Here is a 40,805-nt window from a genome sequence, read left to right as displayed (position 1 = left end):
CTAAAAGGACTAAGTCCGCTTGAATATCGGGCATTAGTCCTTAGTTAAAATTTATTAAACTGTCCTAATTTTGGGGTTCATATCATCTAGTTCTTTTTTGTTTGGTAAATTAAGTTGTAATTTTATGCTAAACAGCCTAGTTTAAACTAGTTGTTGAAAATGACCGGTTCTCTAGAGCGGTTAAGAGGGCCCTAGCGGTGTCCAAACTAGTTAAAAGTGGAATATTTTGCTGAATTGCAGCTTGCCTAATGATAAAACCATCTGAATTTTTGGCAATGTCGTGCCCCATAGTATTAATGACTAAATCAATTTGTCCGGTCCGAAATTCTGCTAAAATATTATTTTCTTTCTGTTCGTGAATTTTGCTTACTTCAGTAACATATAGACCGTTTTCTTTAAGAAAAGCTGCCGTACCGCTAGTTGCAAATATTCGGTAGCCAATTTGGGCAAATCTTTTAGCGATTGGCAAAATTTCTTGCTTATCCCTATCCTCAATCGTTAATAACACATTACCACTGTCAGGAATTTGCATATTAGCACCAGAAAAGGCCTTATACAGAGCTTTAGGGAAACTTAGATCACTTCCCATTACTTCACCGGTTGATTTCATTTCGGGTCCAAGATAACTGTCAACATCGGACAGCTTACTAAACGAGAAGACTGGCGCTTTAACACTAATCATTTTTGGCTCTGGAGCTAACCCGTCTTCAAATCCTTGTTCACGTAAACTCTCACCCATAATTACTTTAGTCGCAACCTGGGCCATTTCAATACCAGTAATTTTACTTAAGAAAGGAACGGTCCGACTAGCTCGTGGATTCACTTCAATGATATAAATCTCGCCGTCACGCTCAATTAACTGTAAGTTCATAATGCCATGGCAATTTAGTTTCAACGCTAATTTCTTAGTGACTGTGGCTATTTTTTGTTTGATTTCAGGAGTAAAAGTTTGCGCTGGATAAACAGCCATTGAGTCACCAGAGTGCACGCCCGCATGTTCAATATGTTCCATAATTCCGGGAATTAAAACCGTTTCACCATCACAGATAGCATCGACGTCACATTCTTTGCCATCAAGGTAATCGTCAACTAAAATCGGGTGACTAGCTGCTATATCCACGTGATTTTGTAAATAATCTTCCAGTTCGCTTTCAGTATAAACAATTTCCATTGCTTTACCACCAAGCACATAACTTGGTCTAACTAAAACAGGATATCCTAATTCTTTAGCGGCTTTAATAACGCCATCATGAGTGGTGGTAGTGATGCCTTGCGGTTGCTTAAGATTTAGCTCTTTAACCACTTGATCAAACAGTTCCCGATCCTCTGCTCGATTTAGATCAGCTACCGTTGTTCCCAAAATCTTAATACCGTGATCTTCAAGCCCAGCCGCCAGATTGATGGAGGTTTGACCACCAAACTGGATAATTACCCCTTCGGGTTGCTCAAGATCACAAACATTTAAGACATCTTCTAGTGTTAGAGGTTCAAAATAAAGTTTGTCAGAAATTGAAAAATCGGTTGAAACTGTCTCAGGATTTGAATTAATTACAATCGCTTCATAGCCCATTTTTTGAAGAGCTTTAACACAATGAACGGTTGCATAATCAAACTCTACACCCTGACCAATCCTGATTGGACCGGATCCAACAACTAAAACAGACTTCTTGCCGGTTTTTTCACTTTCATTTTCACCATCATAAGTTGAATAAAAGTATGGCGTTGTTGACTCAAATTCAGCTGCACAAGTATCAACCATTTTGTACACCGGAATAAGATGATGCTTTTTACGCAAATTGCGGACATCATCTTCTGTTTGCCGCCATAATTTGGCAATCGTTGCATCACTAAAACCGTATCGCTTAGCATTTTCTAACGTAGCAAAATCGCTTGGCTTAGCTGCGATTTCTTTTTCTAGCTCAACTATATGTTTAACAATATCTAAGAAATAGTAATTGATCTTGGTAAGTTCATGAACGTCCGACATTGTATAGCCTCTTCTAAATGCCTCAGCAAGATAGAAAAGACGGTCATCTTGAACCTTTACCAACTTGTTTTCAAGATCTTCATCACTAGCATGATGGGCCTGGGACGAATAAAAATCTTTTTGATCAATTTCTAATGACCGAACCGCTTTTTGAAATGCTTCTTCGGCCGTGCGCCCAATTGCCATTACCTCACCGGTTGCCTTCATTTGAGTACCTAATTCACGGTCTGCCTTAGTAAATTTATCAAACGGAAAGCGTGGTATTTTGCATACTACGTAGTCAAGAGCAGGCTCAAATTCCGCAAAGGTAGTCCCAGTGACGGGGTTTTTAATTTCATCCAGAGTTAAGCCAACAGCAATTTTGGCAGCCATTTTAGCAATCGGATAACCAGTGGCTTTTGAAGCTAGGGCTGACGAACGAGAAACACGGGGATTAACTTCGATAACATCATAATTAAAACTGTTGGGATCAAGAGCGAGTTGGACATTGCATCCCCCTTCAATTTTCAGTGCCCTAATCAAGCGTAAGGAGCAGTCCCGCAACATTTGATATTCTTTATCAGATAAGGTTTGCGATGGTGAAAAAACAATCGAGTCACCAGTATGCACGCCAACCGGATCAAAGTTTTCCATACAGCAAACAATCATGGCATTATCATCATGATCACGCATTACCTCAAACTCAATTTCTTTATAACCAGCAATTGAGCGCTCGATTAAGCACTCTGTCACCGGCGAAAGCTCTAAACCATTTTTGGCAACACTGGCTAATTCTTCGCGGTCGTTACAAATACCGCCACCCGTTCCGCCCATTGTAAAAGCGGGACGAACAATAATTGGGTAACCAATTTCATCACCAAACTCTAAGGCTTCCTGAACCGTCTTTACACTTTTAGATGGCGGTACTGGCTCACCCAGTTTTTGACAAAGCTCTTTAAATTTTTCCCTGTCTTCTGCTTGCTCAATTGACTCAAGTTTAGTTCCTAATAATTCAATATTGAGTTCAGTCAAAATACCGCTTTTAGCTAAGGACAAGGCCATATTTAACCCCACTTGCCCGCCTAAAGTTGGCAGAATTGCATCGGGGTATTCTTGACGAATGATGCGGGAAACTGAATCAACTGTCAAAGGCTCTAAATAAACCTTATCGGCAATTGTTGTATCAGTCATGATCGTGGCAGGATTCGAATTGACCAAAACCACTTCATACCCCTCTTCACGCAATGCTAAGCAAGCTTGCGTTCCTGAATAATCAAATTCGGCAGCCTGGCCAATAATAATCGGGCCAGACCCAATAACCATAATTTTTTTAATATCAGTTCGTTTAGGCATGATCTTCAGTTTCCTTTCTTTGATCAATCATCTGCATAAAGTAGTCAAAAATACCTTCCTCATCGTGTGGTCCAGGAGTACTGTCTGGGTGAAATTGTACTGAAAAGGCTGGATACTTTTTATGGCGCAAACCTTCAACGGTGCCGTCATTAACTTCAACATGCGTAATCATCAGGTTATCGGGATCAATTGATTCGCGCGCAACAGCATAGCCATGATTTTGGGAAGTAAAGCCAATATTACCGGTTGCGATTTCCCTTACTGGATGGTTAAATCCACGGTGACCAAATTTCATTTTATAAGTTTTAGCACCATTGGCTAAAGCAAAGACTTGGTGACCCATACAAATGCCCATCAAAGGAATTTGTTTTTCCACCTTGCTAACCATTTCAGCTGCTGCGCTCATTTCTAAGGGGTCGCCCGGTCCATTCGATAATAAAACACCGTCTGGCTTTAATGCTAGAATCTTTTCTGCCGAAACAGTATAAGGCAAAACAACGCAGTTACAATCACGTTTTCCTAATTCACGTAAAATACTATTTTTTAGTCCAAAATCGACTACCACAATGTTGCGCTTTGATCCTGGTACGGGATAAGATTTTGAAGTTGAAACGCGGTCAATCACTCCTTTAGTGACATTTAATTGCTGCAACTGTTCAGCAATCTCTTTTGCTTCATCTTTATCAGAGCAAATTTGACCACGCATGGTGCCGTACATTCGTAGCTTTTTAACTAAAGCGCGCGTATCAATTCCCTGAATTCCAGGAATATCCAAGCTTTTCAGAAATTTAGGCAAAGTTGTTTGCATCCGCCAATTATCGGGATGACGTGCTACTTGGTGACAGATAACCCCCTTAATTCCGGGCTCCAATGATTCGTAATCTGCTAAGGTAATACCATAATTACCAATTAGCGGATTAGTAAAAACCAGAATTTGATCTGCATATGACTGGTCCGTAATCGCTTCTTGGTAGCCAGTCATTCCAGTTGTAAAAACAACTTCACCTTTGGTTTCACGCTCACTGCCAAAACCTTCACCCTCATAAATACTGCCATCTTCTAAAATTAAATACCTCATTTAATTTCCTTTCTTTTGGAAGACAATTTTACCTGCCACCATTGTCAGTTCAGTTTGTCCGTATACTGAGTCACCAGTAAATGGTGTATTTTTACCCTTTGATAAATAATCCTGTTCCTTTATTTGCTCTTCATGCGCTAAGTCAAAAATTGCTAGATCAGCTGGCTGACCAAGCGCTATTTTACCCGCGTGTTGTAAGTTAAAAGCGGTCGCAGGTTTAGTAGTAAGCCAACTCAGTAATTGCGTTAAAGTAAAAATCCCAGGTTTAACAAAATTTGTGTACAGTTCGCTAAAGGCAGTTTCACTTCCCGTAATGCCAAAAGCCGCTTTTGCAAATCCGCCTTGTTTATCTTTTGCTGTGTGTGGTGCATGGTCAGTAGCAATCATGTCAATTGTGCCATCAAGTAAACCCGTAATTAAGGCCTGTTGGTCAGTCTTAGATCTTAGTGGTGGATTCATCTTATATTGTCCTTGGTTAGCGATAATATCTTGGTCAGCTAATAACAAATGATGCGGTGTTACTTCACAAGTCACATGAATACCCTTTTGCTTAGCAATTCTGACCAGTTCAACACTAGTTGCGGTTGAAACATGACAAATGTGGTAGTGGACACCCGTTTTTTGCGCTAGTAATAAATCACGGGCAATTTGGGTAGTTTCAGCTAATTCAGTGACTGGTCGTAATTCAAACTCATCCGCTTTGGTTCCTTCATTGATCACACCAAAGTTAAACAAAGAATCATCTTGAGCATGTTCTGCAATAACCAGATCATTTTCTTGTGCTTTTTGCATTGCCAAATACATTGTCTGGGCTTCTTGAACACCTTTACCATCATTGCTAAGAGCAAAACAACCTGCTTGTTTCAAACTATGATAATCGGGTAGTTCAGTTCCTTGCTCATCGACTGTAATTGGGCCGTATTGCAAGATATTTACTTGGCCATTTTCCTGATTATTTTTGACCATTTTACTCATTAATTCGGCAGTGTTGGGAACCGGTACAACATTAGGCATTGCTCCCACCGTAGTAAAACCACCTCGAGCAGCCGCTAGCGACCCGGTTTGCACATTTTCCTTAGCGGTTTGTCCTGGATCACGATAATGAACATGCATATCCACCAAGCCCGGGCTTACTAACTTGGCACTGGCATTTATTTCATGATCGGCTTGCAAATTAGTACCGATCGCACTAATTACACCATTTTCAATTAATAAATCTCCTCGCTCAATCTGATCCCCTAAAAATAGCTGACCGTTTTTAATTACCGTCGCCATTATGAAAGTCCTCCTAATTTGCGTCCACGAAGAACTGCCTCAATCATCGCCATTCGCATAAACACACCATTTTCCATTTGACGAACAAAGCGTGACTTGGGGGCCTCAACCAAGTCCCCTGCAAGTTCAACATCATGATTAATTGGACCCGGGTGCATAATGATGGCGTCATCCTTCATGGCCTGATAGCGCTCTTGATTAATGCCATATTCTGCATGATACTTTTTAGCATCAAATTGCGACTCATTAGGGTCACCCGCATGGCGTTCATGTTGAACACGCAAAAGCATCATGACATCCATCTCACTAACCAAATCATCAAGTTTCTTAAATTGACCATAACGATCATATTCTTTGTCATACCAGTATTCAGGGCCGGAAAAGTAAACTTTAGCTCCGAGCTTAGTAAGAAGTTCCATGTCACTTTTAGCAACCCGAGAATTAGTAATGTCACCGACAATTGCGACCTTTAAATCTTTAAAGTGGCCAAATTGTTCATAAATCGTCATCATGTCCAGCATACATTGTGAAGGGTGCTGACCGCTGCCATCACCAGCATTAATTACCCCAATAGCCAAATGGTGACCTTGACCTGGATGAATCAGATTTTCATAATATTCATTCTCAGAATGTCTGATTACTTCAATATCAATCCCGAGAGCCTGCATGATTAACGAAGTATCATATAATGTTTCGCCTTTTTTAGTAGAACTGTGAGATGGGTCAAAGGGAATTACGGTTAGGCCCAAACGTCTTTCTGCCATTTCAAAACTGGTATGAGTTCGACTAGAATTTTCGAAAAACATATTAGTAACATAAACTGGTTTAGTAAGGTGCGGGCTCGCACCACCATTTTTGAAGTATTGTGCACGGGCAATTAAGGCCTCTACTTCTTCGACACTTAAATTTTCCACACTGACAAATGAAGGTAAGGTAACTAAGTTAGTTGTTTTCATTGTTTAAAACTCTTTCTTTTGTAAAAAAATAAACCTGAAGCATTAATTTCGCTCCAGGCTTATCAAAAGGATTTTTTCGGTGCAACAATGTGCATGACGAAAGAAACTCAAACCCTTCTGACCCTCTCTGGAGCCAATTAAATGGTTGAATTAATTAAAAGTATTAATCATGATAACGGTTTTAATTCGACGCTATCTTTTTGGTCGATTTCTTCAACGTGAACAGCAACTTGCTCATGCGATGACGTTGGGATATTTTTGCCGACAAAGTCAGCACGAATCGGCAATTCACGGTGACCACGATCAACCAAAACGGCAACTGCAATTGAACTTGGCCGGCCAGCATCCATGATGGCGTCCATCGCAGCCCGAATAGTGCGGCCAGTAAAGAGCACATCGTCAACTAACACAACATGCTTGTTAGAAACATCAACGCCCAAGTCCGCGTTATTGACAACTGGATCTTGCTTAAGCGAAGCATCATGGCGATCATCACGGTAAAGCGTAATATCAAGTTGGCCAATTGGGACATCTACACCTTCAAGCTTTTGAATGCGATCATGAATTCTTTGTGCCAGATAAACACCACGCGTTTTGATGCCGACTAAAACTAAATCCTCAGTTCCCTTATTATGTTCAATAATTTCATAAGTAATTCGCGTTAAGGCCCGCTTCATTGCGAGTGCATCCCAAATTTCTTTTGCCATTTTCTTCTCCTCTTACTTCTTCGCCCATGAAAAAAGCACCTAATCTGCTTGAGACTAGGTGCTTCCTAAAAAGTCAATACTTAATTGAGCTTGCCTTGCTAGCCTCACGGGACTAATTTTAAAGACATTAATCTAATTAAATATACGAGTTGTTGGGCAAGTTGTCAACCGCTAAATTGTTTATTTGAAAAATAACTTCCTAAATCCGGTCACAATAGTTTATTTGGGCAAAATTGTTTTACACTTCTTAGGTAGCTACCGTCACAAGCTTATTTAATTTCAATTGACTTCTAACTAAAGTATTTCAAAAAAGACCATGCCTAAAACTAAGATCGGCCAATCAATGTCAGGAATTATTTTTTTCAGAAACAAGAGGTCAAGCGCGGCAAAGATAATCATAATAAGCCCAATAACTCTTTCCCATTTCTGCAAAGAAGATAGGCGTGCGCCGACTTCATGAGGATAAAATTTTTTAACCACTTTTTGGCTAAAAGACAGAGCGAAGAAAATTACTCCAAGCCCAACCCAAAAAAGCAGGTAAAATAGCCCTTGTTTTGAGTTAAAATCAGAATAATTAACTATTCCAACAAAAACTGCAAAACAAGCACTGATTCTCAATACCTGCTTGCCCGTAGACTTAGAAGTCAACATCTCTTTTTACCTTAAACCTTTTTAACCCTTTTCACCGTTAATAATAATTTGTTTGAAAAAGTCGATTACTTTAAAATGCCAAGTAAAAAATCATTTCCAAAGAGCAAAGGCAGGCTCAGCAGGAAAAAGTGCAAATAGCAACCCAGTATCAAGTGTTATTAACAGAACTGTCTCATTATCTAGCATAAAACAAAATAATGATATTGCGACCAGCACTAACCCCATGCCACGCTCGAATTTTTGATTAGAGGATAATTGCGCATTTTTTTCAGGTATTTTTGCAACAATCTTGGGAATAAATGAACATGCCAAGATTAAAAGCCCAATCATTAAAAATGTTATTAGGCATGTTGAACGGAAATTAGAACTTGCATGATAATATCCAAATAAACCTAGCAAAAATTGGACAGCTACCATCAGCCACATTCTGACTCTACTGGTTAATTTCAACTCAAACATGATTACCTTACGCCACCTTTAATTCCAATTACTAAAAGCAAAAATTAAATATTATTTTTATTATTTAATAATATTATAATAAAGCTAGAAAGTAAAGCTGCTTATTAAATAAAAAACGCAAGCCCTCGTATCGGTTTTTGCGTTTTCCTGAACTAATTAAATTCTACTTGACCAACTAAGTCATTAATATCAGTAACACCTAATTTTTCAAGTATAGCTGGCAAATCTTGCGCAATGTGCGGACAGATAAGGGCATCCTTAAAGTGTGCACTGCCAACAGCTACTGCATTTGCTCCAGCTAGCATGAACTCAACCACATCTTGAGCACTTTCAATTCCTCCCATGCCAATAATCGGCAAGTCCGTTACTTGGCGAACCTGATTAATTTGATATAAAGCAATTGGCTTAACACCCGCACCAGAATAGCCGCCAATATTATTACCAAGACGCGGTTTGCGGGTTTCAATATTAATCCTCATTCCAGTAACGGTGTTAATCATGGATAAGCCATCTGCACCACCCGCTTCGGCAGCCTTGGCAATTTCGGTCACGCTCGTGACATTAGGCGTCAGTTTAATGTAAATTGGCACATCCACGACTGCTTTAATCGCTGCTGTTAACTCCTCAATTAAAGCTGGTTGAACGCCAAAAGTCATTCCGCCTTCAGCCACATTTGGACAGGAAAAATTAATTTCTAAGGCATTTACTTTGCCCGAATCTGCTAATTTACGGGCAACTTCAATATAGCCTGCCTTACTTTCGCCACCAACACTAGCCATTAATGGCAATTCGGGATATTGCTTTTTAATTGGCGGCAACTTAGCCGTAATTACTTCATCGACTCCAGGATTAGTAAGTCCCACAGAGTTTAGAACACCCTCATCGAGAACCGCTATTTGTGGCTGTGGGTTACCAATTCGTGCTTCAGGTGTTGTTGTTTTAATGACTAACGCACCTAATTCGTTTAAATCAAACTTTTTCGCCGCAGGCACATCACCGAACCCAAAAGTGCCACTTGCAGGCATAAGTGGATTTTTCATCGTTAGTCCTGGTAAATTAACGTTAATTTTTGTCATCTTTTCCTCCAAAAAATGAATGCTCTCCGTCATTACAATTATTTTTGGGTCTATTTTACACGTTTTCTCATTTTTTAAAAGCAAAATTTTTGTTGTATTTTGCCTATCCCGGTGGTAAGCTCTTAATTAACGAACTTTAAACGGTACAGAGAGACCGCAAGTTAAACACGACTTAAATAAGAAAAAAGTCTATTTTGATGCACTCTCGTACCAGAATAGGCTTTTTTGCTTGTGGAGGTTTTATGAAAAAAGCAGTATTTGTAGCTTTGGACTATGACAATTTATCTGATGTTCAACAATTGTTAGAACAGTTGGGCGCGCCCAAAGAAACTTATTTAAAAGTGGGAATGGAACTCTTTTATCACTCTGGCTCTGAATTCGTTTCTGAACTAGTTCAGAAAGGTTATCATATTTTTTTAGATTTAAAGTTGCACGACATCCCTAATACCGTATATGGAGCAGCTAAGCAATTGGCCCAGCTAGGGATTGATTGCACAACGATTCATGCTCTAGGTGGTAGCGCAATGATTGCAGCAGCAAAGAAAGGCTTAATTGAAGGTACAAAAGCTGGCAATGAAGTGCCCAAGCTTTTAGCAGTAACTGAATTAACCTCGATTTCAGACCAAATTTTAGCAGACGAGCAAAACTGTTCATTACCCATGACCAAGCAAGTCGTTAGCCTTGCTAAAACCGCAAAAATTTCTGGAGCAGATGGCGTTATCTGTTCACCGCTGGAAGTTAGCAATCTGCGTAGTCAAGTTGGAGAAGACTTTCTCTACGTAACTCCGGGAATCCGGTTAGCAGAAAATCAAAATGGTGATCAAAAACGCGTTGCGACACCCCAAAAAGCTAAAGAGTACGGCTCAAGTGCAATTGTGGTTGGCCGTCCGATTACGCAGGCTCAGGAACCAGCTATTGTCTATGAAAGAATTAAGAAGGAGTTTAATTAAATGTTTCAAGAACAAATCATTAATAAACTAGTTGAACAAAAAATCATTACAATTTCCCCCAGCAAACCATATACTTATGCTAGTGGTATGCTTTCACCAATCTATACTGATTTACGGTTAACAGTCTCATACCCTGATTTGCGGGACTGGATTGCTACCGATCTTGCCGACTTAATTAAAAAGAATTACCCAGATGTCACAATTATTGGTGGTGTAGCAACCGCTGGAATCCCTCATGCAGCCTGGGTTGCAGCCAAATTAGCGCTACCAATGATTTATGTACGTCCTGAGCCCAAAGATCATGGTAAGGGTAGACAAATTGAGGGGCGATTTAGTGCCAACGATAAAATTGTTTTAATAGATGATTTAATCACGACTGGTGGTTCCATCTTAAATGCTGTCAAAGCTACTAAAAATGAAGGCGGCAATGTTATCGGTGTAGCTTCTATTTTTACTTATTATTTAAAAGATACTAAGCAAAACTTTGCTAAAGCTGGTGTTAATTTCAGTCCCTTATTAACTTATCCTGAACTATTAAAAAAAGAGCAAGAAATGAATTATATCAGTGTTAAAGAATATGAAGCATTAAAAACCTGGCACGAAGACCCATGGGCATGGGGTGAAAAGTTTAATCACTAAAATAAAAATCCGATTACCAATTGACATTGGTGATCGGATTTTTATTAATGATTGTTAATGGCATTATTGAGCCGTTTACGATAACGGAAATAGACCAAGAGCATGAGTGGCAGTAAAATCAATTGAATAGGGTAAAAGTACTTTACAGGTAAGATATCATTGACAAAGCCCATGATAATTGGGCCAAAGGACATCCCAACATCCAGTCCAAGATAAAATGTACTACTTGCCAGCCCCTGCTCACTGATCGGAGCTAATAGTAACGCGGTCGACTGTAAGATTGAGTAAATGACACCGTACCCAATAGCCATAAACGCCGCTGCCAAGGCCATGATCCAGTTATTTTTCATCACAGATAGCAACATAATGTAAATAAAAGTAGAAGCTAAACTAATCCAGAACCAGACCCCAAAAGGCACAGTATCAAATAAGTTCTTTAGCACGACTCTAATTAAAAGGAGTACAAGCGCATAAATTAAAAAGAATGAGCTGACAGCAACATGTAAATGCCTTTGTTCAGCATATGTAACCAAATCAGCTTGGGTGGCAAAATAAGGAAATGCAAACAAAGTAGTTAACAGTGCAATCGGTAATACATTTTTCTGAATAATTTTAAGATGGTGTGGTGAGCCCTGTTTTTTGACTCGCTTTTGCGGATTCGCCCGATTACCAACAAATTGAATCATGATTACCATTAAAAAAGATGAAACAGCAGACGCAATTATGGCTGCCCGGTAGCCAGTCTTTTGGTAAATATTAATTGCTAAAGCTGGTGCAACCGCCATTGCCAACGCATTCATCAGACCATAAAAACCCATGGCCTGACCGACATGTTGCCGCGGAACTAAAAATGCTAGCCAAGTAGTCATACAAACAGTACATAAGACAAAGCCGGTTCCGTTAATAATGCGAAACAGTAGCAGCCAACCGCTAGCTGGTGCAAAAACATAGCCAATGACACCGATCATAATCAAAATTCCACCAATAAAGGAAAGTTGATATTTTGAAAATTTATCGGTTAAATTACCAGCAATAGGTCTTAAAAACATTGCTGCAATACTCATAATACCAACAATAATACCGGCAAATGCGCTGCTTGCACCTAAACTTTTGGCGTAACCATTGATTAATGGGTTAACGAACATCGTACTAAACATAAAGAAAAACGATGCTGCCATCACTAATATAACATCCTTAGTATAAATTGATTTTCCTTTAGCCATTTTCTCCTCACTATCTCTTAAAAAATAGTTAATATTAATATTCTAGCACTTCTAGGCCCTATAAGTAATGGGTTCTACCTAAATAGGCGGTTCTTTTTTGCTAATACAAGTAGCTAAATGGATGAAACTGTGCTCTTCTTTTAGAAAATTGGTCTACCTCGTAATACACACAAAAACACTGAATCAATTAGATCCAGTGTTTTATTATTTTATATTTACCAGTAAGAAAGTCTTTGGTTTTCTTAATTAGTAACCCATGTATCTGTTTCTTTCCCAATCAGAAACAGTTTCAGCATATTGTGACCATTCAAGTTCTTTAGAGCTTGTAAAGCTTTGGGTCAAGTGCTCTCCAAGAGCAGCTTGAATTAACTTGTCTTCCTTAAAAGCTTTAAGAGCATTGTGCAAAGTTGAAGGCAATGGCTTAATTCCCATCTCATTTCTCTGCTCTTCACTAACATCAAATAAGTTGCAATCAATTGGATCCATTGGCATCTCTTCTCTCTTGATGCCATCAAGACCAGCAGCTAGACATGCAGCCAATAATAAGTATGGGTTAGCCGTTGGGTCAGCTGAACGCATTTCCAATCTGGTATTAACCTCTTCAGCTGAAGGTACGCGAACCATTGGTGAACGATTCTTTGAAGCCCAAGAAATATATACAGGTGCTTCATAGCCAGGAATCAATCTCTTGTATGAATTGACTGTTGGGTTAGCTACAGCAGTGATTGCACGTGCATGATCTAAAATACCATTTAAAAAGTAGAGCGCTGTATTGGACAAGTGGAATTTATTATTCTTGTCGTAAAAAGCATTTTTACCATTTTTGAATAATGACATGTTCGTGTGCATTCCGTTACCAGCTTGTCCCTGTAATGGTTTAGCCATGAATGTAGCGAATAATCCATGCTTTTTAGCAATTTCACGAACAACCATCTTAAAGGTTTGAACCCGGTCGGCTGTGGTTAATGCGTCATCAAACTTAAAGTCGATTTCTTGTTGACCGTCACCAACTTCATGGTGCGCTGCTTCAACTTCAAACCCAATACTTTCCAAAGTTTCAACGATATCACGTCTGCAACTAGCACTTTCATCATTGGAAGTAAGATCAAAGTATGAAGCATGATCAGGAACCTTTGTGGTCCAGTTGCCATTTTCATCAAGTTTAAGTAAATGAAATTCAGCTTCAAATCCAATATCAAATGCGGAAAAGCCCATATCCTTCATTTGTTCAACAATCCGCTTCAAATTGTTCCGCGGATCCCCAGCAAATGGCTTACCATCTGTCATATGAACAGAACAAATTAAGCAGCCAATCTTACCGCCCTGGCTATCTGTCCAAGGTAATACTGACCAAGTCGAAAAGTCTGGATATAAAACCATATCGCTTTCTTCTAAGCGAACAAAACCATCAATTGAAGAACCATCGAACCGAACATCATTAGTGAGTACTTTTTCCAGTTGACTATTAGGTACTTCAACTGCCTTGAGTGTCCCATTAATGTCAGTAAAAGTTAGTCGAATAAAACGAACATCGTCATTAGCGACGCTTTTTCTTATATCATCTGCTGAAATTTTCTTTGTCATGCTTTTCCACCTAAAAAAATATAAACAACTTATAATTGGTATAGCCCAGGCAAGTACTCAACTACCTGCCTAAAACTTGATTAATAGATTAGCAAAACATTAAATAAAAGTCAAAGTGGTCTAACCACTTTTTGCTAATCTTTACCAAAGTTTTACTTTAATTAAAGCCCTTTTCAATGCAAAAATTAATTTTGGAAAAAGAGCTCATTAACTGCATTAGTGATAGCAATCTTGACATGAGCATATGTCAAGCCACCTTGCATATAAATCGCATATGGCGGCCGAATTGGTCCATCGCCTGAGAATTCGATGCTTGCACCTTCGACAAATGAACCATCTGCCATGATTACCTGATCCTCATAACCTGTATCATTACTTGGGACAGGATCAACGAATGAGTTAATTGGAGAATTCTCTTGCAGTGCTTTAGCAAATCTAATCATCTTATCTTTATCATGGAAGATAACTGCCTGAATTAAGTCTGTCCGATCATCATCCCACTTTGGTGATACTTGAGCACCCATTCTGGCCAATAAGGCAGAAGAATAAATTGCCCCTTTAATCGCATTACCAGTAACACTTGGTGAAATAAACAAGCCTTCAAAATAATCAAGGTTGTTGTTAAGACTGGCACCTTCTTCTCTGCCAATTCCTCCAGCCGTGAGTCTGGCGGCAGTATTTTCAATTAATTCATGTTTACCAACAACATAACCACCAACTTTAGCCAATCCACCGCCAGCATTTTTAATTAATGACCCAGCCATTAAGTCGGCCCCAAACTCAGTCGGTTCATGCTTTTCGGAAAATTCACCATAGCAATTATCAACAAAGACAATACTATTAGGACTAACTTCACGAATCATCGCAATCATCGGCTTGATTTTTTCAACCGTAAAGCTTTGACGTGTGTCATAGCCACGAGAGCGCTGAATGACAACCATCTTAGGTTGGTGCTCAGATAACAACTTGCGAGCTGCTGCAAAGTCAACGTCTCCGTCTTTTAAAGGAACATGGGAAAACTTGACGCCATATGACTTTAAGCTTCCTCGGCCGTCGCCCGCAATTCCAATTACTTGTTGCAGTGTATCATATGGCATACCAGTAATATAAGTTAGTTCGTCTCCTGGCAGCAAATTGCCGGCCATCGCTGTTGCTAAGGTATGAGTACCAGAGACAAATTGTGAGCGAACTAAGGCATCTTCAGTATGAAAAATTTGCGCGTAAATGCGATCAAGCTTATCGCGACCACTATCATCCGAACCATAACCAGTACTTCCGATTAAGTCAGCTTCAGCAACTGCTTTATCCTTAAAGGCTTGTAAGACCTTATTTTGGTTAAAAAGGATATTATCATCAATTTTGCTTAATTGCGGTGCAATCTGTTGATCAATTTCGTTAACAATTTGTTGTAATTCTTGCGGCCAATTATTCATTCAACCATTCCTTCACTTTCTGTTCTATCTTTATCTGACATTCTGGGTCGTCTAACGGGTCAAACCAGACAACGGGCAATTGATTTCTAAAGTATGTTAGCTGTCTTTTGGCATAGCGCCGAGATGCAGCTTTAACTTTTGCGATACAATCCTCTAATGAGCTTTCACCAATAAAATACGGAAAAAATTCTTTATAGCCAATTGCTTGCAAAATCTGGTACTCTTTTTTCCGATTTTGATAAACAAATTCTGCTTCGCTTAATAGTCCCTCTTGCATCATCTGATCTACCCGAAGATTAATTCTGCGATAAATTTCCTGTCTGTTTGCATTAAGACCAATAATTAAATAATCATACCGTGGCAATATTTTTTCCTGTTGTTCAGAAAACTTTTGTCCGGTTCGGTCAATAACGGTCAACGCCCGTAGTACACGTCGGGTATTATTAAGTGGAATTTTTTCGGCCGCGGCTTGATCTCGCTGATTTAATTCCTGCCATAATTTTTCCGCTCCATTTAAAGCTAAGAATTGTTGCCACTTTTCATCAATTGCCTGCTGCTGTTCCTTTTTCTCACCTAATTGCATCTGGTTTAACAGTGCATTGACATAAAAGCCAGTTCCACCTACGAGCATTGGTAACTCTTTTTTGGTCGCAATTGTTTTGACCGCTGTTTCGGCTTGTTTAACAAAATCAACAACGGAGTATGGCTCAAAGACCGAGCGCGTGTCTACTAGGTAATGATGGACTGCTTTTTGCTCTTCAGGTGTTGCTTTGGCTGTCCCAATTGCCACTTCACGATAAACCTGCATCGAATCGCCCGACACAATAGCCGCATTAAGCTTTTGTGCCAAAGAAATCGCCAAACTGGTTTTGCCAATCGCTGTTGGTCCTACGATTGCTATGATTTTCTGCATTTTTCGCTTCCCTTTTGTACTTTTTTAATTATATATTAAAAAAACACGTTTGAAAAAAATGACAAACATGTTCCTTAATTAATATTTAGATGATTTCGTCCGTCCATTCCACTCATCAAAGCCATTTTTAAGCCATTTAATTGAAGAGAAGTGCTTTTTTTGTAAAAATCTTGCTGCACGAAGAGTTACTGATAACGAATCTGAATAGAGGTAAACTGGAAGATCTGCTCTTAATTCAGTATATTGGTACTTCAACATGGTATAAGGCAAATTCCGTGCCCCATCAATGTGCTTTCTTTTGAAGGGAGCTTTTTCCCGTAAATCAACAATCTGAGCCTTTCTCATGCCCTGATTGAACTCATCATTAGTCAAATCACCGTTACCTAAGCGCTTAGTTTGAATTTTATTCCATAGCCAAACCAGAACAAAGGCAAGGATGATAACAACCAATACCACGTCTACAATAATTAAAAAAGTTGACATAAATTTTCTTCTCTCCTATCAAAGTTTATAAAAACAATATACTCCTAAATTAGGAGCGATGCTTATTTTTCTCAAGCTTTTCTTCATATTCGTGTTCCCGGCGAAGAATTAGCTTAGCAATTAAATAGTCATGCTGATCAATTAAATGCGCACGATTAATATTATCAAGCTCCAGCGCCATTAATTCAATATCCCAAATTCTTTTGCCAACATGGACCATAATGCCATATTTTTCAAGAAGTTGTTGAACATCGTATAAAGTTTTCATGATAATTTGATAACCATACCCATTCTGACAGTAGCCACACAATAGACAATCAATACGGCGGCAGCCACCACTCTTTCCTTAACAGAGTAATGGTGGGTTGTCCGATCACCAAGGATAATTGCAATTAGAAAGCCGACTGCTAAACCGCCAATATGGCCCTGAATATCGATATTAGGCGAAAACAAATCAAGCACAATATTAATCACAGCTAGCCAAAAAGCCTGCTTACCTAAATAAGAAATAACTGGATTGGCACGATTCTTAACTGCTACTGCGGTCATGGCGCCAAAAAGGCCAAATAACGCAGTCGATGCACCAGCACTTAAAGAACTGTCACTACCAAGAGCCAAGCTAAGCAAATTGCCCCCAACACCAGCGGATAGATACAGAAGTAAAAAACGCCAGTGGCCCAATAATGGTTCAATATAAGTACCAATGTAATAGATCATCACCGCATTAGAAGCTAAATGCATGATCCCAATATGTAAAAACTGAGCCGTAAATAAACGCCACCATTGGTTTTGTCCCACAACAGCAAGATTATTCATTGCGCCCATTTTTACTAAAACATAGGCATTCTCTGAACCACCTTGCATCACTTCAATTAAAAAGACTACCAAAAGTGTCAGTAAAATGGCAACAGTAATATAACAGTTTTTCAAATATTGTCGTTGATTCATCTTAACCTCATTTATTTTTGCAAGATTGAATTAGGCGTAATAATAGTTTGAATCGGGATATCTGTTTGTTCAACATTCCAAGTCGCGGTTTCAAAAATCATTTGTGAGTTTGCCAAAGCAACAGTTGCTGCATTCGGATGTTTAGCTAAAAATCTGTCGTAGTATCCCCCACCAAATCCAACACGTTGATGGGAATCGCGAGCAAAGGCCAAACCAGGAACAATGATTAAGTCAAGCTGGTTATTGACTTTTGCCTTAGGATCTTCAACTTCCTCAACACCAAATTTTGTTTTACCAAGCTTCGTAGTGTAATTATATGAAAGAAAATCTTGTGAACGTTCAGGATTGTCATTAGCGCGGGCTAAATAGACATCCTTACCCTGATCCCATAAATAGGCAATTAATTTAGAGGTATCGACTTCATATGATAAAGAAGAAGTTACTCCAATACTTTCCTTGCCATCTAAAATTTGTGAATTAATGAAATTCGTGAGCAAAGCTTGATCTTCAGTATCTTTTTCAGTACTATCCGCAAAACTGCTCAATCTTTCTTTTTGTTTTTGCCGTAGTTCTTTTTTATTCATGCTTATTCCATACAAAAAATAGCAGGAGCATAGGCCCTTGCTATAGTTAGTTTATTACTTAGTTTCACGATGAAGAGTCGTATGTCTTTCAACTGGGCAATACTTCTTCAAACTTAAACGTTCCGGATGCTTACGCTTGTTTTTCTTAGATAAGTAACTTCTATCTCCACATTCGGTGCATTCCAAAATGATGTTATCTGCCATTTCTTTCACCACCTAAATTCTTTATTCTGACTGTATAAGTTTAGCATTTCTCTGGACTTTTTACCAGCGATAATTACCAAATTTCTATTTTTTATGTAGTTTAAAGTAATCTTGAACCATTGCCTTAGTCATTTGCAGCGTATAAGACCCTTCTAATTCTGGGTCTAAGCCTGGAAAGACAACAGCCGTAGCAATTTCCGCATTATTAGAAGGTGCATACCCGACAAAGGTGGCATTAACCAACTCCGGCGGATTTTTCTGGTTAGGGTGATCAGGATCATAGTAAAAGGTTTGCGCCGTACCAGATTTACCTGAAATCGATGGTTTGACATCCTTTAGTTTGTGGGCCGTTCCCCAAGAGTTGGTACCATGAACTACCCGCCAAAAACCTTGCCGCACAACATCCAATTCACTTGGGGTCCAAGGAATTTTCAGCTGGACATTAGGTTTTTTATTATAGTCAATGTAAACCTTTTTGCCATTACTTGCTGTTCGACCAATTGACTGCACAACATATGGCTGCATCCTATAGCCACCGTTGGCAATAGTTGAAACATATTGCACCATTTGAATTGGCGTGTAGGCGTCGTAGTTACCGTATGACAGGTCAAGAACAGAACCAGAAAGAATATTTCCGTGTTCATCAAAAGACTTACCCTGAATACCTGATATTTCACCCGGCAAGTCAACGCCGGTTTTTTGACCCAGCCCAAACATGTTAAAGTTATGCCGCAAAGTATCAAATGCGGTCGAAGGCATATGAATGTCTTGTTTAGGAATATATTTTGCATGTACCCAGTTCATCGCCAAGTGCATCATATAAATGTTACTGGAAACTTCCAAAGCGGTCGAAGCATCAAGAGCACCAAAGGTTCCAACCGGATAAACTGATTTTTTAATCGGTGTTCCTGGAAGATAAACCGGCGTATCCGGTAACACATTATTAGTTGGCGTGATTACGTTATTGATTAAACCGCCACTAACCATTGCTCCCTTAACAACAGACCCCATAACAAATGCTTGGTTAATTACACCGAGAGCATTGTTAGTTGTTTTATTCTTCTTCGGATCACGACTAATGCCGGCTACAGCTAATAATGCACCTGTTTTAGGATTCATTGCAACCGCATAAGCACCATTTGAATAGCGAGCCGCACCAGAAGCAATTGCTGAAGAATATATTTGTTGTAAAGAGTTCTGCACTTCTTTTTGATATTTGGCATCTAAGGTCAAAACTAAACTTGCTCCAGCCTGACCAGAGTAAACTGACTTAGTTTGTTCAATGTTGCCTGAACTCTTAGTCCAAATTTTGTTAGTGGATTTAGTTCCCTTTAATAAAGGCTCATATTCTTGTTCTAAGTAGGAGGTACCCACGCGATCATTACGAGAATAACCGTTAGTTAAATAATATTGTAAATTATCACTTGGCAAGCCGGCCTTTTCTGTTGATACAGATCCGATAATACTCTGAATTGAAGACCCGTTAGGATATGATCTCTGCCAATCTGTTCCAATTCCAACACCGGGTAAATCGGATAAGTGCTCCCCAACTTCAGCTATTTCTTTATCAGTCAAATCGCTGTTTTTTAAATAAATTGTCGATAAAGTATAGGCACCCGAGATTTTGTTATAAATCAGAGCCGCCGTTTTTTCCCGATCGGTTAATTTAATGTGTTCAGCCCGCACTTGGTCATGAATTCGATTATTGATTAGTTCATCATCTTCTGTTGCCCTGATTGACTTGGGCACTTTAGCGGTTTCTTTTGTACTATTTTTCTTATCACCCAAGTAATAATCAATCACTTGTTGTTCAGTTGGTTTTTCGTTCTTGATCCGAATATACTGGCTGAGCTTATTTGAAATAGAATAAATATCATCAGCAGTTGTAGAAACACTTTTGGTGTAAGTAATAGCATTTTGGGCTTTATTACCAACCAAAATACGGCCCTTGCTGTCATACATCACTCCCCGAGGTACTTGGCTGGAAACGACGGCGGAATTTGATTTTTGTACTTCGGCTTTAAACCGCGACCCATAGCCAATTTGCAGATAAGCCAGCTGCCCAATTAAAGTCGCAAAAAGTACAAAAATAATCGCCAAAATGATTTTCATTCTAATTGGCGTTGAAGGTTGATTTTTTGTACTATTAGATTTAGTTTTTCGATTATTCTTAAAAAATTTCACGTAACTCAAACCTCACTAAACTAGTGGTTATTTTACCAAAAACTAGGGTGCAATTCTATTAGTTGGACATTGCTTTGACAAAATTTTACCAGATTTTAGTTAATCCGCATAATTGCGCTGTTTTAATTATCATCATTCTCTGTCAGGATAGAAGAACTTGAAAGCCTTTTGCTAAAATATCTTCTGTATTTATTTCTTTTGTAATAAAATAAATAGTATAAAGACTAAGATTAAAATGGAAAGAAGAAACAAAAATGACACTTGAATACCAAATTGGTGTTGATGCTGGTGGTACTCATACTACCGCAATCGCCTATGATATGAGCGGTCAAGAAATTGAACGCAGCGAAGCTGGCCCCGGACAAGTTAATACAGATTACGACAATGCAATTAGTAATATTACCGGAGCTATTAACCAACTAATTGACCAAATTGACGGTGATTGCCAACGGATTTTATGTGGTATGGCTGGACTTTCAGTAATCGGGCATGCACCTGAAGTAGCTGCAGAAATTTCTGCCAAGGTTAACAATTTGCCTACTAGAGCTGTAACAGATTCACTACTTGCCTTGTATAGCGGGCTTGAAGGTGAAGATGGTGGACTAGTAATTGCTGGTACTGGTTCAGTCTTTAATGGCCTGCAAAAAGGGCGAATCATTACCACTGGTGGTTATGGCTCAATTTTAGGTGATGAAGGTTCTGGTTATGCAATTGCCTTAACTGCCTTAAAAGCCGCACTTTTAAGCTGGGACAAACGCGAAGAAAATGCCTTAATCCCAATGTTTAATGACCTATTTAAGACTGATAATATTGTCGATGGGACCGCTAAATTCTACCAAATGTCCAACCCAGAAGTTGCCTCAATGGCCGTTAGCGTGGCAAAGCTTGCCGATAATGGTGATCAAGATGCTACTGCTGTAATTAAAGAGCAAGCTGAATTGCTTGCCCGCGATATTATTATCGGAATGGATCGCTATGAGGAGCCTAAGCCAATGCGGATTGCTCTGACCGGATCGGTTCTAGCTAATAATGCAATGCTGCGCAACTTTTTAGAAGAAAAGGTTAAGGAGCATTACCCTAATGCGGAATTCTCTATTTCAAACGGCGAAAATGCTCGCGGCGTTATTTACGATAAAAGTAAGGATTACCGCTACTTTACAAGTCGGTAATATTTACTTAAAAATACTAAAAAACAGATTACTGGTTACAGTAATCTGTTTTTTTAATTAAAGAATTTTATTCTTCAACTTTGTTGATAACAACGTCGAACTTACCACCTGGGGTGGCAATAGTGACTGTTTCGCCTTTTTTCTTGCCTAAAATTGCTTGTGCAATTGGTGAATCGTTAGAAATCTTTCCACTTAATGGATCAGATTCATCACTTCCGACAATGGTGTATGTTTCTGGTTCGTCTTCACCAACCTCAGTATAAGTGACAGTCTTACCAACTGCTACTTCATCGGGGTCACTTGAATTAGCATCTACCACATGAGCATACTTTAACATTTCTTCAACAACGTTAATCCGATCTTCAAGATGACTTTGCTCATCCTTAGCAGCATCATATTCTGAGTTTTCAGATAAGTCACCGTAAGAACGCGCAACCTTAATTCGCTCAATTACTTCAGGACGTTTAACAACTTTTAAATTTTTTAATTCTGCCTCAAGTTTTTCTTTTCCTTCGGCAGTCATTGGATATGATTTCTCAGGCATAAAATTTCCTACTCCTTAAAGTTAAAATTCTTTTTGCACTGGTCTATAATATTGATTTCTGTGCTTAAAGTCAACCTCTAACGAATTTCCGCACCAAGTTGATTCTCTAAGCTACTTGTGATTTGAGCCGTTACTTTATTAACAACTTCATCAGTTAACGTATCTTGCTCATTTAAGAAATGAAGTCGGTATGCGAGACTCTTCTTATTATTTTCAATATGTGACCCTTGATAAACATCGATTACGCGCAAGTCGTGCAAATACTTGCCGCCATTTGCTTCAATTACATTTTCAATTTCTTGATTGGTAATATCTTGCTCAACTAAGATTGAAAGGTCGCGATCAATTGCCGGGAATTTAGGTGCTGCTTTGGAAACAGTCTTAGGATTAACAATTAACGGCACAATCAGATCAAGGTCTAATTCATAGCCATATAATTCGCTACCTCTCATTACCTTGCTTGAACGGGTAACGTCATGACTAATCATGCCGATCATCCCCACATACTGCTTTTTGATATAAATTCCAGCAGTCCGAGTCGGATGCATCTTAGCAATTACCTCTGCTTTATATTCAACATCACTAGAATTGATACCAATAGCAGTGAATAAATTAGTTAATTGCCCCTTCACATAATAAAAATCGATTTTTTCTTTATTATGTTGCCAATTTTCAAAATACACATTACCAGAATATAACGCTGCAAGATGCTCATGCTCATTGTAGGTATTGTTTTCAAAGTCATAAACACGGCCTTGCTCAAAAATTGCTAGTTGATTCTGCTTCCGCGCCATGTTGTAACTGGCAGCATCAACTAAACCAGTTAGCAAGTTTTGCCTTAATGTAGAACGACTTGAATTCAGTGGCATCTGAACTTGAACCATTTTTTGGGGTTCTCTCATAAAAGATACAGCCTTTTCAGGTGAGGTTAGCGAATAAGAAATTGCTTCAATTAATCCCTGTCCCTGAACAACATATTTAATTCGTCTGATAGCTTCTTCTTTTTCAGAATAGCCCCCATGAGTTTCTGCTAAAACTGGCTGGGTTGATTTAATATTATCATAGCCATAAAGTCGGCCAACTTCTTCAACTAAATCAGCAGCGATAGCCACATCCCAACGTCTTGCAGGTACTTCAACAGTTAAATTATCGCCATCGATTTGTGCGGCAAAATTAAGTCTTTCAAACAAGTGTTTAATTTCAGCAGCAGAAATTGATGCGCCAAGTGTCTTATTTAAATATGAAATGGTCGTATGAATAACATCTTGCTTACGCTCAGTTTCAGTAGCGGTAATGACGCCTTCGTTGATTGTTCCGTTAGCATCATTGCGTAATAATAAGGCAGCTATATCAAGCGCTCTTCTAGTTGCATCCCAATTAACGCCCTTTTCATAGCGACTGGAAGCTTCAGTTCGATTAGCGTGGCGTAATGCTGCTTTTCTGATCAAAGTTGGATCAAAAATTGCTGACTCCAGAATAACATCTGTAGTGTCGTCCTTAATTTCTGAATTAAGTCCACCCATTACACCGGCCATCATAACCACTTCGTTTCCGTTCGTGATTACAATATCATCTGGATCAAGGTCAACATTTTTATCATTAAGGAGCGTGAGTTTTTCGCCCTTTTTAGCTTTTCTAACTACCAGCTTGTTGGTTGCAAATGCTCTGGCATCATACGTATGCATCGGTTGGCCAGTTAGCAGCATCACGTAGTTAGTAACATCAACGACATTATTAACTGGGCGAATTCCGGCATTCCACAAGCGTTTTTGCAGCCAAAGCGGACTGTCAGCAACTTTTACTCCGCTAATCTTGCGTAGGTAAAACTTCGGGGCAAGCTGAGAATCAACTTCGGTGTTAAAATTGCTTGTCCAATCAGGACCATCTGCCTTTAAAGTTACGTCTTCAATTTTAACCGGCTCGTCGACAATGGCACCTACCTCGTAGGCAGAACCTTCCATTGACAGCGTATCTGCCCGGTTAGGAGTGATATCAAAATCAAAAATATAATCATCCATTCCGAGCGGTGCAAAAGCAGCTTCACCAGGCTTAACATCAGCATCTTGAGGGAAAACATAAATTCCATCGGTATATTTTTCTGGAACAAGATTATCAGCAAAACCAATTTCTTGTAAACCACAGATCATACCATCAGATTGATAGCCACGTAATTTACCCTTTTTAATTTTAACGTTGTCGGCAATGCGGGCCCCAGGAAGGGCTACAACAACATCTTCGCCTGCAGCAACATTAGGAGCACCACAGACAATTTGATGAGGTTCATCTTCACCAACATCAACGTGAGTTAAATTAAGGTGGGTGCCCTCAATTGGCTCACAGTCTAAAATATGACCGATGACGATTTTTTTCAAACCTTCTTCAGGGTGCTTTACTTCGGCGACTTCGACACCTGTCCTAGTAATTTTTTCACCTAATTCATTTGGATCCTGATCCAATTTTAGAAAATCTTGTAGCCATTGATATGAAACTAGCATTATCTTTCCTCCCTACTGAATTGTTCTAAGAAACGGACATCATTGGTATAGAAATCACGAATGTCATCAATGCCATATTTAAGAATCGCAAACCGGTCGAGCCCAACACCAAAAGCAAACCCGCCATATTTATTTGAATCAACACCAGCATTTTCAAGTACATTAGGGTGAACCATTCCTGCTCCCAAAACTTCGATCCAGCCAGTATATTTACAAATTGGGCAGCCCTTGCCGTCACAGTTGAAACAGGAAACATCCATTTCGACGGATGGTTCAGTGAATGGGAAGTAACTTGGACGCAAACGGGTCTCACGATCCTGACCAAAAACATGTTTAGTCATCAATTCTAGCGTTCCCTTCAAATCACCCATTGTAATATTTTCATCAACAACGAGCCCTTCCATTTGCATGAATTGGTGTGAATGCGTTGCATCATCATCATCACGACGATAAACCTTACCTGGGCCAACCATTTTTAAAGGGCCTTTAGTAAAATCATGTTTTTCTAAAACTCGTGCCTGATCGCCAGAAGTTTGCGACCGTAATAGGTCTTCCTTATCAACATAGAAGGTTTCTTGCATATCGCGAGCTGGGTGATCCTTAGGCAAGTTCATCATTTCAAAACAGTAATGATCAGTTTCAATTTCAGGACCTTGAACAACTTGATAGCCCATTCCAATAAAATAATTTTCCAAATCATCAAGAATGATATTAATTGGATGCTTTACGCCCAAATGAGTTACCCGACCTGGCAAAGTAACATCAATTTGTTCCTTTGTGAGCTGCTCTTCAACCAACTTTTCAACGATTTCATTTTTGGCATCATCTAGTTTTTGGTTAAATAAATCCCGGACTTTGTTGACGTTTTGCCCAACTTCTCGTCTTTTTTCAGGTTCAACCTCTTTCATTGAATGCAAAATTTCAGTTAATTCACTTTTGCGTCCGACAAGTTTAACCCGAACATCATTCAGCTTTTCTTCAGTCTTAGCTTGAGAAATTTCGCTTAAGCCCTGCTCACGCAGCTCCTTCAGCCTTTCAAATAAATCCATAAATAACTATTTCCTTTCAAATAAAAAAGCTCCGTCCCCTAAAAGGGACGAAGCTTCGCGGTACCACCCTAGTTTGGGCACTAATAACCCACACTTAAGTTTTCGATAACGGCGAATACCGGAATTGATTAGATCCTACTAGTAAGATGAAATTCACAGATCCGTTTAAACTTTTCTTTCAGCTTAATAAAAAAGTCTCTCTGATTAAATGATCGCTGCTACTAGTCTTACTTTCTGTAATTAACTATAAGAATAATTCATTTCACTCAAACTTGCAAGTAAATATCAAATTCTCATTAAACCCATTTATCTGCCCAATTATGAATTTGATCAAAGACTGGCTTGAGATCTTCGCCTTTTTTAGTTAGACCATATGAAATGATTTTGGTTTTACTGTCAACTGAACGTTTGACAATTTTTGCTTGCTCTAGTTCTTTCAGACGCTCAACTAAGACACGGTCAGAGCATGCCTTAACGCACTGAGCCAAATCCTTAAAACGCATATAATCACCAGCACAAAGGGAACTAATAATTAGCCCATTCCACTTTTTACCAATGATTTTAAATGCATTTATAAAATGCTGACAGTGCTCATAATCTGTCCCTAAACAGTCAGAACAACCCTTAGTTTTATCGTCTTTAGCCATAATCCATTCCTCCCACAGCAAAGCAATGATATCAATTTATTATAAAAAAAACACTTACTAAAAACAAGGACAATCCATTATGCAAAGTGGTAAATAATAATACCAGCCGCTACGGCGGCATTCAAGGATTCTGCTTGGCCTTTAATCGGGATATATAATTTTTCATCACAAATTGCCGCAATCTCGTCACTAACCCCATGTGCTTCATTGCCAATAACCAAACCAAGCTGCGCTACTTGGGCAAACTCTTGTAGCTGCTTGGCAGTTTTATCTAGCATACTGCTATAAACCGGTATAGCATTGTCATTTAGCGCATTGATTACTTCAACTAAGTCAGCATTGATGATATTGATATGGAACTGGCTTCCCTGCATTGCACGCTGCGTCTTGGGATTATAAATATCAACACTATTGGGCGATAAAACTACGCCATCAAAACCAGCCGCATCCGCAGTTCTAATTATTGTACCGGCGTTGCCAGGATCTGATACATTATCTAGCAAAACCCATTTACCAAAATTAAAAGGGTATTGCTTGGGTTGTGCTATCTTTAAGACCATAAAGATGTTTTGTGAATTTTTGGTACTAGATAAATGGTGAGCAATAGCTGAATTAATCAAATAAATATTTTTACCATCTAGGTCAACCTGATAGTCTTCTGCTACTTGATTTAACGCTTGCTCGGTTCCCAGCAAATCGACAAAATTTAAATTAGCTTTAAACGCTTCTTCAATTAAGTGAAAGCCCTCAATTAAATATAAGCCAGTATCTTCACGGTATTTCTTTTGTTTTAATTTAGCTAAATCTTTAATCAGTTTATTATTAACTGAACTAAGTTGTTCCATTTAGTAAGCATCTTCTTTCAAACTTTATTATAATGTAATATCTATCAAATAAAATGGTAAAATCGACTTAGACTGAGTTTAATTTTTATTAGAAAGGAACCATCATGGCATTTTTCAATAATCGACACGAAAAACAGTCACAATCAGCGCAAGATTCATTTGAAACATGGAAACTAACCGCTTCAGGTGTAGTTCAAGGCGTTGGTTTCAGGTGGAGTGTTCTAAACCTTGCCAACAAAATGGGGCTTACGGGTAATGTTTGCAATAATAGCGATCAAACCGTAACAATCACTTTACAGACAAGTCTTGACCACGTCAACCAATTTATTAAGGAGCTGCCCCAAAATGTATCTCCTTATGCCCAAATCTCAACGATTAAAAAAGAAAAGCTGGCAAATGTAGCCAAAATGCATGGTTTTCATGTATCATATTAAGTATTGACTTTAAGAATAAACATTATGGTGAATTGAATGAAGAAATTTCGCAAATATATTGGATTGGCTGCACTTTGTTTTGCAGTCATGTTAATTGTTACCGCTTGTGCGCAAAATGGCAAAGGAGTTACTAAACCTCCTACAGACTTTTTCTATGGCACAATCTATAATTTTATTGGAAAACCATTACAAAATGTCATGCTCTATTTTTCCCACGTTATCGGTGGTGCTAACGGAGCTGGTTGGGCCATTATCTTAATGACCTTTGTTGTTAGAATGGTTCTTCTTCCTCTAATGCTTAACCAGCAGAAGAAGTCGACGACACAACAGGAAAAAATGGCTCGCGTTCAGCCGCAAATGAAGCTAATTCAGGAGACAATGAAGCGCAAGGACTTAACTCAAGACCAGCAATTGACTCTTGGCACTTGGCAACGCGAATTGTATTCGCAGAATAATCTTTCGTTAACAGGCGGAATGGGCTGTCTGCCACTGATTATTCAGTTTCCAATTATGATTGGGATTTACCAAGCGGTAATGTATTCCAAGCCACTTGCCCATTCATTTTTCTTTGGCATTTCACTTAGTGAAAGATCTATTTCGGTAACAATCATTGCGACAATTTTTGCCTTTTTACAAGGATATATTTCTTTAATTGGCATTCCGAAAGAACAGAAGAAACAAATGCAATCAATGATGCTGATGAATCCGCTCATGACACTATTTATTTCACTGTCTGTATCAGGTTCAGTTGCATTATATTGGGCAGCCGGTAATATCTTTTCAGTTATTCAACAATTAATTGTTACCTTTATCATTATGCCAAAAGTTAAAAAAGAAGTTGATGAGGAATTAAAGCACGAGCCGATTAAGGCCGTCGTTACTCAAGAAAAAATTGATGAGTTGCTCAATCAATCTTCTGCGGCACCTAAGGTTAATAAACAGACGCAAGAATTACATCAAAATCTGCGTAACCGGAATAAAGGAAAACAGCATCATAAACATTAAGTAGCTTGCAGGTAAAAGATAGCTTGCGGTAAAACGATAAAAGCCTCGGAGTTAGAAACAACTTCGAGGTTTTTATATGGGTAAAATATCTAAGCAAGAAAAAAATTGAAGCAAAACTAAGAGGACTAATCCCGATTAAATATCGGCTATTAGTCCTCAATTAAATTTATTAAACTGTCCTAGTTTCTATTTACCCTTTTTAGCTTTCTCAGCTTGATCACGTTCACGCAACTTATGGGCTTGCTTCTTAGTCAGAGAAGGGAATGCAATTATAAATTGGCTTCCTTGTCCTTCAACTGAATCAACGCCAATTTTGCCGTGATAACTATGAACTAATTTTTGAGCAATCGATAAGCCTAAACCGTTACCGCCCTTTTCGCGCGTCCGTGCCTTGTCAACACGGTAGAACCGGTTAAAGATCTTGCTTTGATCTTCTTTAGAAATGCCTTCACCAAAGTCCTGAACAATAATATGAACCTCGTTTTGCGCTAATCCAGCAGAAATGTTGATTTCTTTGCGATCAGTTGAATACTTGATGCCATTATCAACCAAGATAACAAGTAATTGTTCCAAGTGTCCCTGATAAATTTGAATTTGCGTATCTTGCGGCATATCATCCATATCAAGTCTGATGACAAAGTCTTTATGAACCATTGACATGTCGCCAGCAACACGTTTCAAAACATCAGCGACATTGGTAACAGCATTCGGGTATTGAACATTAATCTGTTCAGCTCTAGTTAAATCTAGCATTTCCTGAATTAAATGCTGCATTCTTTTGGCTTCCTGAAGAGAAGCTTTAATTGACTCCTCAAGAATTTCCGGATCATCTTTACCCCAGCGCTCAAGCATATTCAAATGCCCTTCAATTACCGCCACTGGAGTTCGCAACTCATGCGAAACATCCCCAACAAATTCTTTTTGCTGGTCAATATAGCGCTGCATGCGATCAAGCATTTGATTAAGCGAAACCGCTAATTCCTGCAGTTCATCGTGCCGGTGAAAGTCGCTAATTCGGGCAGTACTGTTTGGATCCGCATTAACTTCCAGAGCAACCCGCGACATTTCCTTAATTGGCTTCACGATCCCGCGAACAATGATGAATGCGATTAACGTGAAAAAGATAATTGCAACTGCAGATATACGAATCATCCATTTGAGAAGGTCCTTCATCAAGCCGTTATAGTAAGACATTTTATTGGCAACGACAATATAACCAGTTACCTTACCCTTATGCGCATCACGAACCTTCTGGTAAGTTAACAATTCTTTTCGCCGGCCCTTATAGACGGTTTCTGAGTGAAAATTACCCTTAAATTGTTTAAATTTAGGAATTACACCGCCGTTATCAAATACATCTTCTTTTTCAAGGTTATAAACGACTACGTTTAAATCTTTATTTGTTAGTGAAGATAACAAGTCATCATTGAAGGCGTTATTGGGATGCTCATCAGGATTAATTGGCGGATTACCTTGCAAAATTTTTCGTGCCGATGGTGTAAGCGCAGGAACAACATTAGATATCTGCAATTCGCCATGAATTTGGTTTAAACTGTCATTAAGCTTCACCACCATTTCACGCGAAGTTTCTTTTTGCTGCACCATTGATTGCTGACCAACAATCGAATAAATAATGACCGAAAAGATAATAAAAGAGACCATAATTGTCAAAGCGACAATACTGACCCAACGTACAATAATAGATGAGTGCTTGGTCCCTAATTTTTCCTGTTTCTTACTTCTTTTCATCATCTTCATCTCTTACCATATATCCGGTACCCCGAACGGTCTTGATATATGATTGTTGACCAGGGATGTCGATTTTATTCCGAAGGTATCTAACATAAACTTCAACAACATTGGTTTCAATATTAGAACCTGGTCCCCAAATCTTGGATAATAATTGGTCGCGACTTACAACATTGTTCTTGTTCTTAATTAACGTCATTAACAAGTTGTATTCACGTTTAGTCAAGTCAACAGCCTTACCGTCACCGCGACGAACGATCCGGTTTGCAGTTTCAATTGTTAAGTCCTTAAACTTGATGACCTTCTTTTCGATTGTGTCATCGGAAGCTTCTTTTTCGATCTTAACTCGGCGTAAAACAGCACGAAGCCGTGCTAATAATTCTTCAATCGCAAATGGCTTAACAATGTAATCATCAGCACCATGATCAAGTCCAGAAACACGATCAATAACAGAATCACGCGCCGTCATCATTATAATTGGCGTACTCTTAACTTGACGTACACGACGAGCAATTTCCAAACCGTTTAAGTCAGGCAGCATCAGGTCAAGCAAAATTGCATCAAAGTCTTCGTTAAGTGCAAGGTCTAAAGCTTTACGTCCGTTGCTCTCAACAACTGTGTCATACTTTTCGTGTTTTAACTCCAACTCAACAAAACGAGCTAAGTTTTTTTCGTCCTCAACAATTAAAATTCTTGCCATTCTTCTCATCCTCTATATTCACTATTAAATGCTTAATCAAGTTAAATTTCTTTTAATAAGTTAAGCATACTTTAAAAAAGCTCTTAAAACAAGATTAATAAATCAGGATATGAATATCACTGATTTTTGCACTATTTTATACTATTATTTATCTTTATTTTCACCGTTATTATTTTCATCAAATAATGTCTTTAGCTTTGCAAAAGCTGGGTTTACGCGATCTTTTTTGCTCTTATCAAACGCTTCTTCTGAGATAACAGACCAACCATCGCCTTCGGGATAAACATTTTCTTTTTCTTCCTCCGGAGTCAAAATGGTAATTGGAATATTAAGCAAAATATTGTCCTCAATTGCAGTCTGTAAATCGATTTTATCATCGTCCACTTTAACAATTGGAATCTCACTCTCGTCTAGCTTTTCCTTAGATACTTCATCTTCGGTGTAATTTTCCGTAAAATGAAAATCTTGCTCGAAATCAACCGGTGCTAAACTGCGGCTCGAAGGAACGACGAGCTTCGTTTTAACCTGAAAATCTCCTGTTACATATGGCGAATTATAAAATAATTGGCCAGTAACAAGCACATTTTTTACTTCGTATACCAAATCTTTACTGCGCTCTAAAAATTCAGGACGCACTTGGACTTCCTGCTTAAGTGAAGTGATTGGTTCCCTATTATTCTTAATCTGTGAAAAGTTAATCGTAAGCATCTTAAACCTCCAACGGACGTCGACCAAAGTTCTGATCAACCTGCATTATTTGTTCAAATAAGCGATCAACCCGTAACTGTAAGTGCATTGAGCCCCGACGGCTATTTTTTTGATCAACCTTAGAAATGATATTAGCAGCTGTAGCTTTTCTAATCTGCTTTAAGTAATTTCGCCCTAATTTGCTATATCCTAACAAAAATAATGCTTCATCATTGAAACTGGCGATAATATCATCCTGTGTAACGTTTAGCAGTGTATAAAGTGCAAGACGGCGCAATCGCGAATAGGTATAGCGCTTGGACTTTATCCGTCGTAAAAATTCCGTAAAGTCACGTGCTAAATGAATTTCCTGCTTAAGCTTATATTCAAGCCCTTCACTCATTTGATAAATATCATGTAGCTGCTCAACCGACGAAGACTCAAGCCGATATTTTAGAAACGGAAACAAAATATTCCAATTCGGATATGCCTTTTGCTGGTATAAGTTTTGAACTTCTTTCTTAGGCATCCACTGCTCTAATTCAGCATTTACCTGACTATGCAAGATGATATTGCGAATTGCGCTTGCGCTTTGAACTACACCATTACTTTGCAAGTCATCATCATGACCAGCACCAATTCGGTTAATTGGGTGCAGAGACAGTGGCGTACCCAAATTATGATTAGCTACGGCATAAGCCAAAGCCAAGATAGCATTGGGCTCGTTAACTTCATGGCCGACTTCACGGGCAACCATTTGATTATATTGCGTCGAATAGGTCTGACTATAATCGTTAAAGTCCATGTGACTTTGTGGTATTTCAGCAATCTTACTGCCTAAATAAGCAAAATTTTGCGTTGCATCTTCTACACCAAAGACTAAGTCAGTCACACCTAACTTAGCCAATTGATCAATACTACCTAAAGAAAATAGGTCAGCAGGCTGCACCGCCGTCGAAAAAGGTAGTTCAAAGACTAGATCAGCACCACTTTCAAGTGCAGCTTTTGCTCGCGACCATTTATCCATGATCGCCATTTCGCCTCTTTGAACATAATTACCAGACATTATCACCACTATTGGATCTTTGTCTCCCGCAATATAACGAGCTTGGTTCATTAAAAACTCATGTCCACTATGAAAGGGATTATATTCAGCAATGATCCCGACTACACTCATGCTTTGCTAATCTTCCTCTAACTCTAATTTTTTACCACTAGTCCATAACTTTTCAACATTGTAAAAGTCACGCGCCTCTTCGGTAAAGACATTAACAACAACATCGCCAAGATCAAGCAAAAGCCAGTTAGACTCGCTAGATCCCTCAACACGATAATCATAAAAGTCAGCTTTATGTGCTTCGTCAATAATTGCATTGGCAATCGCATGTAATTGGCGATTTGAGCCTGCACTGGTAACAACATAATAATCAGCTAAAATGCTGTAGCCTTGCATATCATAAGCTGCAGTATCCTCACCATGGCGATCGCTGATTGCTTTTAACGCAAAAGCTAAGATTTCTTTACTAGTCAATTTTTCTCCTTACTATTTTTTGATACTCCACACATTATAGGAATCTAATGTAAGTGGATAGATTTTACTTCGTTTACTAATTAAAAATTCGAGGGTATGTGCTAACTGATAGCCTACGCCTTCATCAAGATTGGCATAGGTTACATCTCTTGCTTCTTGCACTCCTGCAAAAGTTCTTCCCGGTTCAATATAATCAGCCATGTAAACTATTTTATCGAGCGTGGTCATTTGCGTATCAGCGGTTGTATGCCGCCTCACAGCAGTCAATATCTCTTCATCCGTAATTTTTAAATCACGTTTAATAAAATATGTTCCTACGATGCCATGCCAAATTGCGGGGCCCCAGTTGAGTAAATCGAGATCAAACCCTTGTGTTTTAATGGCAGTTTGAAAATCTGCAGGTGAAACCTGCTTAGCATAGTCATGAATAAAGCCAGCTAAAGCTGCTTTATCTTCGTCATAGCCATTTAAGTTAGCAAGTTTTCGTGCAGTTTGACTAACACCAATGCAATGATCAAAACGGTGCTGATCCATATTATTTTTTTCCCGGTTAACAATCTCATCGCTACTTAGCGGCGAAAACGTTTTTTTAAAAAACAACTCATTCATGGTATAAACCCTTTTTTTGAATATAATTTCTAACTGAATCAGGTACAAGATACCTAATTGAGCCACCCATTGCAATAGTTTGCCTAATTGAAGTTGAACTCACGTCCAATCCGGGTACATCAACCCAAATCATCGGTAATTCAGCTGATTGTGGGTAGCCAGCACGCTTTACACCAACTAAGGTAGCTAATTGCGCAATTTTGGTTGGTTCTTTCCATTGCTGGAAGTTATTAACTTGGTCACTTCCCATAATCAAGAAATATTGATTTTCAGGGTGTAATTCATGCAAATAACGCAACGTATCAACGGTATAAGAAACCCCCCCGCGGGTTAATTCAAACATTTTTACTTGAAAATGCGGATTATCCTGCGTGGCTAATTCAAGCATGTTTGCCCGATCTTGCGCTGAAACGACCGGAGCATCTTTTAGTGGGGGAATATTAGTTGGAATAAACCAAATTTCATCAAGATGTAGTTTACTCAAAACTTGTTCACCCACAATTAAATGTGCTGTATGTACCGGATTAAAAGTTCCGCCTAAGATACCGATCTGTTTACCTTTTTTAGGCTCAATTTTTTCTTCTTTTAGCTCAACCGCCGGAGTTTTTTCAAAACTTTTTGCAATTGCAATCATATTTTCCTCTAAATTAACGCACGTCTAATCCCTAAGCCAATTTTACCAGGAGTATAGATTTTAACTAAACAATCTGCCGGAACCGTCACAAAACCAATTCCACCAAAAAGTAAATCACTCTTATAAGAAGTATGCAATTCCTGACCCTTAAGTTCTGGTAATTCGCTGGCTTCTTCTGGCGGATTAAGCAATTCTCCTACATGCCTTTGGTAAAATTCTGTAGCGTTTTCTGTTTTTGTCCGGTGAATATATAAACCACGTGAAGCATAAACAGTAAAGCTAGCAGGGTTCCCCTTTAAAAAGTCAATTCGGCCCAAACCCGCTAAAAACAGCGTATTACCAGGTTTTAATTGGTAAGTAGCCGGTTTAAGAGGCTTTTGCGGTGATATTACTGCCAATTCTTTAGCATTTAACCGCGTAGCCAGTTGATTTTCCGTCATTATTCCCGGTGTATCAACCAAAAAATGACCATTTTCCAACGGAATTTCAATTTTGTCTAAAGTAGTACCAGGAAAACGGGAAGTTGTAATCAGATTCTTCACGTCTCCCATTTCATCAATAATCGCGTTTAATAAAGTCGACTTACCAACATTTGTCATTCCGACAAAATAGACATCTTTATCTCGTGAACCCTTATTTAGATATGAAATTAACTCAGTTAGGTTCTTTTTGTTTTTAGCACTAACTAAGAAAATCTTTTTGGGAAATAGTCCAACTCGATTAGCTTCTTGACGCATCCAATCCTTAATTTTACTTTGTTTTGAATTTAGGGGAAATAAATCAAATTTATTTCCAACCAAGATGAATTCATTATCACCCACAAATCTCTTTAATGAAGATAAAAGTGAATTAGTAAAATCAAAAAGGTCGACCACATTGACAATCAATGCTTTTTTAGAAGCTAGTGAATTGAGTAAGGCCAAAAAGTCATCGTTATCAGCATCCACTGGCATTATTTCATTATAATGCCGTAAACGAAAACAACGCTGACAATAGATGTCGTTACCCTCATCTTCACTTTCGATTGCCTTTTTTAAACGCGATGCAGGCAAGTAGCCCGCTTCTTCGGGGTTATCGGATTGTAAAACAGCTCCACAACCGATACAAATAATATTATCATCCATTTTTTAATGTCTCCTTGAATGTAACTGGATGTGAAATAGCTAAAAAGAAAAAGATAATTTTCTCAAAAAAACGATTTATTCTGGTATTCCATTTATCTGTTTGAATTAATGGCTTAACCAAAACTGATTTTACTCCAGCTAAATTTCCAGCTTGAATGTCAGTAATTAATTGATCGCCAACCATCATTACCTGCTTTTGTGAAAGATTCATATTCTCCCGCTTTTTAGTTATAGCAAAGGGTAACGGCTTTTTAGCTTTTGCGACATAAGCAATGTGATAAGGATCTAGCACTTTGCCAATTCGCTCAGCATTATTATTAGAAATTATCACCAATTTAATATCAGCAACAGCCAGGCGGCGATTAAGTTCATCCATCTTCTTGGCTGTTTCGAATTCATTCCATGCAAGAAGCGTGTTATCTAAATCTGAGAAGACAGCTTTAATTCCCATCTGTTTAAGCACGTCAGTATCTAAATGATAGATTGTGTCAATTGTATAACGTGGCCTGAATAACATTCAACTTCCCCTTCATTTAACATTTCCCTAATCTAATATATCAAAAAAATAGCACGAAGTGATAAATTTTGACATAAAAAAATGGCGCTAATGCGCCATTTTTAAATTAATTTAAAGCCTTTTTAGCAGTTTCAGCTAATTGTGCAAAGGTCTTTGAATCGTTATAAGCAATATCAGCTAACATTTTACGGTTAATGTCAACACCAGCTACTTTCAAGCCGTGCATTAACTTAGAATATGAAAGATCATTTTGTCTTGCTGCCGCATTGATTCTAGCAATCCATAATTTTCTAAAGTCGCTCTTGCGTCTTCTACGGTCACGGAATGCATATCTGTAAGAAACAAATAATTGTGTACTTGCAGCTTTAAATTGCATGTGCTTTGCGCCACGGTAACCCTTGGCAAGCTTCATAACCTTCTTACGACGTTTACGTGTAACTGTTCCACCCTTAACTCTTGGCATCTAAAATTCCTCCTAAATATCGTTTTTATTTAATGATTAACGCATTTGAGAGAGCATCTGTTTGATGCGCTTCAAGTCGCTGCGTGAAACTAATGCAGCCTTTCTCAAATGACGACGTTGTTTCTTAGTCTTGCCATGGAAACGGTGACCAGTAAAAGCGTGATGACGCTTTAATTGACCAGAAGCAGTTCTTTTGAAACGCTTAGCAGAAGCGCGGTGGGTTTTCATTTTAGGCATTTTCTAATTCCTCCAAATTAACTTTAATTATTTTTTATCACTCTTGGGAGCAAGCATTAAAAACATTGACCGACCTTCCATCTTCGGTTTGCTAATCACTGTAGCAATATCTGAAGTGGCTTCGGCCATCTTTTCTAATACTTCGCGACCTAATTCCTTATGAGTAATTGCTCGACCCCTGAACCTGATTGAAACACGAACTTTAGCTTCCTCTTTAGTAAGAAACTTCCGAGCGTGTTTTAATTTAGTGTTGAAATCATTGCCTTCAATTGTTGGACTTAAACGGATTTCCTTTACACTGACGGTTTTGGACTTCTTACGAGATTCCTTAACCTTCTTTTGTTGTTCAAACCGGTACTTACCGTAATCCATAATGCGGGCAACTGGTGGCTTGGCATTAGGCGAAATTAGAACTAAATCTAAACTTGCAACATTAGCTTGGCGCAAAGCTTCAGCCTTTGTTACAACACCAACTTGTTCACCATCTTCATTAATTAAACGAACCTCGCGAGCGCGTATTTGGTCGTTTAATATCAAATTCTTTGGTATAATTCTTCACCTCCATGTTAATTTGAGGACAAGAAAAAGACGGGTAAGAAGTTACCCGCCTTTAATCAACAGAAAATATCGATTAGCCCAGAGGTCAACTTAACTTAGGCGAGAAGCGGGAAAGCTTCTTCTTGTTCTCAACTAAAGTGATTATACGCTTTACTACTTATTAAGTCAATATAAAAAGCGCAAATCGGATATTAGACTTAAATCAAATCTTATCTCTAATTATTATACCAGAATTATTTATTTCAATTACATGATCACATTTTTGCCAAACATTTTGATCATGCGTAGCAATTATGATTGTTGCCGCAGGATCAAATCCGGTTAACAATGTTTTTAAAACCACTTGGCCGTTTTCTGCGTCGAGGGAGCCCGTTGGCTCATCAGCAAAGATTACTTTAGGTGATTTTAAAATTATTCGAGCCAAGGCTACTCGTTGTTGTTCTCCACCACTAAGTGTGTAAACTTTTTGCTTCAACTGTAGCTTATTTAACCCAACATGAGAAAGAGCATTCTTCATTTTAGTCTCTTTTGCAGATTTAGATAGCTTTTGATTAGCAAAACTTAAGCCCAGATTTTGTCTAACCGTTTCGGTATCAATTAAACCAAAATTCTGAAAAATAAAGCCGAAATAATTACGGTACAGTTTTTTGCGACTTTTAGAATTAACCTTGATATCAGCGACCTTCACCTCTCCCGCAGTAGGCCTTTCTAAGCCACTCAAAAGATTTAACAACGTTGTCTTACCGGCTCCACTTTTACCAACAATGGCATAACTTTTACCAGACTCAAGATTGCAATTTATATCGTTAAAAATAATTTTATCGTTAAATTTCTTAGTAAGATGTTCTACTTTAATCATTTAGACTCCTAGTTTCCATGGTTAAGCGAAGTTAATAGGTCACGTTGCGCTTGGTAATATGTCAGCCAAATAATAATTGCTTCAAGCAAAAGATAGCCTAGACCATATGACAGTAGATTTAAGCGATTTAAGCCAGCTAAAGTAACCGTAATAATCAATATATCAAGTATTAAATTACCCGTTAAAAATGTTCCAACAAGTTTGGCATTTGATTTGCCAAATACTTGGTATACTGCAATTTTACGACGATTATTCTGCAAGAATGTTGAACTAACAAACAAGATGATAAAAATAAGTTGCAGAAGCGTCAAAACAGTTGTAATGGTCAACATGAGTATTTGTTTATTAGCTCTAATATTATAGTCCCATAATAGTGTCTGTCGACTAGTTATACTGACAACATATGGATTCAATCCTAGCTGCTTAACTAATTTTTTCAGTTCCTTAAGGTGAAGAAACTGAATTGTTCCTTGGCTAATAGTCGCCAGATAAAAATCATCGGAAAGCTGCTTATCATTTGTAACGGCAATCAAGGGATCTGTTGAGATTGACGATAAAATATCATATACAACCGTATAATTAAAAATTTTCTGGCCGCTCTCAATTGGTATTACCTGAATCTGTGGATGGAGAACTTTTGAATAGTAATTGGGAAGAGTGTTTTGAGTATTAATAAAAGAGCGCAGTTGTTTTTTTGCCGTTCTTGCTTGATCTAAGCGGTTCTTTGGTACCAGAAGCATAATTTGATGCTTATCTATCTTGGACAGTTTAGGTTTAAGTTCACTATTTTTAACAAAATTATGATTGGCAATAATCACATTTCCACTATCTTGGGGGTTAGTTGTACGTATTCCTGGTTGAAACTGTTGTGAATTTTGCGCGACAATCACGTCTGATGCCTGTACAACCAACTGATGGGCTTTTTTAGCTACTTTTTGATCCTCATTATGATCATTAACATTCCAGCCCAACCCTAGTAAATAACTATTTTTTTGTCTGTGCCATTTCTTAACAATATTTTGATCTCTGTCATAGAGTTCATGATGATTGAGTAAAGTTGCCACGTTAACTATCATTAAGGCTAAAATAGCTATTTTTAATACATACCCAATTAGGAGAAATGAGTGAGCACTCTCTTCTCCTTTAATTGCCAAATACGGATTCATTAAAGCCAAAACCACGTAAGAAATGCTATTTAACAGGAAAAAGCTAGCAAATAATATTAATAAAAGAACTGATAGATATGGCAAAAAGAACCGCCAGCCACTTGCTGTAAAAGTCTTAAGACTCCAAATAATCGTCATCAGGATGATTATGCCAAAGGAAGCTTCCAACAGTGCAGATTCATTTTTCAGATCATGCTTAAACATTTGCCAATTGCTTAGACCATTAATTTTCATCACGGCGTATGCTTTAAAACGGTAAAGCTTTTCTAGTACCATGACAATAAATAGTACTCCAATTATTCCCATTCCAACGATCAAATCAAATTGCGAAACATTTTCTAAAAATATCATCAACAAGGTTTTTGGAGTCAATGAGGTATCTTCAACTTGTATCAAAAATTGGTTTTTCCTTAGCCATGATACCAAGTGCTTTAATGATTTCCCTTTAGCATTAGTCGAGTATAAACCATACATATCTTCTAGCATAAGTTCTTTATCAGTTAGCTTTTTAATGGATTCATTTTGATAGAGTGAAAAGTCATTACTATTACCGTCAAAATCATAAACTATTTTTGTGCGATGGCCGTTAAAATTATCAATTCGCATTTTAACCAAAGAAACATTTTCATTACGAGTAAATTTCTTCAAGATAGCAAAAAAAGCTTTTTTATTGTGCTTCTTATTCCATTTTTTAGTGTCTTTAATTCTTTTATTAATCGGCTTTGAAGCATAAATGTTTATAATAGTAGAATTATTTGGAATGGAATTATTATCGTATTCACGCATGAATCCAGCAAAGAAAATAGCTGTAACGATTGTTATTATCGTATAAAGCAAGATTTTTATTTTTCGAAGCATTTTCAACCCCTAATTACTATTGCAAACCCACTGGTCTTATTTAACAATTTAACTTATGCAAATCGTAAAGATATGCTTGACCATCTTTATAAGTTTAACTTTATCATACTAGTTTAAATTAGACCATTTACCTTCCAAAAGCTGCTAAAAATTAAATAAACAAAAAAGCCGCTTTTGATATGAACCCCGAAGTTAGGACAACTTCGAGGTTTTTATTATGGCTAAATTATCCAAACAAGATAAAATTGAAATCTTCAAT

At 38.3% G+C, this 40,805-nt stretch carries 42 protein-coding genes, 2 pseudogenes and 2 other annotated features; of the genes and pseudogenes, 6 read left to right on the top strand and 38 right to left on the bottom strand.

The window, feature by feature from the left end; genetic code table 11:
* Positions 1–136 precede the first annotated feature (136 nt).
* The 8 genes from carB to J3U69_RS10160 form a co-directional block, all read right to left on the bottom strand.
* A complete protein-coding gene (gene carB / locus J3U69_RS10195) occupies positions 137–3,319 on the bottom strand; it encodes a carbamoyl-phosphate synthase large subunit (protein WP_267413984.1) in 3,183 nt (1,060 codons plus the stop codon).
* Positions 3,312–4,397: a carbamoyl phosphate synthase small subunit gene (locus J3U69_RS10190; RefSeq protein ID WP_267413983.1), complete on the bottom strand. Its 1,086-nt coding sequence runs from the start codon at positions 4,395–4,397 to the stop codon at positions 3,312–3,314. Before J3U69_RS10190 ends, carB begins: the two co-directional genes overlap by 8 nt.
* A complete protein-coding gene (locus J3U69_RS10185; protein WP_267413982.1) occupies positions 4,398–5,672 on the bottom strand; it encodes a dihydroorotase in 1,275 nt (424 codons plus the stop codon). It lies immediately after the preceding gene.
* Positions 5,672–6,628: an aspartate carbamoyltransferase catalytic subunit gene (locus J3U69_RS10180; protein ID WP_267413981.1), complete on the bottom strand. Its 957-nt coding sequence runs from the start codon at positions 6,626–6,628 to the stop codon at positions 5,672–5,674. The genes J3U69_RS10185 and J3U69_RS10180 overlap by 1 nt, the downstream gene beginning before the upstream one ends.
* Positions 6,629–6,795: 167 nt before the next feature.
* Positions 6,796–7,335 (bottom strand): bifunctional pyr operon transcriptional regulator/uracil phosphoribosyltransferase PyrR, encoded by a 540-nt coding sequence (gene pyrR / locus J3U69_RS10175; RefSeq protein WP_103751839.1) that lies wholly within the window; start codon positions 7,333–7,335, stop codon positions 6,796–6,798.
* A gap of 294 nt (positions 7,336–7,629) precedes the next feature.
* On the bottom strand, positions 7,630–7,986 hold the full coding sequence (locus J3U69_RS10170; RefSeq protein WP_267413980.1) for a hypothetical protein: 357 nt from the start codon (positions 7,984–7,986) through the stop codon (positions 7,630–7,632).
* Positions 7,987–8,076: 90 nt separating this feature from the next.
* Positions 8,077–8,445 carry a hypothetical protein gene (locus J3U69_RS10165; protein ID WP_267413979.1) on the bottom strand — a complete coding sequence of 123 codons (369 nt, stop codon included), beginning with the start codon at positions 8,443–8,445 and terminating at the stop codon, positions 8,077–8,079.
* Positions 8,446–8,597: 152 nt separating this feature from the next.
* Positions 8,598–9,521, bottom strand: coding sequence for a dihydroorotate dehydrogenase (locus tag J3U69_RS10160; protein WP_267413978.1), 924 nt, complete (start codon positions 9,519–9,521; stop codon positions 8,598–8,600).
* Positions 9,522–9,763: 242 nt separating this feature from the next.
* On the opposite strand from J3U69_RS10160, the gene pyrF reads away from it, so the two are divergent.
* Positions 9,764–10,471, top strand: a complete 708-nt coding sequence (pyrF, locus tag J3U69_RS10155; protein ID WP_267413977.1) for an orotidine-5'-phosphate decarboxylase — start codon at positions 9,764–9,766, stop codon at positions 10,469–10,471.
* Complete coding sequence (gene pyrE, locus J3U69_RS10150; RefSeq protein ID WP_267413976.1) at positions 10,472–11,110, top strand: orotate phosphoribosyltransferase; 639 nt, start codon at positions 10,472–10,474, stop codon at positions 11,108–11,110. It begins immediately after the preceding gene.
* 44 nt (positions 11,111–11,154) lie between these two features.
* On the opposite strand, the gene J3U69_RS10145 is transcribed toward pyrE, so the two are convergent.
* The 10 genes from J3U69_RS10145 to J3U69_RS10100 all read right to left on the bottom strand — a co-directional run bounded on the left by J3U69_RS10145 (position 11,155) and on the right by J3U69_RS10100 (position 20,594).
* Positions 11,155–12,333 carry an MFS transporter gene (locus J3U69_RS10145; RefSeq protein WP_220232119.1) on the bottom strand — a complete coding sequence of 393 codons (1,179 nt, stop codon included), beginning with the start codon at positions 12,331–12,333 and terminating at the stop codon, positions 11,155–11,157.
* Between the two features lie 246 nt (positions 12,334–12,579).
* Positions 12,580–13,917 (bottom strand): type I glutamate--ammonia ligase, encoded by a 1,338-nt coding sequence (gene glnA, locus J3U69_RS10140; protein WP_267413974.1) that lies wholly within the window; start codon positions 13,915–13,917, stop codon positions 12,580–12,582.
* A 185-nt stretch (positions 13,918–14,102) separates the two neighbouring features.
* Positions 14,103–15,350, bottom strand: a complete 1,248-nt coding sequence (locus J3U69_RS10135) for an aminotransferase class I/II-fold pyridoxal phosphate-dependent enzyme (RefSeq protein WP_103751847.1) — start codon at positions 15,348–15,350, stop codon at positions 14,103–14,105.
* A complete protein-coding gene (gene miaA, locus J3U69_RS10130) occupies positions 15,343–16,263 on the bottom strand; it encodes a tRNA (adenosine(37)-N6)-dimethylallyltransferase MiaA (protein ID WP_267413973.1) in 921 nt (306 codons plus the stop codon). The genes J3U69_RS10135 and miaA overlap by 8 nt, the downstream gene beginning before the upstream one ends.
* Before the next feature lie 78 nt (positions 16,264–16,341).
* A complete protein-coding gene (locus J3U69_RS10125) occupies positions 16,342–16,746 on the bottom strand; it encodes a rhodanese-like domain-containing protein (RefSeq protein WP_103751849.1) in 405 nt (134 codons plus the stop codon).
* 49 nt (positions 16,747–16,795) lie between these two features.
* The gene (locus J3U69_RS10120) at positions 16,796–17,014 is read right to left on the bottom strand and encodes a YqgQ family protein (RefSeq protein ID WP_103751850.1); all 219 of its coding nucleotides are present in this window, start codon (positions 17,012–17,014) and stop codon (positions 16,796–16,798) included.
* The gene (locus J3U69_RS10115) at positions 17,011–17,694 is read right to left on the bottom strand and encodes a rhomboid family intramembrane serine protease (protein ID WP_103751851.1); all 684 of its coding nucleotides are present in this window, start codon (positions 17,692–17,694) and stop codon (positions 17,011–17,013) included. The genes J3U69_RS10120 and J3U69_RS10115 overlap by 4 nt, the downstream gene beginning before the upstream one ends.
* Positions 17,695–17,705: 11 nt before the next feature.
* Positions 17,706–18,278, bottom strand: coding sequence for a 5-formyltetrahydrofolate cyclo-ligase (locus tag J3U69_RS10110; protein ID WP_220232122.1), 573 nt, complete (start codon positions 18,276–18,278; stop codon positions 17,706–17,708).
* A 54-nt stretch (positions 18,279–18,332) separates the two neighbouring features.
* Entirely contained in the window at positions 18,333–18,482 is a 150-nt protein-coding gene (gene rpmG, locus J3U69_RS10105; protein WP_081945351.1) for a 50S ribosomal protein L33, read from the bottom strand.
* An 84-nt stretch (positions 18,483–18,566) separates the two neighbouring features.
* The gene (locus J3U69_RS10100) at positions 18,567–20,594 is read right to left on the bottom strand and encodes a peptidoglycan D,D-transpeptidase FtsI family protein (protein ID WP_267413985.1); all 2,028 of its coding nucleotides are present in this window, start codon (positions 20,592–20,594) and stop codon (positions 18,567–18,569) included.
* Positions 20,595–20,920: 326 nt separating this feature from the next.
* On the opposite strand from J3U69_RS10100, the gene J3U69_RS10095 reads away from it, so the two are divergent.
* Entirely contained in the window at positions 20,921–21,835 is a 915-nt protein-coding gene (locus J3U69_RS10095; protein WP_103751853.1) for an N-acetylglucosamine kinase, read from the top strand.
* Between the two features lie 67 nt (positions 21,836–21,902).
* Here the strand turns inward: J3U69_RS10095 and greA are convergent, their stop codons facing one another.
* From greA to J3U69_RS10070, 5 genes are all read right to left on the bottom strand, one after another.
* The gene (gene greA / locus J3U69_RS10090; protein ID WP_103751854.1) at positions 21,903–22,379 is read right to left on the bottom strand and encodes a transcription elongation factor GreA; all 477 of its coding nucleotides are present in this window, start codon (positions 22,377–22,379) and stop codon (positions 21,903–21,905) included.
* Between the two features lie 77 nt (positions 22,380–22,456).
* Entirely contained in the window at positions 22,457–24,874 is a 2,418-nt protein-coding gene (gene pheT / locus J3U69_RS10085) for a phenylalanine--tRNA ligase subunit beta (RefSeq protein ID WP_267413972.1), read from the bottom strand.
* Positions 24,874–25,923: a phenylalanine--tRNA ligase subunit alpha gene (gene pheS, locus J3U69_RS10080; protein WP_267413971.1), complete on the bottom strand. Its 1,050-nt coding sequence runs from the start codon at positions 25,921–25,923 to the stop codon at positions 24,874–24,876. The genes pheT and pheS overlap by 1 nt, the downstream gene beginning before the upstream one ends.
* A gap of 40 nt (positions 25,924–25,963) precedes the next feature.
* Positions 25,964–26,167, bottom strand: a binding site (T-box leader).
* Positions 26,168–26,219: 52 nt separating this feature from the next.
* Positions 26,220–26,570, bottom strand: a complete 351-nt coding sequence (locus tag J3U69_RS10075; RefSeq protein WP_103751857.1) for a winged helix-turn-helix transcriptional regulator — start codon at positions 26,568–26,570, stop codon at positions 26,220–26,222.
* A gap of 77 nt (positions 26,571–26,647) precedes the next feature.
* Positions 26,648–27,415 (bottom strand): TrmH family RNA methyltransferase, encoded by a 768-nt coding sequence (locus J3U69_RS10070; protein WP_103751858.1) that lies wholly within the window; start codon positions 27,413–27,415, stop codon positions 26,648–26,650.
* A gap of 104 nt (positions 27,416–27,519) precedes the next feature.
* Between J3U69_RS10070 and J3U69_RS10065 the strand changes: the two genes are divergently transcribed.
* Positions 27,520–27,849, top strand: coding sequence for an acylphosphatase (locus J3U69_RS10065; RefSeq protein WP_267413970.1), 330 nt, complete (start codon positions 27,520–27,522; stop codon positions 27,847–27,849).
* A 36-nt stretch (positions 27,850–27,885) separates the two neighbouring features.
* On the top strand, positions 27,886–28,854 hold the full coding sequence (gene yidC / locus J3U69_RS10060; RefSeq protein ID WP_103751860.1) for a membrane protein insertase YidC: 969 nt from the start codon (positions 27,886–27,888) through the stop codon (positions 28,852–28,854).
* A gap of 186 nt (positions 28,855–29,040) precedes the next feature.
* Here yidC and J3U69_RS10470 read toward each other — a convergent pair whose 3' ends face one another.
* Positions 29,041–29,940, bottom strand: coding sequence for a sensor histidine kinase (locus J3U69_RS10470; RefSeq protein WP_416381942.1), 900 nt, complete (start codon positions 29,938–29,940; stop codon positions 29,041–29,043).
* On the opposite strand from J3U69_RS10470, the pseudogene J3U69_RS10465 reads away from it, so the two are divergent.
* Positions 29,920–29,967 (top strand): annotated as a pseudogene (locus J3U69_RS10465) (hypothetical protein); the annotation flags it as partial. The gene J3U69_RS10470 and the pseudogene J3U69_RS10465 overlap by 21 nt on opposite strands.
* A gap of 66 nt (positions 29,968–30,033) precedes the next feature.
* Here the strand turns inward: J3U69_RS10465 and J3U69_RS10460 are convergent.
* The 14 genes and pseudogenes from J3U69_RS10460 to J3U69_RS09990 all read right to left on the bottom strand — a co-directional run.
* Positions 30,034–30,459: pseudogene (locus tag J3U69_RS10460) on the bottom strand (sensor histidine kinase); the annotation flags it as partial.
* A 130-nt stretch (positions 30,460–30,589) separates the two neighbouring features.
* Complete coding sequence (locus J3U69_RS10050) at positions 30,590–31,303, bottom strand: response regulator transcription factor (protein WP_103751862.1); 714 nt, start codon at positions 31,301–31,303, stop codon at positions 30,590–30,592.
* Between the two features lie 144 nt (positions 31,304–31,447).
* A complete protein-coding gene (locus tag J3U69_RS10045; RefSeq protein WP_103751863.1) occupies positions 31,448–32,011 on the bottom strand; it encodes a DUF177 domain-containing protein in 564 nt (187 codons plus the stop codon).
* A gap of 1 nt (position 32,012) precedes the next feature.
* Entirely contained in the window at positions 32,013–33,167 is a 1,155-nt protein-coding gene (locus J3U69_RS10040) for a nucleotidyltransferase (protein ID WP_267413967.1), read from the bottom strand.
* A gap of 6 nt (positions 33,168–33,173) precedes the next feature.
* Entirely contained in the window at positions 33,174–33,521 is a 348-nt protein-coding gene (gene rsfS / locus J3U69_RS10035; protein WP_220219922.1) for a ribosome silencing factor, read from the bottom strand.
* Positions 33,522–33,533: 12 nt separating this feature from the next.
* Entirely contained in the window at positions 33,534–34,130 is a 597-nt protein-coding gene (yqeK, locus tag J3U69_RS10030; protein ID WP_103751866.1) for a bis(5'-nucleosyl)-tetraphosphatase (symmetrical) YqeK, read from the bottom strand.
* Entirely contained in the window at positions 34,123–34,764 is a 642-nt protein-coding gene (locus J3U69_RS10025; RefSeq protein ID WP_103751867.1) for a nicotinate-nucleotide adenylyltransferase, read from the bottom strand. The genes yqeK and J3U69_RS10025 overlap by 8 nt, the downstream gene beginning before the upstream one ends.
* An 8-nt stretch (positions 34,765–34,772) precedes the next feature.
* Entirely contained in the window at positions 34,773–35,888 is a 1,116-nt protein-coding gene (gene yqeH, locus J3U69_RS10020; RefSeq protein WP_267413966.1) for a ribosome biogenesis GTPase YqeH, read from the bottom strand.
* A complete protein-coding gene (locus J3U69_RS10015) occupies positions 35,881–36,405 on the bottom strand; it encodes a YqeG family HAD IIIA-type phosphatase (RefSeq protein ID WP_267413965.1) in 525 nt (174 codons plus the stop codon). The genes yqeH and J3U69_RS10015 overlap by 8 nt, the downstream gene beginning before the upstream one ends.
* A gap of 106 nt (positions 36,406–36,511) precedes the next feature.
* Positions 36,512–36,868: a 50S ribosomal protein L20 gene (rplT, locus tag J3U69_RS10010; protein WP_103751870.1), complete on the bottom strand. Its 357-nt coding sequence runs from the start codon at positions 36,866–36,868 to the stop codon at positions 36,512–36,514.
* Positions 36,869–36,904: 36 nt separating this feature from the next.
* The gene (gene rpmI, locus J3U69_RS10005; RefSeq protein ID WP_103751871.1) at positions 36,905–37,105 is read right to left on the bottom strand and encodes a 50S ribosomal protein L35; all 201 of its coding nucleotides are present in this window, start codon (positions 37,103–37,105) and stop codon (positions 36,905–36,907) included.
* A gap of 27 nt (positions 37,106–37,132) precedes the next feature.
* Complete coding sequence (gene infC / locus J3U69_RS10000) at positions 37,133–37,642, bottom strand: translation initiation factor IF-3 (protein WP_103751872.1); 510 nt, start codon at positions 37,640–37,642, stop codon at positions 37,133–37,135.
* Between the two features lie 37 nt (positions 37,643–37,679).
* Positions 37,680–37,793, bottom strand: a sequence feature (ribosomal protein L20 leader region).
* A 72-nt stretch (positions 37,794–37,865) separates the two neighbouring features.
* Positions 37,866–38,522: a putative bacteriocin export ABC transporter gene (locus J3U69_RS09995; RefSeq protein WP_267413964.1), complete on the bottom strand. Its 657-nt coding sequence runs from the start codon at positions 38,520–38,522 to the stop codon at positions 37,866–37,868.
* Between the two features lie 8 nt (positions 38,523–38,530).
* Positions 38,531–40,546 carry a DUF1430 domain-containing protein gene (locus J3U69_RS09990; protein WP_267413963.1) on the bottom strand — a complete coding sequence of 672 codons (2,016 nt, stop codon included), beginning with the start codon at positions 40,544–40,546 and terminating at the stop codon, positions 38,531–38,533.
* Positions 40,547–40,805: the final 259 nt, after the last annotated feature.

Source organism: Lactobacillus sp. B4026 (assembly GCF_026535825.1).
Classification (GTDB): Bacteria; Bacillota; Bacilli; order Lactobacillales; family Lactobacillaceae; genus Lactobacillus; species Lactobacillus panisapium.
Note: the sequence above shows the minus strand (reverse complement) of the source record. Positions and strands in the feature narration are given on the sequence as shown.

Excerpts from the sequence above, each read along its gene's own strand:
- yqeH (WP_267413966.1), bottom strand. The coding sequence starts at position 35,888 with ATGGATGATAATATTATTTGTATCGGTTGTGGAGCTGTTTTACAATCC.
- J3U69_RS10110 (WP_220232122.1), bottom strand. The coding sequence starts at position 18,278 with ATGAATAAAAAAGAACTACGGCAAAAACAAAAAGAAAGATTGAGCAGT.
- greA (WP_103751854.1), bottom strand. The coding sequence starts at position 22,379 with ATGCCTGAGAAATCATATCCAATGACTGCCGAAGGAAAAGAAAAACTT.
- pyrE (WP_267413976.1), top strand. The coding sequence starts at position 10,472 with ATGTTTCAAGAACAAATCATTAATAAACTAGTTGAACAAAAAATCATT.
- J3U69_RS10070 (WP_103751858.1), bottom strand. The coding sequence starts at position 27,415 with ATGGAACAACTTAGTTCAGTTAATAATAAACTGATTAAAGATTTAGCT.
- pyrF (WP_267413977.1), top strand. The coding sequence starts at position 9,764 with ATGAAAAAAGCAGTATTTGTAGCTTTGGACTATGACAATTTATCTGAT.
- J3U69_RS10100 (WP_267413985.1), bottom strand. The coding sequence starts at position 20,594 with ATGAAAATCATTTTGGCGATTATTTTTGTACTTTTTGCGACTTTAATT.
- J3U69_RS10040 (WP_267413967.1), bottom strand. The coding sequence starts at position 33,167 with ATGAGTGTAGTCGGGATCATTGCTGAATATAATCCCTTTCATAGTGGA.
- J3U69_RS10065 (WP_267413970.1), top strand. The coding sequence starts at position 27,520 with ATGGCATTTTTCAATAATCGACACGAAAAACAGTCACAATCAGCGCAA.
- rplT (WP_103751870.1), bottom strand. The coding sequence starts at position 36,868 with ATGCCAAGAGTTAAGGGTGGAACAGTTACACGTAAACGTCGTAAGAAG.
- J3U69_RS10135 (WP_103751847.1), bottom strand. The coding sequence starts at position 15,350 with ATGAATAATTGGCCGCAAGAATTACAACAAATTGTTAACGAAATTGAT.
- J3U69_RS10145 (WP_220232119.1), bottom strand. The coding sequence starts at position 12,333 with ATGGCTAAAGGAAAATCAATTTATACTAAGGATGTTATATTAGTGATG.
- J3U69_RS10185 (WP_267413982.1), bottom strand. The coding sequence starts at position 5,672 with ATGGCGACGGTAATTAAAAACGGTCAGCTATTTTTAGGGGATCAGATT.
- J3U69_RS10050 (WP_103751862.1), bottom strand. The coding sequence starts at position 31,303 with ATGGCAAGAATTTTAATTGTTGAGGACGAAAAAAACTTAGCTCGTTTT.
- J3U69_RS10045 (WP_103751863.1), bottom strand. The coding sequence starts at position 32,011 with ATGCTTACGATTAACTTTTCACAGATTAAGAATAATAGGGAACCAATC.
- J3U69_RS10180 (WP_267413981.1), bottom strand. The coding sequence starts at position 6,628 with ATGAAAACAACTAACTTAGTTACCTTACCTTCATTTGTCAGTGTGGAA.
- J3U69_RS10095 (WP_103751853.1), top strand. The coding sequence starts at position 20,921 with ATGACACTTGAATACCAAATTGGTGTTGATGCTGGTGGTACTCATACT.
- pheS (WP_267413971.1), bottom strand. The coding sequence starts at position 25,923 with ATGGATTTATTTGAAAGGCTGAAGGAGCTGCGTGAGCAGGGCTTAAGC.
- J3U69_RS10165 (WP_267413979.1), bottom strand. The coding sequence starts at position 8,445 with ATGTTTGAGTTGAAATTAACCAGTAGAGTCAGAATGTGGCTGATGGTA.
- J3U69_RS10025 (WP_103751867.1), bottom strand. The coding sequence starts at position 34,764 with ATGATTGCAATTGCAAAAAGTTTTGAAAAAACTCCGGCGGTTGAGCTA.
- J3U69_RS09995 (WP_267413964.1), bottom strand. The coding sequence starts at position 38,522 with ATGATTAAAGTAGAACATCTTACTAAGAAATTTAACGATAAAATTATT.
- rpmI (WP_103751871.1), bottom strand. The coding sequence starts at position 37,105 with ATGCCTAAAATGAAAACCCACCGCGCTTCTGCTAAGCGTTTCAAAAGA.
- J3U69_RS10170 (WP_267413980.1), bottom strand. The coding sequence starts at position 7,986 with ATGTTGACTTCTAAGTCTACGGGCAAGCAGGTATTGAGAATCAGTGCT.
- J3U69_RS10075 (WP_103751857.1), bottom strand. The coding sequence starts at position 26,570 with ATGGCTAAAGACGATAAAACTAAGGGTTGTTCTGACTGTTTAGGGACA.
- carB (WP_267413984.1), bottom strand. The coding sequence starts at position 3,319 with ATGCCTAAACGAACTGATATTAAAAAAATTATGGTTATTGGGTCTGGC.
- pyrR (WP_103751839.1), bottom strand. The coding sequence starts at position 7,335 with ATGGCAAAAGAAATTTGGGATGCACTCGCAATGAAGCGGGCCTTAACG.
- J3U69_RS10015 (WP_267413965.1), bottom strand. The coding sequence starts at position 36,405 with ATGTTATTCAGGCCACGTTATACAATTGACACAATCTATCATTTAGAT.
- pheT (WP_267413972.1), bottom strand. The coding sequence starts at position 24,874 with ATGCTAGTTTCATATCAATGGCTACAAGATTTTCTAAAATTGGATCAG.
- miaA (WP_267413973.1), bottom strand. The coding sequence starts at position 16,263 with ATGCAGAAAATCATAGCAATCGTAGGACCAACAGCGATTGGCAAAACC.
- yqeK (WP_103751866.1), bottom strand. The coding sequence starts at position 34,130 with ATGAATGAGTTGTTTTTTAAAAAAACGTTTTCGCCGCTAAGTAGCGAT.
- J3U69_RS10125 (WP_103751849.1), bottom strand. The coding sequence starts at position 16,746 with ATGTCAACTTTTTTAATTATTGTAGACGTGGTATTGGTTGTTATCATC.
- J3U69_RS10115 (WP_103751851.1), bottom strand. The coding sequence starts at position 17,694 with ATGAATCAACGACAATATTTGAAAAACTGTTATATTACTGTTGCCATT.
- yidC (WP_103751860.1), top strand. The coding sequence starts at position 27,886 with ATGAAGAAATTTCGCAAATATATTGGATTGGCTGCACTTTGTTTTGCA.
- J3U69_RS10190 (WP_267413983.1), bottom strand. The coding sequence starts at position 4,397 with ATGAGGTATTTAATTTTAGAAGATGGCAGTATTTATGAGGGTGAAGGT.
- glnA (WP_267413974.1), bottom strand. The coding sequence starts at position 13,917 with ATGACAAAGAAAATTTCAGCAGATGATATAAGAAAAAGCGTCGCTAAT.
- J3U69_RS09990 (WP_267413963.1), bottom strand. The coding sequence starts at position 40,546 with ATGCTTCGAAAAATAAAAATCTTGCTTTATACGATAATAACAATCGTT.
- J3U69_RS10120 (WP_103751850.1), bottom strand. The coding sequence starts at position 17,014 with ATGAAAACTTTATACGATGTTCAACAACTTCTTGAAAAATATGGCATT.
- rpmG (WP_081945351.1), bottom strand. The coding sequence starts at position 18,482 with ATGGCAGATAACATCATTTTGGAATGCACCGAATGTGGAGATAGAAGT.
- J3U69_RS10160 (WP_267413978.1), bottom strand. The coding sequence starts at position 9,521 with ATGACAAAAATTAACGTTAATTTACCAGGACTAACGATGAAAAATCCA.